The organism is Methylobacterium aquaticum (assembly GCF_001043915.1).
GTDB classification, from domain to species: Bacteria; Pseudomonadota; Alphaproteobacteria; order Rhizobiales; family Beijerinckiaceae; genus Methylobacterium; species Methylobacterium aquaticum.
The window spans coordinates 1-41261 of record NZ_LABX01000031.1 but is presented as its reverse complement, the minus strand read 5'-3'; the positions used below and the strand labels follow the sequence as shown (position 1 = coordinate 41261).

Annotated in this window: 33 protein-coding genes, 4 tRNA genes and 3 pseudogenes; 35 read left to right on the top strand and 5 right to left on the bottom strand. The window is 69.4% G+C overall.

The genetic code is table 11. The features are described 5' to 3' along the window. Positions 1 to 102: 102 nt before the first annotated feature. Positions 103 to 178, bottom strand: a tRNA-Val gene (locus tag VP06_RS04055). A gap of 228 nt (positions 179 to 406) precedes the next feature. Between VP06_RS04055 and VP06_RS04050 the strand changes: the two genes are divergently transcribed. The 35 genes and pseudogenes from VP06_RS04050 (at position 407) to VP06_RS03885 (ending at position 37028) form a co-directional block, all read left to right on the top strand. Then, positions 407 to 483, top strand: a tRNA-Asp gene (locus tag VP06_RS04050). Positions 484 to 528: 45 nt separating this feature from the next. Continuing rightward, positions 529 to 605 (top strand) — tRNA-Asp (locus VP06_RS04045). A 53-nt stretch (positions 606 to 658) separates the two neighbouring features. Beyond that, positions 659 to 735, top strand: a tRNA-Asp gene (locus tag VP06_RS04040). A gap of 144 nt (positions 736 to 879) precedes the next feature. Beyond that, complete coding sequence (locus tag VP06_RS04035; protein WP_245291034.1) at positions 880 to 2541, top strand: methyl-accepting chemotaxis protein; 1662 nt, start codon at positions 880 to 882, stop codon at positions 2539 to 2541. 158 nt (positions 2542 to 2699) lie between these two features. Then, the gene (locus VP06_RS04030; RefSeq protein ID WP_048462564.1) at positions 2700 to 3185 is read left to right on the top strand and encodes a CAP domain-containing protein; all 486 of its coding nucleotides are present in this window, start codon (positions 2700 to 2702) and stop codon (positions 3183 to 3185) included. 313 nt (positions 3186 to 3498) lie between these two features. Continuing rightward, entirely contained in the window at positions 3499 to 3864 is a 366-nt protein-coding gene (locus VP06_RS04025; RefSeq protein ID WP_048462560.1) for an NADH-quinone oxidoreductase subunit A, read from the top strand. A gap of 64 nt (positions 3865 to 3928) precedes the next feature. Beyond that, positions 3929 to 4510 (top strand): NuoB/complex I 20 kDa subunit family protein, encoded by a 582-nt coding sequence (locus VP06_RS04020; RefSeq protein WP_048462559.1) that lies wholly within the window; start codon positions 3929 to 3931, stop codon positions 4508 to 4510. 10 nt (positions 4511 to 4520) lie between these two features. Beyond that, positions 4521 to 5183 carry an NADH-quinone oxidoreductase subunit C gene (locus VP06_RS04015; protein ID WP_048462558.1) on the top strand — a complete coding sequence of 221 codons (663 nt, stop codon included), beginning with the start codon at positions 4521 to 4523 and terminating at the stop codon, positions 5181 to 5183. A gap of 6 nt (positions 5184 to 5189) precedes the next feature. After that, positions 5190 to 6380 carry an NADH-quinone oxidoreductase subunit D gene (locus tag VP06_RS04010; RefSeq protein WP_048462557.1) on the top strand — a complete coding sequence of 397 codons (1191 nt, stop codon included), beginning with the start codon at positions 5190 to 5192 and terminating at the stop codon, positions 6378 to 6380. Between the two features lie 38 nt (positions 6381 to 6418). Then, a pseudogene (gene nuoE / locus VP06_RS04005) lies at positions 6419 to 7208 on the top strand (NADH-quinone oxidoreductase subunit NuoE); the annotation flags it as partial. Positions 7209 to 7336: 128 nt separating this feature from the next. Next, complete coding sequence (gene nuoF, locus VP06_RS04000) at positions 7337 to 8638, top strand: NADH-quinone oxidoreductase subunit NuoF (protein ID WP_048462556.1); 1302 nt, start codon at positions 7337 to 7339, stop codon at positions 8636 to 8638. 7 nt (positions 8639 to 8645) lie between these two features. Then, on the top strand, positions 8646 to 8876 hold the full coding sequence (locus VP06_RS03995) for a hypothetical protein (RefSeq protein WP_048462555.1): 231 nt from the start codon (positions 8646 to 8648) through the stop codon (positions 8874 to 8876). Next, on the top strand, positions 8873 to 9079 hold the full coding sequence (locus VP06_RS03990; RefSeq protein ID WP_048462554.1) for a hypothetical protein: 207 nt from the start codon (positions 8873 to 8875) through the stop codon (positions 9077 to 9079). The genes VP06_RS03995 and VP06_RS03990 overlap by 4 nt, the downstream gene beginning before the upstream one ends. Positions 9080 to 9091: 12 nt before the next feature. After that, a complete protein-coding gene (gene nuoG / locus VP06_RS03985) occupies positions 9092 to 11173 on the top strand; it encodes an NADH-quinone oxidoreductase subunit NuoG (RefSeq protein ID WP_048462553.1) in 2082 nt (693 codons plus the stop codon). Positions 11174 to 11186: 13 nt separating this feature from the next. Continuing rightward, positions 11187 to 12209 carry an NADH-quinone oxidoreductase subunit NuoH gene (nuoH, locus tag VP06_RS03980; RefSeq protein WP_048462552.1) on the top strand — a complete coding sequence of 341 codons (1023 nt, stop codon included), beginning with the start codon at positions 11187 to 11189 and terminating at the stop codon, positions 12207 to 12209. Between the two features lie 24 nt (positions 12210 to 12233). Then, positions 12234 to 12722: an NADH-quinone oxidoreductase subunit NuoI gene (gene nuoI / locus VP06_RS03975; protein WP_048462551.1), complete on the top strand. Its 489-nt coding sequence runs from the start codon at positions 12234 to 12236 to the stop codon at positions 12720 to 12722. 188 nt (positions 12723 to 12910) lie between these two features. Then, the gene (locus tag VP06_RS03970; RefSeq protein ID WP_048462550.1) at positions 12911 to 13531 is read left to right on the top strand and encodes an NADH-quinone oxidoreductase subunit J; all 621 of its coding nucleotides are present in this window, start codon (positions 12911 to 12913) and stop codon (positions 13529 to 13531) included. A 123-nt stretch (positions 13532 to 13654) separates the two neighbouring features. Beyond that, a complete protein-coding gene (nuoK, locus tag VP06_RS03965; RefSeq protein ID WP_048425446.1) occupies positions 13655 to 13960 on the top strand; it encodes an NADH-quinone oxidoreductase subunit NuoK in 306 nt (101 codons plus the stop codon). Between the two features lie 79 nt (positions 13961 to 14039). Then, positions 14040 to 16160 (top strand): NADH-quinone oxidoreductase subunit L, encoded by a 2121-nt coding sequence (gene nuoL, locus VP06_RS03960; protein ID WP_048462549.1) that lies wholly within the window; start codon positions 14040 to 14042, stop codon positions 16158 to 16160. A 22-nt stretch (positions 16161 to 16182) separates the two neighbouring features. Next, entirely contained in the window at positions 16183 to 17703 is a 1521-nt protein-coding gene (locus tag VP06_RS03955; protein WP_048462548.1) for an NADH-quinone oxidoreductase subunit M, read from the top strand. Positions 17704 to 17713: 10 nt separating this feature from the next. Continuing rightward, complete coding sequence (nuoN, locus tag VP06_RS03950; RefSeq protein ID WP_048462547.1) at positions 17714 to 19159, top strand: NADH-quinone oxidoreductase subunit NuoN; 1446 nt, start codon at positions 17714 to 17716, stop codon at positions 19157 to 19159. A gap of 4 nt (positions 19160 to 19163) precedes the next feature. Continuing rightward, complete coding sequence (locus VP06_RS03945) at positions 19164 to 19964, top strand: biotin--[acetyl-CoA-carboxylase] ligase (RefSeq protein WP_048462546.1); 801 nt, start codon at positions 19164 to 19166, stop codon at positions 19962 to 19964. Between the two features lie 202 nt (positions 19965 to 20166). After that, entirely contained in the window at positions 20167 to 21840 is a 1674-nt protein-coding gene (locus VP06_RS03940; RefSeq protein WP_048462545.1) for a ribonuclease J, read from the top strand. Positions 21841 to 22223: 383 nt separating this feature from the next. Beyond that, positions 22224 to 22628, top strand: coding sequence for a methylmalonyl-CoA epimerase (mce, locus tag VP06_RS03935; protein WP_048462544.1), 405 nt, complete (start codon positions 22224 to 22226; stop codon positions 22626 to 22628). Then, a complete protein-coding gene (locus tag VP06_RS03930) occupies positions 22625 to 22963 on the top strand; it encodes a DUF1467 family protein (protein WP_245291033.1) in 339 nt (112 codons plus the stop codon). Before mce ends, VP06_RS03930 begins: the two co-directional genes overlap by 4 nt. A gap of 481 nt (positions 22964 to 23444) precedes the next feature. Beyond that, positions 23445 to 24779 (top strand): proline--tRNA ligase, encoded by a 1335-nt coding sequence (gene proS, locus VP06_RS03925; RefSeq protein WP_048462542.1) that lies wholly within the window; start codon positions 23445 to 23447, stop codon positions 24777 to 24779. Positions 24780 to 24783: 4 nt separating this feature from the next. Next, the gene (locus tag VP06_RS03920; protein WP_048462541.1) at positions 24784 to 26094 is read left to right on the top strand and encodes a lipoprotein-releasing ABC transporter permease subunit; all 1311 of its coding nucleotides are present in this window, start codon (positions 24784 to 24786) and stop codon (positions 26092 to 26094) included. Positions 26095 to 26205: 111 nt separating this feature from the next. After that, on the top strand, positions 26206 to 26907 hold the full coding sequence (locus tag VP06_RS03915) for an ABC transporter ATP-binding protein (RefSeq protein WP_048462540.1): 702 nt from the start codon (positions 26206 to 26208) through the stop codon (positions 26905 to 26907). A 148-nt stretch (positions 26908 to 27055) separates the two neighbouring features. Then, positions 27056 to 29734, top strand: a complete 2679-nt coding sequence (gene ppdK / locus VP06_RS03910) for a pyruvate, phosphate dikinase (RefSeq protein ID WP_048462539.1) — start codon at positions 27056 to 27058, stop codon at positions 29732 to 29734. Between the two features lie 535 nt (positions 29735 to 30269). Further along, complete coding sequence (locus VP06_RS03905) at positions 30270 to 32006, top strand: adenylate/guanylate cyclase domain-containing protein (RefSeq protein ID WP_048462538.1); 1737 nt, start codon at positions 30270 to 30272, stop codon at positions 32004 to 32006. Positions 32007 to 32159: 153 nt separating this feature from the next. Then, complete coding sequence (locus VP06_RS03900) at positions 32160 to 33398, top strand: cell wall hydrolase (protein ID WP_048462537.1); 1239 nt, start codon at positions 32160 to 32162, stop codon at positions 33396 to 33398. 191 nt (positions 33399 to 33589) lie between these two features. Beyond that, positions 33590 to 33805 (top strand): annotated as a pseudogene (locus VP06_RS03895) (IS66 family transposase); the annotation flags it as partial. 172 nt (positions 33806 to 33977) lie between these two features. Next, positions 33978 to 34193 (top strand): annotated as a pseudogene (locus VP06_RS35905) (ISL3 family transposase); the annotation flags it as partial. Between the two features lie 248 nt (positions 34194 to 34441). Continuing rightward, a complete protein-coding gene (locus tag VP06_RS03890) occupies positions 34442 to 35968 on the top strand; it encodes a phytoene desaturase (RefSeq protein ID WP_048462536.1) in 1527 nt (508 codons plus the stop codon). Next, on the top strand, positions 35949 to 37028 hold the full coding sequence (locus tag VP06_RS03885) for a phytoene/squalene synthase family protein (protein ID WP_048462535.1): 1080 nt from the start codon (positions 35949 to 35951) through the stop codon (positions 37026 to 37028). The genes VP06_RS03890 and VP06_RS03885 overlap by 20 nt, the downstream gene beginning before the upstream one ends. 119 nt (positions 37029 to 37147) lie before the next feature. Here the strand turns inward: VP06_RS03885 and VP06_RS03880 are convergent, their stop codons facing one another. From VP06_RS03880 to VP06_RS03865, 4 genes are all read right to left on the bottom strand, one after another. Further along, a complete protein-coding gene (locus VP06_RS03880) occupies positions 37148 to 38191 on the bottom strand; it encodes a DUF3616 domain-containing protein (protein WP_048462534.1) in 1044 nt (347 codons plus the stop codon). Positions 38192 to 38320: 129 nt separating this feature from the next. Then, entirely contained in the window at positions 38321 to 38644 is a 324-nt protein-coding gene (locus VP06_RS03875; protein ID WP_048462533.1) for a hypothetical protein, read from the bottom strand. 74 nt (positions 38645 to 38718) lie between these two features. Next, on the bottom strand, positions 38719 to 40113 hold the full coding sequence (gene lpdA, locus VP06_RS03870; RefSeq protein ID WP_048462532.1) for a dihydrolipoyl dehydrogenase: 1395 nt from the start codon (positions 40111 to 40113) through the stop codon (positions 38719 to 38721). Positions 40114 to 40116: 3 nt separating this feature from the next. Further along, the coding region (locus VP06_RS03865; RefSeq protein ID WP_156295438.1) for a dihydrolipoamide acetyltransferase family protein at positions 40117 to 41261 on the bottom strand (1145 nt) is incomplete at its 5' end.

Genomic DNA, 41261 nt, shown 5'->3' with positions numbered 1-41261 from the left:
GCGAATTTGCCCCGGTTACGGTTCTTCCTGGTTAGGTTCTTGCTTAATCGCAGATTTTTGCCGGTGAACCGGTGACCGCTTCGGCGGAATCTGCTGAGGCCTTGGTGGGCGGTGACGGGCTCGAACCGCCGACCCTCTCGGTGTAAACGAGATGCTCTACCGACTGAGCTAACCGCCCGGGTGCCGGCATCGTTAAGGCGCTCGGGGCGCGAGTGCAAGACACTCCGCGTCAGCAACACTCGCCGCGTCAGACGGCTTCGCATGACCGGTGTCGCCTGTGGCTGCGACGGGTCAAGGCCAGGTCCGCCGGTCCCGGCCGCTCCCTCCCGACATTCTTGAGCCGGCGGCTTGACAGGGTAGGGGCCTCCCCATACACCGCAGCCATCGCAGCACTGCGAGACGCCGGGCGGACGTAGCTCAGTCGGTTAGAGTGCCGGCCTGTCACGCCGGAGGTCGCGGGTTCGAGCCCCGTCGTCCGCGCCACTTCCTTTTTCGGAAAAGGCGTTTCTGTAGTGCATCGCGCCATGTGCGGACGTAGCTCAGTCGGTTAGAGTGCCGGCCTGTCACGCCGGAGGTCGCGGGTTCGAGCCCCGTCGTCCGCGCCATTCTCATGCATGAGGATGGCAGCACATGCTGCATGGTGAAGCGGGCACGCCGCGCGGGCGTAGCTCAGTTGGTTAGAGTGCCGGCCTGTCACGCCGGAGGTCGCGGGTTCGAGCCCCGTCGCCCGCGCCACTCGCCTCCGATCGCTGCAAATGACCGTAAGCCCTGCGAACTCGCGAAGCCAGCGCGCCGCCGCTAAGGCAATGTCAAGCATCTGTGAATTACAAACGCCCCGGACGATGATCGGGGTTTAGGATGCCTTGGTCTAACATAAGCGTGAGCCAGAAGTTCGCCGTCATGATGATGGCGGCGGTGATCGGCTTCGCCGCCGTGGTGCTCTATGCCGTGCGCGCCAACCATGACAGCCTGATCAGCGAGCGGGTGGCGAAGCTGCGCGCCCTGTCCGACGTCGCGGTGGCCGCCGCGGCTGGCCTCGAGGCACAGGTAAAGGCCGGCACGATGACCCGGGAGGCGGCGCTCGCAGCCTACCGGAGCCGTGCCAACGACATGCGCTACGAGGGCGACAACTACATCGCGGTTTACGACTTCGCCGGAACGGCGCTGGTGATCCCGCCTAAACCCGACTGGGTCGGCAAGGACATGAGCGGGCTGAAGGACGCGAACGGCCTGATGCTCGTGAAGGCGATCACCGAGATCGCCCAGTCCGGCCGACCCGGCACCCTGCGCTACGCCTTCCAGCGCCCGGGCGGCACCGCCCATGTGCCGAAGCTCAGCTACATCCAGGGCTTTGCGCCGTGGAAGGTCTCGATCTTCACCGGCGTCTACGTCGACGACGTCGACGAGACCTTCTGGCGCCAGACCATGTGGATGTGCGGCATCGCCGGCACGGCGCTCGCCGGCATCGGCCTGTTCGGCGTCCTCGGCTGGCGCTCGATCGTCGGCGGGCTGGCGGGCCTGACGAGAGCCACTGCCGACCTGGCCCAGGGACGCTACGACGGGGCCGTTCCCGGCACTGCGCGGCGCGACGAGATCGGCCGGATCGCCCGTGCCATCGACGGTTTCCGGGTCGTCCTCATGGAGCGCGAGGCCCTGGCGGCCGAGCGGGATGCAAGCGAGGCGAAGGCCCGTCGCGCCCAGCAGATGCGCCAGGAGGTCGAGACCTTCGAGAGCAAGGTGGCGGGCGTGCTGGCACAGGTCGATGCCGCGGCCCGCGATCTCGACGCGACCGCCCGGGCGATGACCGCCACCGCCGCCGAGGCCGCCGGACGGGCGGGAACCGCCGCCGCCTCGGCGGCTGCGGCCTCCCGCGACGCCGGCGGCCTGGCGGAGGCGGCCGACGGGCTCGGCCGTTCGGTCGCGGCGGTGGGCGCCGACGTGCGCGAGGCAGCCGCGATGGCGCGGGATGCCGTCACCGGGACCGATCGCACCGCCGTGGTGATGCAGAGCCTCAGCGAGGCCGCGGCCCGCATCGGCGACGTGGTCTCGGTGATCGCCGGCGTCGCCTCTCAGACGAACCTGCTGGCGCTCAACGCGACGATCGAGGCGGCCCGGGCCGGGGAGGCGGGGCGCGGCTTTGCCGTCGTCGCCGCCGAGGTCAAGCAGCTCGCCGGCCAGACCGACCGGGCGACCCAGGAGATCTCCGCTCAGGTCGCGGCGATCCAGGACACCACGCGCCAGGCGACCGCCGCGATGGGCGAGGTCGCCGCACAGGCCCGTGCGATCAGCGGCGTCTCGGCCCGGGTCGCCACCGCGGTGGAGGCGCAGGTCGGCGCCACCCAGGCGATCGTCTCGAGCGTCGCCCAGGCCGCCTCCGGCACCACGCTGGTGAGCCGGTCGGTCGAGGGGCTGGCTCTCGACGCCGAGGCCACCGGGGAGGCCGCCCGGCAGGTCCTCGACGCGGCCGACACCGTCGCCCGGCAATCGGCCAGCATCGGCGCCGAGGTGCACCGCTTCCTCGCCACATTGCGGGCGGCGTGAGGCGGGAAGCCGCCCCGAAAATCTCCACAATCGCCCGACAAGCGGCGCCTTCCCGCGAAGGCGCCGCTTCCTCAAGGAGTCGAGAGACGATGTCGCATCCGTTCCGTTCGACCGCTCCCGCCCCCCGCGCGGTGGCGACCCGGTGGCGCGGCGCCGCGATGCCCGTCCTCGCCGCCGCCCTGGTCGCAGGGGCCCTGGCACTCGCCGGGTGCAGCGGGTCGGCGATCCTGCCGGCTCCTGACCTGCCGACCACGCCGGTGATCCTCGACGAGACCGCCGCGGCGGCGGCGATCTCGCGCTACCGGGCGAGCCGCGGCCTTGGGCCGGTGGTGGTCGATTCCTCCCTGATTCGGGCCGCCTCGCTCCAGGCCGAGGCCAATGCCCGGGCGGGCTACCTGTCGCACGAGGTCGGTGGCACCTTCGACGCGCGGATCAAGCGTGCCGGCTTCGGCGGCCGCTACGCCGCCGAGAACCTGAGCGCCGGGTCCGCCACGTTCGACGAGGTGCTGAAGCGCTGGAAGGTGTCACCCGAGCATAACCGCAACATGCTGATGCCCCAGGTCAAGCGCGTCGGCATCGCCCGCGTGGACGCGCCCGGCAGCCGCTACAAGCGATTCTGGGCCCTGATCCTGTCGGACGGCTGACGCACCGCCGCGCTATACGGTCGGGCGCAGTGTCGCCGGGCCGGCCGGGAGCGGGGAGGGGGCTGCGACGATACTCCCCGGCAGGCCCCGGCCCGCCGGCGTTGTGCGCCGCGCGCATGCCCTTATGTAGCGTAGGGCCGTTCGTGGTTTGTGCGGTGCGAACGCCCCTTGTTTCGCAATACCCGCTCGTTTAAGCCTCGCGGCACCTTCCGGGCTTTGGAACCGTTCCGAGAACGGCCCCGGCGGCCCGCGACCCGGGCTCGCGCCACGGCTCGCGCTCATTCGGCCTCGCGCCAACCCTTGAGGATGCTCGATGAACGGCCTCCTGTCGGATTACCTGCCGCTGGTGATCTTCATCGGCGTATCGCTCTTCATCGCCGCCGCGCTCCTCGTCGCCCCCTTCCTGGTGGCGTATAACAGCCCGGACCCGGAAAAGCTCTCCGCCTACGAGTGCGGGTTCAACGCTTTCGACGACGCGCGCATGAAGTTCGACGTGCGCTTCTATCTCGTCGCCATCCTGTTCATCATCTTCGATCTCGAAGTGGCGTTCCTGTTCCCGTGGTCGATCACGTTCGGCGATCTCGGCTGGTTCGGCTTCTGGTCGATGATGATCTTCCTCGGCGTGCTCACCGTCGGCTTCGTCTACGAGTGGCGCAAGGGCGCCCTTGAATGGGACTAGTCCTGGCGGGACCAGAGACCTGACGCGCAGAGCCGCCCCCGAGACGTAGGAACCGGACCCCACCATGGCCCTCACCCCCGTCCGCGCCCCCGAGATCGCGCCGCAGCCCAAGGGTCTCCTCGACCCGTCCACCGGCAAGCCGATCGGCGCCAACGACCCGACCTTCCTGACGATCAGCGACGAGCTTGCCGATCGCGGCTTCCTGCTGACCACCACCGACGATCTCATCACCTGGGCCCGCACCGGCTCGCTGATGTGGATGACCTTCGGCCTCGCCTGCTGCGCCGTCGAGATGATGCAGATGTCGATGCCGCGCTACGATTGCGAGCGCTTCGGCTTTGCGCCCCGCGGCTCGCCGCGCCAATCCGACGTGATGATCGTCGCCGGCACGCTCACGAACAAGATGGCCCCGGCCTTGCGCAAGGTCTATGACCAGATGCCGGAGCCGCGATACGTCATCTCGATGGGCTCCTGCGCCAACGGCGGCGGCTACTACCATTATTCTTACTCGGTGGTGCGCGGCTGCGACCGGGTGGTGCCGGTCGACATCTACGTCCCGGGCTGCCCGCCGACGGCGGAGGCGCTGCTCTACGGCGTGCTGCTGCTCCAGAAGAAGATCCGCCGCACCGGCACGATCGAGCGCTGAGGCGGAAGTCATGAGCAACGGCATCACCATCCGGGCCCACACCCAGACCCAGCAGGGCGACGCCGCCCTCCAGGCGCTGTCGGACCGCCTCGGCGAGACGCTCGGCACCGCGATCACCGACCGCATCCTGGCCTTCGGCGAGCTGACGCTGATCGTCGCGGGATCCGAGATCCTGCGGGTGCTCACCCACCTGCGCGACGATCCGGCCTGCGCCTTCTCGACCTTCATCGACATCTGCGGTGCCGACTACCCGGCTCGATCGAAGCGCTTCGACGTCGTCTACCACCTGCTCTCGATGCGGCATAACCGGCGCATCCGCGTCAAGGTGCAGACCGACGAGCGGACCCCGGTCCCCTCCGCCATCCCGGTCTTCCCGGCCGCGAACTGGTTCGAGCGCGAGACCTACGACCTCTACGGCATCCTGTTCTCGGGCCACCCGGACCTGCGCCGGCTGCTGACCGATTACGGCTTCGAGGGTCACCCCCTCCGCAAGGACTTCCCGCTCACCGGCTTCGTCGAGGTCCGCTACGACCAGGACGAGGCCCGGGTGGTCTACGAGCCCGTGCGACTGACGCAGGAATTCCGCAACTTCGACTTCCTGTCGCCCTGGGAGGGGACCGACTACGTCCTTCCCGGCGACGAGAAGGCCGACAAGGCACCGGCGAAAGGCTGAGCCGACATGGGCGAGCACAGCATCCGCAACTTCTCGATCAATTTCGGCCCGCAGCACCCGGCGGCGCACGGCGTGCTGCGCTTGGTGCTGGAGCTGGACGGCGAGGTGGTCGAGCGGGTCGATCCGCATATCGGCCTGCTCCACCGCGGCACCGAGAAGCTGATCGAGGTCAAGACCTACCTCCAGGCGACGCCCTATTTCGACCGGCTCGACTATGTCGCGCCGATGAACCAGGAGCATGCCTTCTGCCTCGCGGTCGAGCGGATGCTCGGGATCGAGGTGCCGCGCCGGGCCAAGCTGATCCGCACGCTCTACTGCGAGATCGGCCGGCTCCTGTCGCATCTCCTCAACGTCACGACGCAGGCGATGGACGTCGGCGCCCTCACGCCCCCGCTCTGGGGCTTCGAGGAGCGCGAGAAGCTGATGATCTTCTACGAGCGCGCCTCCGGCGCCCGTCTCCACGCCAACTACTTCCGGCCGGGCGGCGTCCACCAGGACCTGCCGCCGAGCCTGATCGACGACATCGAGGCATTCTGCGAGACCTTCCCGCAGGTGGTCGACGACCTCGACAACCTCGTGATGGCCAACCGCATCTTCAAGCAGCGCAACGTCGATATCGGCATCGTGTCGGTCGAGGAGGCGTTGGCCTGGGGCTTCTCCGGCGTGATGGTGCGCGGCTCCGGCATCCCGTGGGACCTGCGCAAGTCGCAGCCCTACGAGGCTTATGCCGAGATGGAGTTCGACATCCCCGTGGGGAAGAACGGCGACACCTACGATCGCCAGGTCATCCGCATGGAGGAGATGCGCCAGTCGGTTCGCATCATGAAGCAGTGCATCGCCAAGCTGCGCGAGCCGGCCGGGCAGGGGCCCGTCGCCACGCAGGACGGCAAGGTCGCGCCGCCGTCGCGGCGCGAGATGAAGCGCTCGATGGAGGCGCTCATCCACCACTTCAAGCTCTACACCGAGGGCTTCCACGTCCCGGCCGGCGAGGTCTACGCCGCCGTCGAGGCACCCAAGGGCGAGTTCGGCGTCTACCTCGTCGCCGACGGCACCAACAAGCCGTATCGCTGCAAGATCCGGGCTCCGGGCTTCGCCCACCTCCAGGCGATGGACTGGATGTGCCGCGGCCACATGCTGGCGGACGTGTCGTGCATCCTCGGCACGCTCGACATCGTGTTCGGTGAGGTGGACCGGTGAGGGCGCTGCGATCCGCGCCCGTCGGAGACGTTTGAGACATGGCCAACCGCAGACTCGCCCCGCCCTCCGAGCAGCCCGAGAGCTTCGCGTTCACGCCTGAGAACGCCGAGTGGGCCACCGGGCAGATCGCCAAGTACCCGGAGGGACGCCAGGCCTCCGCCGTGATCCCGCTGCTGTGGAAGGCGCAGGAGCAGAATGGCGGCTGGCTGCCGCAGAAGGCCATCGAGGCGGTGGCCGACCAGCTCGGCATGCCGCATATCCGGGTGCTGGAGGTCGCGACCTTCTACACCATGTTCGCCCTGGAGCCGGTGGGGCGCTACTGGATCCAGGTCTGCGGGACCTCGCCCTGCGACGTCTGCGGCGCCCGCGAGCTGAAGCAATACCTCCACGACCGGCTCGGTCCGTCCGGCCATGTCAGCCCGGACGGCAATTTCTCCTGGCTCGAGGTCGAGTGCCTGGGCGCATGCTGCAACGCCCCGATGGCGCAGATCAACCACGATTATTTCGAGGACCTGACGCCCGAGTCCCTCGGCAAGCTGATGGACGACCTCGCGGCCGGCCGGCCGGTGAAGGTCGGCTCGCAGACCGGCCGGGTCTCCTCGGAGCCCAAGGATGCGATCACGACCCTCAAGGACGAGACGCTGTTCGACGGCTCGCGCGTCGGCGCCTGGCGCAAGCGCTTCGAGGAGGCGGGCCTGACGGAGGCCGGCGCCGACGCGACCGGCGAGAAGGCCCGCACCGAAGCCTCGGCCGCCGAGAGCCCGAAGGCCGCCCGCCCGGATGCCGGACGCGCGACCGAGAGCAAGGCCGCGGCCGCCCCGGCGCAGAACGTCGCCGATGGCAAGAGCGCCGACGGCAAGAGCGCCGACGGCAAGGGCGCGGCCGCATCCACGGCGAAGTCCTGACACGACCGATGACGTACTTTCCCTTCACAGCAGACCTGTAGGACGATCGCCATGCTCGCCGATCAGGATCGGATCTTCACCAACCTCTATGGTCTCCACTCCCCCGGCCTCGAGGCCGCGAAGAAACGCGGCGCGTGGGACGGCACCCAATTCCTGCTCCAGCAGGGCCGGGACTGGATCATCGAGGAGATGAAGAAATCGGGCCTGCGCGGTCGCGGCGGCGCCGGCTTCCCCACCGGCCTGAAGTGGTCCTTCATGCCGAAGAAGTCGGACGGCCGGCCCCATTACCTGGTGGTCAACGCCGACGAGTCGGAGCCCGGTACCTGCAAGGACCGGGAGATCATGCGGCACGACCCGCATCTCCTGATCGAAGGCTGCATGCTGGCCTGCTTCGCCATGGGCGCGCATGCCTGCTACATCTACATCCGCGGCGAGTACGTCGCCGAGAAGCACGCGCTCCAGCGGGCGGTGGACGAAGCCTACGAGGCGCGCCTCGTCGGCAAGAGCAACGTCCATGACTACCCCTTCGACATCTACGTCCATCACGGCGCCGGCGCCTATATCTGCGGCGAGGAGACGGCGCTGATCGAGAGCCTGGAGGGCAAGAAGGGGATGCCGCGGCTCAAGCCGCCCTTCCCGGCCAATATGGGCCTCTATGGCTGCCCGACGACGGTGAACAACGTCGAGTCGATCGCCGTGGCCGGCACCATCCTGCGCCGCGGCGGCGCCTGGTTCGCGGGGCTCGGCCGGCCGAACAACACCGGCACGAAGCTGTTCTGCATCTCCGGCCACGTCAACCGGCCGTGCAACGTCGAGGAAGAGCTCGGCATCACCTTCCGCGAGCTGATCGACCGGCATTGCGGCGGCATGCGCGGCGGCTGGGACAACCTGCTGTGCTCGATCCCGGGCGGCTCCTCGGTGCCCCTGGTGCCGGCGGCGGAGATCATCGACGCGCCGATGGATTTCGACACGCTGCGCAACCTGAAGTCCGGTCTCGGCACCGCCGCCGTGATGGTCTTCGACAAGTCGACCGACATGGTCGCGGCGATCGCCCGCATCTCGTACTTCTACAAGCACGAATCCTGCGGCCAGTGCACGCCGTGCCGCGAGGGCACCGGCTGGATGTGGCGCGTGATGCAGCGCATGGCCGAGGGCCGGGCGCAGAAGCGCGAGATCGACATGCTGCTCGACGTGACGAAGCAGATCGAAGGCCACACGATCTGCGCGCTCGGCGATGCCGCCGCCTGGCCGATCCAGGGCCTGATCCGTCATTTCCGGCCCGAGATCGAGAAGCGCATCGACCGCTACTCGGCCAACCCGCACCCGACCCCGGTGCCGATGGCGGCGGAGTGAGGCGGCGATGGCGGCGGAGCCCGACAACCTGGTCCTGAGCCTGCTGCGCGACATGCGCGCCGTGCAGCACGAGCAGTCGCGCCGCCTGATCCACATCGAGGGTCGGGTCGACCAAACGCACGAGAGCATGATCACCGGCCTCGGCCTCCCCGCCCACGCCAATATCCGCCACGACATCGTCGAGGAGCGCCTGCGCGACCTCTCCGATCGTGTCGAACGCCTGGAGGGAAAGCCGTGACCGGCGTCGCGACCTCCATCCTTGACCTCGTGATCGGCATCGACCGAAAGATCGATGGCGTCGCGGCGGACATCAGGGAGCTGAACGACCGCATGGCGAGCGTCGGCACGCAACTCGCGACCGCCGACCGTGGCCTCGACCGTCTGGGACAGCGTCTCGAACGGATCGAGCGTCGCCTCGCCCGCATCGAGAATCATGTCTGAGAAGATGACCGCATGACCAAGATCCTCGTCGACGGCATCGAGGTCGATGTCCCGCCGGACTACACCCTCCTGCAAGCGTGTGAGGTCGCGGGCGCCGAGATCCCGCGCTTCTGCTTCCACGAGCGCCTGTCGATCGCCGGCAATTGCCGCATGTGCCTGGTCGAGCTGAAGGGCGCGCCGAAGCCGGTCGCCTCCTGCGCCTGGGCCGTGCGCGATTGCCGGCCGGGACCGAACGGCGAGCCGCCGGCGGTGTCGACCAAGTCGGCCCTGACCAAGAAGGCCCGCGAGGGGGTGATGGAGTTCCTCCTCATCAACCACCCGCTCGATTGCCCGATCTGCGACCAGGGCGGCCATTGCGACCTGCAAGATCAGGCGATGGCCTACGGCGTCGACTCGACCCGCTACGGCGAGAACAAGCGCGCCGTCGAAGAGAAGTATATCGGCCCGCTGGTGCGGACCGCGATGAACCGCTGCATCCACTGCACCCGCTGCGTCCGCTTCCTGGCGGAGGTGGCCGGCGTGCCGGATCTCGGCGCCATCGGCCGCGGCGAGGACATGGAGATCACCTCCTATCTCGAACGCGCCATGGAATCGGAGTTGCAGGGCAACGTCGCCGACCTGTGCCCGGTCGGCGCGCTCGTCCACAAGCCGCAATCCTACAACGTCCGTCCCTGGGAGCTGAACAAGACCGAATCCGTCGACGTGATGGATGCGGTCGGCTCGGCGATCCGCATCGACACCCGCGGCCGCGAGGTGATGCAGATCGAGCCGCGGGTGAACGAGGCGATCAACGAGGAGTGGATCTCCGACAAGACCCGCCACGTCGTCGACGGCCTTCGCCTGCAGCGCCTCGACCGGCCCTATCTGCGCGAGAACGGCCGCCTGCGGCCGGCCTCCTGGGCCGAGGCGTTCGCCGCCATTGCCGGCAAGCTCAAGGGCACCGACCCGAAGCGTGTCGGCGCGATCGTCGGTGACCTTGCGGGGGTCGAGGAGACCTTCGCGCTCAAGAGCCTGATGGCGTCGCTCAAGGTCCAGAACCTCGATTGCCGCCAGGACGGTGCCGCGATCGATCCGGCCTGGGGCCGGGCGGCCTACACCTTCGGTCCCGGCATCGCCGGCATCGAGCAGGCGGACGCAATACTGATCGTCGGCACGAATCCGCGCACCGAGGCGTCGCTGCTCAACGCCCGCATCCGCAAGCGCTGGCGGACGAGCCCGATCCAGATCGGCGTGATCGGCGAGGACGCGGACCTCACCTATCCCCACAGCTATCTGGGCGCCGGTCCCGAGACCCTGGCCGAGGTCGCGGCCGGCAGCCACAGCTTCGCCGAGGCGCTCAAGGCCGCCGAGCGGCCCCTGGTGATCGTCGGCCAGGCGGTGCTGGCGCGGGCCGACGGGGCCGCTCTGCTCGCAGCGATCGCCAAGCTCCTCCAGGGTCTCGGCACCAAGGCCGAGGGCTGGAACGGGCTGGGCGTGCTGCACAATGCCGCCGGCCGCGTCGGCGCGCTCGATCTCGGCTTCGTGCCGGGGGAGGGCGGCCTGACCTTTGCCGAGATGACCAAGGCCGGCGCCCTCGACGTGCTGTTCAATCTCGGCGCCGACGAGGTCGAGATCGGTCCGGGCGCCTTCGTGGTCTACCAGGGCACCCACGGCGACAAGGGTGCCCACCGCGCCGACGTCATCCTGCCGGGCGCGGCCTATACCGAGAAGTCGGCGACCTACGTCAACCTGGAAGGCCGGGTGCAGCTCGCCAACCGGGCCGCCTTCCCGCCGGGCGATGCCCGCGAGGACTGGGCGATCCTGCGCGCGCTCTCGGACGTGCTGGGCCAGCGCCTGCCGTTCGATTCTCTCACCGCCCTCCGCAAGGCGCTCTACACCGCGCATCCGCATTTCGCCGGCATCGATCAGATCGCCCCGGCTGACGGCGCCGCGGCGCTGACGGCGCTGGCCGGTCTCCCGGGCGAGCCCGGCCGCGAGCCGTTCCGCGCCGGCGTGGCGGATTTCTATCTCACCAACCCGATCGCCCGCGCGTCGCGGGTGCTCGCCGAATGCTCGGGTCTCGCCCGCGGGCGTGCCCTCGAAGCGGCCGAATGAGGAGCGCCGACCGATGACCCTCTGGGAGGTGCTGGGCACCGTCCTCCTCGTGGCTCTGAAGAGCGTGGCGTTGCTGGTGGCGCTGCTGGTCTTCATCGCCTACGCGCTGCTCGCCGACCGCAAGATCTGGGCGGCGGTGCAGCTGCGCCGCGGTCCGAACGTGGTCGGGCCCTGGGGCCTGTTCCAATCCTTCGCCGACCTGCTGAAATTCGTCGTGAAGGAGCCGGTGATCCCGGCGGGCGCCAACAAGAGCCTGTTCCTGCTGGCGCCGCTGATCTTCGCCACCCTGGCGCTCGCCGCCTGGGCGGTGATCCCGCTCGCCGATGGCTGGCCGATCGCCGACATCAATGTCGGCATCATCTACATCTTCGCGATCTCGTCGCTCGGCGTCTACGGCGTCATCATGGGCGGCTGGGCCTCGAACTCGAAATACGCCTTCCTGGGCGCGCTCCGTTCGGCGGCCCAGATGGTGTCCTACGAGGTCTCGCTCGGCTTCGTGATCGTCACGGTGCTGATGTGCGCCGGCTCGCTCAACCTGTCGCAGATCGTGCGGGCGCAGGACACCGCGCTCGGCATCCTCGGCTGGTACTGGCTCTGGCTCTTTCCGATGTTCGTGGTGTTCTTCATCTCGGCGCTCGCCGAGACGAACCGCCCGCCCTTCGACCTGCCGGAGGCAGAATCCGAGCTGGTCGCCGGCTACATGGTGGAATACTCCTCCACCCCGTACCTGCTGTTCATGCTCGGCGAATACGTCGCCATCGTCACGATGTGCGCGCTCGGCACCATCCTGTTCCTGGGCGGTTGGCTCTCGCCGATCCCGTTCGCGCCCTTCACCTGGGTGCCGGGCCTGATCTGGTTCGCCCTCAAGGCCAGCTTCCTGTTCTTCATGATCGCCATGGTGAAGGCCATGGTGCCGCGCTACCGCTACGATCAGCTCATGCGGCTGGGCTGGAAGGTCTTCCTTCCGCTCTCGCTGGCCATGGTCTTCGTCGTCGCCTTCGTCCTGAAGCTGACCGGCCTTGCGCCGGTCTCCTGAGACCCAACCGTCGGAGAACGAGCCATGAAGCTCGACCAGGTCGCCCGCGGCCTGCTGTTGAAGGAGTTCGTCACCGGGTTCGCCCTGGCGATGCGCTACTTCTTCAAGCCCAAGGCGACGATCAACTATCCCTTCGAGATGGGCCATCGCGGCCCGCGCTTCCGCGGCGAGCACGCCCTGCGGCGCTACCCCAACGGGGAAGAGCGCTGCATCGCCTGCAAGCTGTGCGAGGCGGTGTGCCCGGCGCAAGCCATCACCATCGAGGCGGGCCCGCGCCGCAACGACGGCACGCGGCGTACCACGCGCTACGACATCGACATGGTGAAGTGCATCTATTGCGGCATGTGCCAGGAAGCCTGCCCGGTGGACGCCATCGTCGAGGGGCCGAACTTCGAGTTCTCGGTGGAGACCCGCGAGGAGCTTCTCTACGACAAGGCCAAGCTGCTGGCGAATGGCGACCGCTGGGAACGCGAGATCGCCCGCAACATCGCAGTGGACGCGCCCTACCGCTGACCGGCCGCGGGGGAGGGCGCGCTCCGCCCTCCTCGAGGGACTCACGGGAGGGCGGTGATCCTCCCACAGAGACGCCACATTCGGCGCTCCCCCGGTTGTGCGCCGCGGGAGCGGGTTCTATAGACGAGCCGCCGGGACGCTCCGGGGGTCGGGCAGGAGGCCGCCGCCAGGCGGCATGAATTCAGCGCATGACCGCAGCCGCCGCCTTCTTCTATCTGTTCGCCGCGATCACCGTCGCCTCCGGCTTCATGGTGATCGCCTCGCGCAACCCCGTCACCTCGGTGCTCTTCCTCATCCTCGCCTTCGTGAACGCCTCCGGGCTGTTCGTGCTGATGGGGGCGGAGTTCCTGGCCATGCTCCTGGTCGTGGTCTATGTCGGCGCCGTCGCGGTGCTGTTCCTGTTCGTGGTGATGATGCTCGACGTCGACTTCGCCGAGCTGCGCCAGGGTTTCCAGGACTATCTGCCGGTCGGCGGCCTGATCGGGGCGGTGTTCCTGATCGAGCTGCTCCTCGTCGTCGGCTCCTGGGCGATCGACCCCGGCCTGGTGCATGGCCCGCTGGCGGTGTCGCCGGGCGGCGAGACCGTGACCAACACGCAGGCCCTCGGCCTGGTTCTCTACACCAACTACTTTTTCTTCTTCCAGGTCGCCGGCCTGATCCTGCTGGTCGCGATGATCGGCGCGATCGTGCTGACCCTGCGTGACCGTCCCGGCGTGAAGCGCCAGGACATCGCGATCCAGAACGCCCGCACCCAGGCCGATGCCGTCGAGGTCCGCCACGTGCCGACCGGACAGGGCGTCGAGGTCTGACGGGCGGCGCGGTCGGACGAGTTTCGTGCGGGACTCCCGGGTCTCGCGGTGCTGATGGCAAGAGCGGCGGGGCGGCTGAGCGCCTCGCGACACGAAGGCGGCCGCCCGCGGCTGAGAGGCACGATGATCGGTTTGAGCCATTACCTGACGGTCGCCGCGATCCTGTTCACCCTCGGGGTGCTCGGCATCTTCATCAACCGCAAGAACATCATCGTCATCCTGATGTCGGTCGAGCTGATCCTGCTCGCGGTGAACATCAACCTGGTGGCGTTCTCGACCCATCTGGGCGACATCGTCGGCCAGGTCTTCGCCCTGTTCGTGCTGACGGTCGCCGCCGCCGAGGCGGCGATCGGCCTCGCTATCCTGGTGGTGTTCTTCCGCAATCGCGGCTCGATCGCCGTCGAGGACGTCAACATGATGAAGGGCTGACCGCCGGGGTCACGCCCGCCCGCCCTTCTCCCCCTGGAACCAGCGCCGCAGCGGCAGTCACGCGAGGCCGGACCTTAGCATGTACCACGCGATCGTCTTCCTGCCCCTGATCGGCGCGCTGACCGCCGGCCTGTTCGGGCGCCGCATCGGCCCGCGGGCCAGCGAGATGGTGACCACCGGCATCCTCATCTTCGTGGCGCTCCTGTCCTGGATCGCCTTCTTCGAGGTGACCGGCGGCCACGGCCACGGCGCCACCAAGATCCATGTCGCGACCTGGTTCACCGCTGGCGGCCTCGTCGTCGACTGGGCCTTCCGGGCCGACACGCTGACCGCCGTGATGCTGGTCGTGGTCAACAGCGTCTCGGCGCTCGTCCACCTCTACTCGATGGGCTACATGCACGAGGATCCGCACCGGCCGCGGTTCTTCGCCTACCTGTCGCTGTTCACCTTCGCCATGCTGATGCTGGTGACGTCGGACAACCTCGTTCAGATGTTCTTCGGCTGGGAGGGCGTCGGCCTCGCCTCCTACCTGCTGATCGGGTTCTGGTACGAGAAGCCCTCGGCCAACGCCGCGGCGATGAAAGCCTTCATCGTCAACCGCGTCGGCGATTTCGGATTCTCGCTCGGCATCTTCCTCTGCTTCGTGCTGTTCGGCGCAGTCGCCTTCGACGGCATCTTCCCGAAGGTGGCGGAGATCAAGGACGCGACGTTCCACTTCCTCGGATACGACTGGAACGCCCTGACCATCTGCTGCCTGCTGCTGTTCATGGGGGCGATGGGCAAGTCGGCGCAGTTCCTGCTGCACACCTGGCTGCCGGACGCGATGGAGGGGCCGACCCCGGTCTCGGCGCTGATCCACGCCGCCACCATGGTGACGGCCGGCGTGTTCATGGTCGCCCGCCTGTCGCCGCTCTTCGACGCGGCGCCGAATGCCCTGATCGTCGTCACGGTCATCGGCGGCATCACGGCGTTCTTCGCGGCAACCGTCGGCCTGGTGCAGAACGACATCAAGCGCGTCATCGCCTACTCGACCTGCTCGCAGCTCGGCTACATGTTCGTGGCGCTCGGCGTCGGCGCCTATGCGGCGGGCGTGTTCCATCTCTTCACCCACGCCTTCTTCAAGGCGCTTCTGTTCCTCGGTGCCGGCTCGGTCATCCACGCGATGCACCACGAGCAGGACATGCGCAACATGGGCGACCTGCGCCGCTACATCCCCTTCACCACCGCCATGATGGCGGTCGGAACGCTCGCGCTGATCGGCTTCCCCTTCACCGCCGGCTTCTACTCGAAGGACGCCATCATCGAGGCGGCGTACATGTCGACCCGGCCGGGCCACGTGCTGGCCTTCCTGGCGACCGTCATCGCGGCCTTCTTCACCTCGTTCTACTCCTGGCGCCTGTTCTTCATGACCTTCGAGGGTCGGGCCCGGTGGCAGAACGCCCACGCGCATGGTCATGACGACCACCACGCCGATGCCCACGCGCATCACGCGGCCGCTCATGCCTCGGCGCAGGCCGATGGCGCCCCCGGTCACCACGAGGGTGTCGCCCACGATTCCAAGGGCCACGACGTCGAGCCGGCCTCGCATTCGGCGATCGAGCACCACGACCATCATGCCCATACCCCGCACGAGAGCCCGCTGGTGATGACGATCCCGCTGGCGGTCCTGGCACTCGGGGCGATCTTCGCCGGCATGGTGTTCAAGAACCGCTTCATCGGCGAGGGCATGGACGAGTTCTGGAAGGGCGCGCTCGCGCACGGCCCCGACAACCACATCATGCACGACATCCACAACGCGCCGGCCTGGGTGCAGCACTCGCCATTCGTGATGCTGGTGCTCGGCTTCCTGCTCGCCTACGGGATGTACATTCGCCGGCCGGAACTGCCGCACCAGCTCGCCGAGAGCCAGCCGCTGCTGTACCGCTTCCTGCTCAACAAGTGGTACTTCGACGAGATCTACGACCGGATCTTCGTCCGCCCGGCCAAGGGCTTCGGCGAGTTCCTGTGGAAGGTCGGCGACGGCCGCATCATCGACGGGATGGGCCCGAACGGGATCGCCGCCCGCGTCGTCGACATCACCCGCGGCGTGGTCCGTCTCCAGACCGGCTACGTCTACCATTACGCCTTCGTGATGCTGGTCGGCGTCGCGGCCCTGGTGAGCTGGTACCTGATCACCGGCGTCTCCGCGGCAACCCACTGACCTGACCGGAGAACAGACAATCATGCTCGGCCTCGGGATCCTCTCCGGCCTCCTCATTCTGCCGCTTGTCGGCGCTGCCTTCATCCTGACGTTGAGCGGCGACGAGCAGGCCGTGCGGCGCAACGCCCGCTGGGCGGCGCTGATCACCACCCTCGCCACCTTCCTGCTGTCCCTGGTCGCCTGGGGCCGCTACGACGCCTCCACGGCGCAGTTCCAGCTGGTCGAGACCCATGCCTGGCTGACGGAGACGATCCGGTTCAAGCTCGGCGTCGACGGCTTCTCGATGCCGCTGGTGCTGCTCACCACCTTCCTGATGCCGTTCTGCATCGGCGCCTCCTGGCTCTCGATCGAGCATCGGGTGAAGGAGTACTTCGTCGCCTTCCTGGTCCTCGAAGCGACGATGATCGGCGTGTTCTGCGCCCTCGACCTGGTGCTGTTCTACCTGTTCTTCGAAGCCGGCCTGATCCCGATGTTCCTCATCATCGGCATCTGGGGCGGCAAGCGCCGGATCTATGCGTCGTTCAAGTTCTTCCTCTACACCCTGCTCGGCTCGGTGCTGATGCTGCTCGCCATCATGGCGATGTACTGGCAGGCCGGGACGACCGACATCCCGACCCTGCTGCAAACCCGCTTCCCGGCGAACATGCAGATCTGGCTCTGGCTCGCCTTCTTCGCCTCCTTCGCGGTGAAGATGCCGATGTGGCCGGTCCATACCTGGCTGCCCGATGCCCACGTGGAGGCGCCGACCGCCGGCTCGGTCATCCTGGCGGGCATCCTGCTGAAGATGGGCGGCTACGGCTTCATCCGGGTCTCGCTGCCGATGTTCCCGGACGCCTCGCACTCCTTCGCCCCGATGGTCTACACGCTGTCGGTGGTGGCGATCATCTACACCTCGCTGGTCGCGCTGGTGCAGACCGACATCAAGAAGCTGATCGCCTACTCCTCCGTGGCGCATATGGGCTTCGTGACCCTCGGCCTGTTCACGATGAACGAGCAGGGCATCCAGGGCGCCCTGTTCCTGATGATCTCCCACGGCATCGTGTCGGGCGCGCTCTTCCTCTGCGTCGGCGTCATCTACGATCGGATGCACACCCGCGAGATCTCCGCCTATGGCGGCCTCGTGAAGCGCATGCCGCTCTATGCGGTCGCCATGATGGTGTTCACCATGGCCAATGTCGGCCTGCCGGGCACCTCGGGCTTCGTCGGCGAGTTCCTGGCGATGCTGGGCGCCTTCCGGGCCAACCCGATGGTGTCGTTCTTCTCGGTCTTCGGCATCATCCTGTCGGCGGCCTACGCGCTCTGGCTCTTCGCGCGGGTGGTCTATGGCAAGCTCGAGAAGCCGAGCCTGCAAGGAATCACCGACCTTGATCGCCGCGAGATGCTGATCCTCGCCCCGCTGGTGGCGCTGACGATCTATTACGGCGTCCATCCCGGCCCGATCCTCGACGTCTTCGCGCCCTCGACGGACGCGCTGATGCAGGGGATGCGCGCCGCCCTGTCCACGACCCAGACCGCTGCCGCGGCTCTGCCGGTCCCGCACTGAGTTTTTCGCGATGAACGCCGCTCAGATCGTCATGCCCGCCCTCGGGCCCGCCCTGCCGGAGCTGATCCTGTCGGTCGGCGTCCTGGTGCTGATCCTCTACGGGGCCTTCAAGGGCGAGCGCTCGACCGAGGCCGTCAGCGTCGGGGCCCTGATCCTGCTGATCCTCGCGCTGTTCGCGGTGGTCAGCCAGCCCTTCGGCAGCAAGGTCACCACCTTCAACGGCTCCTTCATCGTCGACGGGTTCGCCCGCATCATGAAGGCGCTGACCCTGATCGGGTCGGCCGCCGCCATCCTGCTCGCCAAGGAGCATTTCGAGCGCGAGCGCATCGCTCGGTTCGAGTACCCGATCCTGATCGTCCTCTCGACGATCGGCATGATGATCATGGCCTCCGCCAACGATCTCATCGCGCTCTACATGGGCCTGGAGCTTCAGAGCTTGGCGGCCTACGTCATCGCGTCGTTCCACCGCGACGACGTGCGCTCGACCGAGGCCGGCCTGAAGTACTTCGTCCTCGGTGCGCTGTCCTCCGGCATGCTGCTCTACGGTGCCTCGCTGGTCTACGGCTTCACCGGCACCGTCTCGTTCCCGCACATCGTCACCGCGCTCCGCGAAGGCTCGGGGATCGGCGTCGTGCTGGGCGTGGTGTTCGTCGCCGCCGGCGTGTCGTTCAAGCTCGCCGCCGTGCCGTTCCACATGTGGACCCCGGACGTCTACGAGGGCGCCCCCACCCCGGTCACCGCCTTCTTCGCCTCGGCTCCCAAGATGGCCGCGATGGCGATGGCGGTGCGCGTCTTCGTCGGCGCCTTCCCGGTGATCACGCCGGAATGGCAGCAGATCATCGTGTTCGTCTCGATCGCCTCGATGGCGCTCGGCTCCTTCGCGGCGATCGGCCAGCGCAGCCTCAAGCGCCTGATGGCCTATTCCTCCATCGCCAATGTCGGCTACGCGCTCATCGGGCTCGCGGCCGGCACGCAGGAGGGGGTGCGCGGCGTGGTGATCTACATGGCGATCTACCTCGCCATGACCCTCGGCGCCTTCGCGGTGATCCTGTCGCTGCGCCGTGGTCGCCAGATGTACGAGACCATCGACGACCTGTCGGGCCTGTCGCGCACCCACCCCTGGGTCGCCTTCCTGCTCGCCATGATGATGTTCTCGCTCGCCGGCATTCCGCCGCTCGCCGGGTTCTTCGCCAAGTTCTACGTCTTCGCGGCGGCCATCAAGGCGAACCTCGTCACCCTGGCGGTGATCGGCGTGGTGACCAGCGTGGTCGGTGCCTATTACTACCTGCGCCTCGTCAAGGTGATGTATTTCGACGAGCCGGCGGAGGCTTACGAGCCGATGGGCCCGGGCCTGCGGATCGTGCTCGGCCTGTCGAGCGTGGTGGTCCTGCTGTTCTGGCTGGCACCGGCCCCGCTCGTCGGTCTCGCCGGGACCGCCGCGAAGTCACTGTTCTAGACGGATGACGTTTGGGCTCGACCCCGCGGCCATGGCCGCGGGATATCGCCTCGAGGTCCATGACAGCCTCGGCTCGACGAGCACGCAGGCGCTGGAGCGTGCCCGGGACGGCGAGACCGGGCCGCTCTGGGTCGTCGCCCGCGAGCAGACTGGCGGCCGTGGCCGGCGCGGCAAGGGGTGGAGCTGGGTCGCGGGCAACCACGCGGCGAGCCTGCTCTGGCCCGTTCCTTTCGGCCTCGCCCCCGACCGGGTCGCGACCCTGGGCTTCGTTGCCGGAATCGCCGTGGAGCGTGCCCTTCGCCGAGCCTGCGGTCCCGTGACCGGGAGAGGCTGCCCCGATTTCCGGCTCAAATGGCCGAACGACGTGCTCCTCGGCGGCGCCAAGCTCGTCGGCATCCTCCTCGAGAGGGAGACCCTGCCGGGGAGCGGCGCGGTCGTCACCATCGGGATCGGCATCAACGTGACCGGAGCGCCCGAGGGGTTGCCCTATGCGGCGACGTCGCTCGCGCAGGCCGGGTGCATCGTCGACGCGCCGGGCCTCTTTCGCCTGCTCACCGGGACCTGGGTCGAGGTCGAGCGGCTGTGGGACGAGGGCAGGGGCTTTTCGCACATCCGCGACGCCTGGCTCGCATCGGCCGCGGGCCTCGGCGGCCCGGTAAGCGTCCAGGCCGGCGGCCGCAGCGTCACCGGAACGTTCGAGACGATCGACGAGGGCGGCCGATTGGTCGTCCGGCTGCCGGAGGGGGATCGCCTGGCGGTCTCGGCCGGCGAGGTGCATTTCGGATCGGCCGCGACCGCGGCCTGACGGGGAGGCGGTCCGGCGCCCGTGCGGCGACGACGCACTCCCCCGACCCGTTCGATGTCTTCCGGCGGGGCGCCCCATGGCGCCGCCGCCGCGCGGTCGTTTCTGGCCGCATCCGCAACATGACGGCGCCGTGATCGTGACGGCAGACGAGGCCGTTCCTCGAGGGGACCGTGACGGCGGTCCAGACAATGATGGTATGGGAATGTCGAACAAGGGAGATGAGCTGATCTTCGTGCCCCTGGGCGGGGTGGGCGAGATCGGCATGAACGCCGCGCTCTACGGCTTCGGGCCGCCTAAAGCTCGCAAGTGGATCATGGTCGATCTCGGCATGGGCTTCGCCAGCGAGGAGCACTTGCCGGGCGTCGACCTGATGTACCCGGATCTCAGCTTTGCCGAGGAGCAGCGCGACAATCTGCTCGGCATCCTGATCACTCACGGCCATGAGGACCATATCGGCGCCATCGGCGAGATGTGGCCGAAGCTCAAGGTGCCGGTCTACGCCACCCGCTTCACCAAGAACCTGATCGAGGCCCGACGCCTCGGTGAGCCCGGCGCCCCGAAGGTCGATCTGCGCGAGGTCCCGGCCGACGGGCGCCTCGATCTCGGGCCGTTCTCGATCGAGTACGTCCCGGTGGCGCACTCGATCCCCGAAGCGAATGCGCTGGCCATCCGCACCGCCCTCGGCCTGGTGTTGCATACCGGCGACTGGAAGCTCGACGACACGCCGGTCGCCGGCAACTCGACCTCCGAGGAGACCTTCACGCGGCTGGGCGAGGAGGGCGTGCTGGCGATCATCTGCGATTCGACCAACGTCACCCGCGATGGCCGCTCGCCGAGCGAGTCGGAGGTCGCCGACCACCTCGCCGAGCTGATCCGCAACTCGCCGCACCGAGTCGCGGTAACGACCTTCGCGTCGAACGTCGCGCGCATGCGCGCCGTCTGTCTCGCCGCCCAAGCCTGCGGCCGCGATGTCGTCGCGGTCGGTCGGGCCATGGACCGGGTGATTGACGTCGCCCGCGAATGCGGTTACCTCGACGGCCTGCCGGAGATCCGCGGCGCCGAAGCCTATGGCTACCTCCCGCGGGAGAAGGTGGTGGCGCTCCTCACCGGCTCGCAGGGCGAGGCACGCGCGGCCCTCGCCCGCGTCTCCCGGGACGAGCATCCGGAGATCGCGCTGTCGCCGGGCGATAGGGTCATCTTCTCGTCGCGGGCGATCCCCGGCAACGAGCGGGCGGTCGGCGCGATCATCAACGACCTGATCGAGGCCGGCATCCAGGTCATCACCGACCGCACCGAACTGGTCCACGTCTCGGGCCATCCGCGGCGGGACGAGATGGCGGCGATGTATCGTTGGACCAAGCCCAAGATCGCGGTGCCGGTCCACGGCGAGGCGTTGCATCTGGCCGAGCACGCCACCTTCGCCCGCAAGCAGGGCGTCGAGCAGGTGGTCAAGGCCCGCAACGGCACCCTGATCCGCCTAGCGCCCGGCGAGCCGGAGATCGTCACCCACGTCAAGAACGGCCGGATCTTCAAGGACGGCCACGTCCTGGTCGATTCGAACGACCGCGCCATCCCGGAGCGACGCAAGCTCGCCTTCACGGGCATCGTCTCGGTGGCGATCGCGCTCGACCGCAACGGCGAGGTCAAGGGCGAGCCCTCGATCGACCTGATGGGCCTGCCGAGCTACGGCCGCAAGGGCGAGGTCATCATCGACATCATCGGCGACGCGGTTGAGCGGACGGTCAGCGGGCTGTCCCGGGTCAAGCGGCGGGATTCCGAAGCGGTCGAGAACGCCGTCGATCGGGCGATCCGCTCCGCCGTCAACGAGGTGTGGGGCAAGAAGCCGGCCTGCCACGTAATGGTGGTGGAGGTGTAAAGGCAGGGGGCGTCGCCGAGATGCGACGCCCAAACCCTCTCTCTCTCTCTACGGGGGGAGGGGGTTCCCCGCGCTCCAGACGGCAGGGGTCTAAGCAGACTTGCGTTGGCAGGCCAACGCTTCGCCCGCTTCAGTTTCTGCTTTATCTCAGATTTCGCCGAACCGGTGACCGCTTCGGCGAAATCTGCTTAGAGCATTTTCCGACGAAGTGGATACCGGTTCGTCGCAGAAAATGCGGCAAAATCATAGAGCTAGAGAAGCTTCGCGATTGCAATGCGATCGTGAAGCGCTCTAGGCGCAAAGACGGGTTGATGCCGTGGCGCCATCGGCGCCACATCTCGAGAACAGACCATCTCCACGGACCACGCACGGAGGAACATCCCATGATCGGCAGGCTCAACCACGTCGCCATCGCGGTGAAGGATCTCGAAGCCTCGGCGAAGGTATATCGCGACACCCTCGGGGCGACCCTGTCGGCGCCGCTGCCGCAACCGGAGCACGGCGTGACGGTGATCTTCGTCGAGCTTCCCAACAGCAAGATCGAGCTGCTCGAGCCGCTCGGCGCCGACTCGCCGATCAACGCCTTCCTGGAGCGCAACCCGGGCGGCGGCATCCATCACGTCTGCTACGAGGTCGACGACATCCTGGCGGCCCGCGACAAGCTGAAGGCGCAAGGTGCACGCATCCTCGGCACGGGCGAGCCGCGCATCGGCGCCCACGGCAAGCCGGTTTTGTTCCTTCACCCGAAGGACTTCCTCGGCACCCTGGTCGAACTGGAGCAGGCGTGAGCGTGGACGCCCTCCTCGACCGCGCCACCGCCTCGATCCCCCGCACCCTCGTGGTCTGCATCCTGCTGGTGCTGCCGGTGCTGGCGCTGGCGGTCTGGGGCTTCCGCCTCAGCGGCTTCGGGGCGGGCGCCCTGTATTTCGTGGTGTGGTGGACCGTGCTCTTCGCGGTGCTGCCGTTCCGGGCCGCACCCGACGGCACGGAAGTCATCGTACCGGGTCAGGATCTCGGCGCGCCGCACAAGCCGCAGATGCGCCGCAAGGCGGTGTGGACGACGCTCGTGTCGGACGTAATGTTCATCCTGGCCGTTGCGGCGTTTCCGCTCGCTGGACTTTAACACCTCGCGACCCGGTCGGGCCGCGAGATGCCCTGGCAAGAGATAAGATCTGAACGCAGGCGCCGAAAATAAAAAAGCAAGGCTCGGAAGCCTTGCTTTATAGCTTTCTAGATGCTTTCGCCAGCTCATAGTATGTTATTCACCCGTTTGGGTGTTGAGGCTGGCTATTCCTCCCGAGACTCGGACCTTGCGCGGCGCCGTCCGGCCTGCCTGCGCATCATCGCGAGGCCGCTTATAGGAATAAGAATTCGCATTGTCACCTGGCTTTGCGCAGTGCGATGCGTTTTTTTGCATGGCCGGCGCATTTTTTTCCCCCGCCCCGCGCCCGGGGAGTGAAGCGACGACCCATCGGCGCGCGCGTCCGCGTTTCATGTTTTGCGAACGGCGCCGGAAGCGTGCAAAAGAGCGTGCCCCGGGGACAGTCCCGGCGACGGGGCTTCGCCCCGCGCTACGCAACCTGCCTGCCACGCCAAGGTCCGACATGCGTCTCAGCCGCTACTTCCTGCCCATCCTGCGCGAGACGCCGAAGGAAGCCGAGATCGTCTCGCACCGCCTGATGCTGCGCGCCGGCATGATCCGCCAGGAGGCGGCCGGCATCTATGCCTGGCTGCCGCTGGGCCTGCGGGTGCTCAACCGGGTCGCCGACATCATCCGGGCCGAGCAGGACCGCTCGGGCGCGATCGAACTCTTGATGCCGACGATCCAGTCGGCCGATCTCTGGCGCGAATCCGGCCGCTACGATGCGTATGGCAAGGAGATGCTGCGCATCAAGGACCGGCACGAGCGCGACATGCTGTTCGGGCCGACCAACGAGGAGATGATCACGGCGATCTTCCGCTCGGCGGTGCGCTCCTACAAGGATCTGCCGAAGAATCTCTACCACATCCAGTGGAAGTTCCGCGACGAGGTGCGGCCGCGCTTCGGCACGATGCGCTCGCGCGAGTTCCTGATGAAGGACGCCTACTCGTTCGACCTCGACCAGGCGAGCGCGCGGCATTCCTACAACAAGATGTTCGTCGCTTACCTGCGCACCTTCGCGCGGCTCGGCCTCAAGGCGATCCCGATGCGGGCCGAGACCGGGCCGATCGGCGGCGACCTGTCCCACGAATTCATCATCCTGGCCCAGACCGGCGAGAGCGAGGTCTTCTGCGACCGGGCCTATCTCGACTTCGCGACCCCCGACGCGACGACGGACTTCGACGACGTCGCCGGGCTCCAGGCCACCGTCGACCACTGGACCTCGCGCTACGCCGCGACCTCCGAGATGCACGACGCCGCCGCCTTCGCCGAGGTGCCGGCGCCGGAGCAGATGGCCGCCCGCGGCATCGAGGTCGGCCACATCTTCTATTTCGGCACCAAGTATTCGGAGCCGATGGGCGCGCGTGTCACCGGCCCGGACGGGCAGGAACGCCCGGTCCATATGGGCTCCTACGGCATCGGCCCGAGCCGGCTGGTGGCGGCGATCATCGAGGCCGGCCACGACGAATCCGGCATCGTGTGGCCGGACGCGGTGGCGCCGTTCGATGTCGCGCTCCTCAACCTCAAGGTCGGCGACGCCGCGACCGACGCGGCCTGCGCCTCGCTCCAGGGCGAGCTGGAAGCCGCCGGCCTCACCGTGCTCTACGACGACCGCGACGAGCGCCCGGGGGCTAAGTTCGCCACCGCTGACCTGATCGGCCTGCCCTGGCAGGTCGTCGTCGGGCCGAAGGGGTTGGCCGAGGGCAAGGTCGAGGTAAAGCGCCGCGCCACCGGTGCCCGCGAGACCGTGGCCCCCGAGGCCGTGCCGGCCTATCTCCGCCAGAACCGGACTCCCTGAGCCGATGGTCCTCGCCGCGATCCGCGCCCGCATCCCCAAGGTCGGCGCCCTGTTGGCGCGGCGCGGCGGGGGCGCCACCCTTCCGTTCGCGCCGTTCGAGTGGACGATCGCCGGGCGCTATCTGCGCACCCGGCGGAAGGAAGGCTTCGTCTCGGTCATCGCCCTGTTCTCGTTCCTCGGCATCATGCTGGGCGTCGCCACCCTCATCATCGTGCTCTCGGTGATGAACGGCTTCCGCAAGGAGCTGCTCAGCAAGATCGTCGGCATCAACGGCCACATCTTCGTCGCGCCGATCGACCGGCCGCTGACCGACTTCGCCGACCTGTCCGACCGGCTCGGCAAGGTGGCGGGCGTCCATCTCGCCCTGCCGATGGTCGAGGGACAGGCGTTCGCCTCGTCGCAATTCGGCGGCTCGGGCGTCCTGGTGCGGGGCGTGCGGGCCGAGGACCTGAAGAAGATTCCCTCCGTCGCCAAGACCATCCGGGGCGGCACGCTGGAGAATTTCGATACCGGTGGCGGCGTCGCCATCGGCAAGCGGCTCGCCGAATCCCTCGGGCTCCAGGCCGGCGACACGATCACGCTCGCCACCCCGAAGGGCGCGACGACGCCGTTCGGCACCGCGCCGCGGATCAAGAGCTACAACGTGGCGGCGGTGTTCGAGGTCGGCATGTCCGAGTTCGACGGCACCTTCGTGTACATGCCGCTCTCCGAGGCTCAAGCCTTCTTCAACCGCGACGGCGACGTCTCGGTGATCGAGATCTTCCTCGACAACGCCGATTCCGTCGGCGAGGCGCGCAGCGAACTCGAACTCGCCGCCGAGCGCCCGGTGCTCATCACCGACTGGCGCCAGCGCAACCGCACCTTCTTCTCCGCCCTGGAGGTGGAGCGCAACGTGATGTTCATCATCCTCACGCTGATCGTGCTGGTGGCGGCGCTCAACATCGTCTCCGGCCTCATCATGCTGGTGAAGGACAAGTCGAGCGACATCGCGATCCTGCGCACCATGGGGGCGACGCGGGGCGCGATCATGCGGGTCTTCCTCATCACCGGCGCCTCGATCGGCATCCTCGGCACGCTCGCCGGCTTCGTACTCGGGCTGGTCTTCTCGGCCAACCTCACGGTGATCCAGCGCACGCTGTTCCCCGGCGCCTGGGACCCGACGGTGCGGTTCCTGTCCGAGATCCCGTCCGAGACCAATGCCAGCGAGGTCGTGGCGGTGGTGGCGATGTCGATGGTGCTCTCCTTGCTGGCCACCCTGTACCCGTCCTGGCGCGCCGCCCGGCTCGACCCGGTGCAGGCCCTGCGCTACGGCTGAGCCTTCGGGCCCTCGCCTCCCGATCCTGTTCCCGAGTACGCACCGGATGCCGCGACCCGTCTATCCCTTGCCCCCTGCCCCACGCCGCCTCGCGAGGGGCGCCTGACGCCGATGGACGGCACCCCGCATCAGCCGGTCCCGGCTCTGTTCCTCGCCCGGGTCGAGCGGCGCTATGCCCAAGGCAACGGCCATCTCGAGATCCTGCGCGGGGCGGACCTCGCGATCTGGCCCGGCGAGATCGTCGCCCTCGTGGCGCCGTCCGGTACCGGCAAGTCGACCCTGCTCCACGTTGCCGGCCTGCTGGAACGGCCGGATGGCGGCGAGGTCTATATCGGTGGCCAGCCGAGCGCCCGGATGGACGATGCCGCCCGCACCCGGATGCGCCGCGAGGAGATGGGCTTCGTCTACCAGTCGCACCACCTGCTGCCGGAATTCTCGGCGCTGGAGAACGTGGTGCTGCCGCAGCTGATCCGCGGCCTGTCGGCCCGGGAAGCGCGCTCGCGGGCCGGCGAGCTTCTGGCGTTCCTCGGCCTCAAGGAGCGGCTGAGCCACCGCCCGGCGGAATTGTCGGGCGGCGAGCAGCAGCGGGTCGCCATCGCCCGCGCGCTCGCCAACGGGCCGCGGCTGCTCCTCGCCGACGAGCCGACCGGCAACCTCGACCCTCAGACCGCGGGTCACGTCTTCGCGATCCTGGTCTCCCTGGTGCGGGCCTCGGGTGTCGCGGCACTCATCGCCACCCACAACCTGGAATTGGCCGCCCGGATGGACCGGCGGGTGACGATCCAGAACGGGCTCATCGTGCAGCTTGCCTGAGCCGGACGAATCCACACGGTTCCCAGCGCGAACGGGCCGGAACAGGACAACCGTTCAGCTTGCGTTGGGGTTGCGAATGGTCCAACCCGGCGGCGGAACGTCAGGCGGCAGCCGCTCAGAACGGACGAGAGACATGGCCGGAAGTCACATGGCGAAGTGGGTCTACACCTTCGGCGACGGCAAGGCCGAAGGCAAGTCGGCGATGCGCGACCTGCTCGGGGGCAAGGGCGCGAACCTCGCCGAGATGTCGAATCTCGGGCTGCCGGTGCCGCCTGGCTTCACCATCACGACCGAGGTCTGCACCTATTATTACGACCACGGCCGGCAATACCCCCCGGAGCTGGAGGGCCAGGTCGCGGCTGCGCTCGAGGCGGTCGGGTCCTTGACCGGGCGCCGCTTCGGCGATGCGGAGTCGCCGCTGCTCGTTTCCGTGCGCTCGGGCGCCCGGGCGTCGATGCCCGGCATGATGGACACGGTGCTCAATCTCGGCCTCAACGACACCACCGTCGCGGCCCTGGCCCGTGGCGCCGGCGACGAGCGCTTCGCCTATGACAGCTACCGCCGCTTCATCACCATGTACTCGAACGTGGTGCTGGGCGTGGAGCACCATTCCTTCGAGGAGGTGCTGGAGCGCTACAAGGACGACAAGGGCCTCACCCTCGACACCGACCTCGGCGCCGCCGACTGGAAGCATCTGATCGGCGAGTACAAGGCGCTGGTGAAGCGCGAACTCGGCGAGGACTTCCCGCAGGACCCGCAGGCCCAGCTCTGGGGCGCGATCGGCGCGGTGTTCGGCTCGTGGATGAACCCGCGCGCCAACAAGTACCGCGAGTTGCACAACATCCCGGCGAGCTGGGGCACCGCGGTCAACGTCCAGGCCATGGTGTTCGGCAATATGGGCGAGACTTCGGCCACCGGCGTTGCCTTCACCCGCAACCCCTCCACCGGCGAGAAGGCGCTCTACGGCGAGTTCCTGATCAACGCGCAGGGCGAGGACGTGGTGGCGGGCATCCGCACCCCGCAGGACATCACCGAGGCCGCCCGCCTCGAATCCGGCTCCGACAAGCCGTCGATGGAGCGGGCGATGCCGGAGGTTTACGCGGAACTCGTGCGGATCTACGGCCTGCTCGAGCACCATTACCGCGACATGCAGGACATGGAGTTCACGGTCGAGACCGGGAAGCTCTGGATGCTGCAAACCCGCAACGGCAAGCGCACGGCGAAGGCCGCGTTGCGCATCGCCGTGGAACTCGCGGCGGAGGGCCTCATCACCCATGAGGAGGCGGTCGGCCGCGTCGAGCCGGCCTCCCTCGACCAGTTGCTCCACCCGACCATCGACCCGAAGGCGGAGCGCCGGGTCATCGCCACCGGCCTGCCGGCCTCGCCGGGCGCGGCGTCCGGCGAGATCGTCTTCAACTCCGAGGAGGCCGAGGCCGCCAAGAAGGCCGAGCGCAAGGTCATCCTGGTCCGCGTCGAGACCTCGCCGGAGGACATCCACGGCATGCACGCCGCGGAGGGCATCCTGACCACCCGCGGCGGCATGACCTCGCACGCGGCGGTGGTCGCCCGCGGCATGGGCAAGCCCTGCGTCTCCGGCGCCGGCTCGATCCGGGTCGACTACGCCGCCCGCACCCTGTCGGTCGGCGGCGTGACGCTGAAGGCCGGCGACCGCATCACCATCGACGGCTCGAACGGCCAGGTGATGCAAGGCGCGGTCGAGATGATCGAGCCCGAGATGTCCGGCGACTTCGCGGCGCTGATGGAATGGGCCGACGCCGTGCGGACCATGAAGGTCCGCACCAACGCCGAGACCCCGCTCGACGCCCGCACCGCCCGCAAGTACGGCGCCGAGGGCATCGGCCTGTGCCGCACCGAGCACATGTTCTTCCAGGAGGAGCGCATCGTGGCGATGCGCGAGATGATCCTGGCGGACGACGCGGAAGGCCGCCGCGCCGCACTCGCCAAGCTCCTGCCGTACCAGCGCCAGGACTTCGTCGAGCTGTTCACCATCATGTCGGGCCTGCCGGTGACGATCCGCCTGCTCGACCCGCCGCTGCACGAGTTCCTGCCGCATTCCGACAAGGAGATCGGCGAGGTCGCCGCCGCCACCGGCGTCCAGGAGGACAAGGTGCGGCGCCGGATGAACGAGCTGCACGAGTTCAACCCGATGCTCGGCTTCCGCGGCTGCCGGCTGGCGATCCTCTACCCGGAGATCGCCGAGATGCAGGCGCGGGCGATCTTCGAGGCCGCCGTCGAGGCCGCCCAACAGACCGGCACGCCGATCATCGCCGAGGTGATGGTGCCGCTGGTCTTCACCCGCACCGAGTTCGACCTGGTGAAGGCCCGCATCGACGCCATGGCGCAGGCGGTGGCGTCCGAGACCGGCAGCAAGGTCGAGTATCAGGTCGGCACGATGATCGAGCTGCCGCGCGCCGCACTGCGGGCCGGGGACATCGCCCAGACGGCGGAGTTCTTCTCCTTCGGCACCAACGACCTGACCCAGACCACGCTGGGCATCAGCCGCGACGACGCGGGGCGGTTCCTCGGACCCTACACCCAGCGCGGCATCCTGGCCGCCGATCCGTTCGTGTCGATCGACCAGGAGGGCGTGGGTGAACTGGTGCGGCTCGCCGCGGAGCGCGGCCGGGCGGTGCGCGACACGCTGAAGCTCGGCATCTGCGGCGAGCATGGCGGCGACCCGGCCTCGATCGCCTTCTGCCAGGAGACCGGCCTCGACTATGTCTCGTGCTCGCCCTTCCGCGTGCCGATCGCGCGGCTGGCGGCGGCGCAGGCCGCCCTCAAGGTGAAGGGCCGCGGCGAGGCGTAATACCAGCGGCCGACGATGCTGACGCATCGATTCGATCTCGGGCAGGCCCGAGATCGACGCGGCCGTTGCCCCCCTCTTGAGGTGTCGATGCCAAGCCCCGATGTCCGGAACCTTGGACTTGGCGAAAATTTGAGAACGGTCCCGAAGGGCGTTCTCTTTCGACCGTTGGTATAACGGACCTGCGCGGACTGCCCTTCGGGCCGTTCGCACTCCCCTCTCCCCGCGCGCGGGGAGAGGGCTTTGGTGACCTTGTCGTCACCAAAGCGAGGCGCTAGGAGCACTGCCCGATCACGTTGCAATCGGGCAGTACTCTAGGCATTTGATTTTGCCGCATTTTCTGCGACCAGCCGGTATCCACTTGGTCGGAAAATGCTCTCGCCGAGGGTGCGGGGGCGGTGCCGAACGAGGCTCCTGCGGACATGTCCCCTCACCCTCGCCTTCGGGCTCACGTCATCGACGACAAGGTCGATGAAGCCTTCTCCCCACCCGCGGGGAGAGGGGAAACCCGAGCCAAGAGAGGACCCCAGAGGATCCCATGCGCGAGCCGCCTCCCGCCGGCCGTCCCGATCCGGAGGCCGGCGCCCGCCTGTGGCGCGGCTCGCTCGCGCAGCGCCTGCGGCTGGTCTCCGGGCTGATCCTGTTCGCCTTCGCGGCCACCCATTTCGCCAACCACGCGCTCGGCCTGGTCGGCCTCGAGACAATGATGGACGCCGCCCGCTGGCGGCTCGCGGTGACGCGCTCGCTTCCCGGCAGCCTGATCCTCGGCCTCGCGCTCCTGGCCCATGTCGCCTTCGTCCTCGTCCGGCTCGCCGAGCGCCGGACGCTCCGGATGCCGCCCTGGGAGGCGGCACAGACGCTGCTCGGCGTCGCGATCCCGTTCCTGCTGGTGCCGCACGTCATGGGGACGCGGATCGCCAACCTCGTGGACGGGACGTCGACTACCTATCCTTACGTGATCGTCCGCATCTGGCCCGACGGCATGGGGTACCAGACCGCGCTGCTGCTGGTGGTCTGGCTGCATGGCTGCCTCGGCCTGCATGCCTGGCTGCGCCTGTCGCCGCTCTACCGGCGGGTGGCGCCGCTGCTGGCCGTGCCGGCCGTCGGCCTGCCGGCCGCGGCGCTGGCCGGCATCGTCACGCAGGGCCGTCTCATGGATCGGGACATGGTGCTGGCGCGCCGCTTCGACGCGCCGGATCTCGCTGCCCGCTGGCAGGTGCCGTCCGTGGAGTCGACGGTCGCGGCCTGGGGCGGCAGCGTCACCGGCGCGATCTATGTCGCGGTCGCCCTCGCGTTCGGAATCGTTCTGGTGCGGGCGGCCGCGACCCTGCGGGCCCGGCGCTTCAGCATCGCCTATGTCGGTGGTCCCACGGTGAAGAGCCTGGAAGGGCCGACGCTCCTCGAAATCAGCCGGGCGAACCGGGTGCCCCATGTCTCGGTCTGCGGCGGGCGCGGACGCTGCTCGACCTGCCGGGTGCTGGTGGTCGCCGGCGAGGCGCACCTGTCGGCACCCGGCGCGCAGGAGGTCGCGGCCCTGCGGGCGATCGGCGCGCCGGCCAATGTCCGCCTCGCCTGCCAGGCGCGGCCCGGCGGCGACGTGGCGGTGATCCGCATCCTCGACCCGCGCCGCGACTCCGCGGACCAGCATTTGACCAATACGGACGTCGCCGGGATCGAGCGCGAGGTCGCGATCCTGTTCATCGACATCCGCGGCTTCACGCCGCTCTCCGAGCGCAAGCTGCCCTTCGACGTGGTGTTCATCCTCAACCACTTCTTCGAGGCGGCCGGCCGCGAGATCGAGGCGGCGGGGGGCTGGATCGGCGGCTATGCGGGCGACGGGCTGCTCGCCCTGTTCACCCATCCGGACGGGATCGGCCCGGCCTGCCGGGCCGCCTTCACCGCCGCCGGCGCCGTCGACCGGGCGGTGACGACCCTCAACCGCCGCCTCGCCGCCGAGCTGCCGGCCGCGTTGCGGATGGCGATGGGCCTGCATGCCGGCCCGCTGGTCCTCGGCCGCCTCGGCTACGGCGCGAGCCGGGGGATGTCGGTGATCGGCCCGGCGGTGAATCTGGCGAGCCGGCTCGAATCCCTCGCCAAGGCGGCCGACGTGCAGCTCGTCGCCTCCGCCGAGGCGGCGCACCGGGCGGGCATGCCCCTCGACGGCCTGCGGGTCGAGACCGTGGCGGTGCGGGGCGTGCAGGCAGCCTTGCCGGTGGTCTATGCCGCGCGGGCCGCCGACCTCGCCGAACGGTTGCAAGGGCCTGCCGTGGCTTAACCGACGCTCAACCATACCCCGCGACACTCGCCGCCACGGGTGTCGGTCCTGCACGGGCCGGCAATGGGCGCGTGGCGTGGGGTCGGGACCTTGGGCAGGCGGTACGTGCGCAAGCGGGACTTGCGCAGGCGGCAGGTGCGGCGGACGAAGGGGATGCGCTGGTTCGCCGCCGCCGTCGCGCCCTGGGCCGTCGGTCTCGGGGTGCTGGTCTCGTTCACGGCATCGGCCGGCTACGAATCCTCGCTCGGCTCCAGCGCCGTCGCCCGTCTGGTGCCGCGGGGGGTGCCGCCGCTGCCGGAGCGCGGCCTGATCGCGCCGGTGAGCCTGACCGGCCCGAGCCTCACCGCCGCCGGTCTCGGCAGCCCCGGTCTCGGGGGCTCCTCGCGCCTCGTCCTCGACGCCGCGCCCCTGCGGCCGGACATGAAGGCGGATGCCCGCACCCGCCCGCTGGCCCAGCGCGCACAGAAGGGCGACGCCCTGGTGCCGTCCCGTGTCGGCGGCGGCGCTCGTCCGGCCGCCCTGACTGCCGGCTGGCTCGGCAGCGACCGGCCGAGCGTCGCCTCGACCTTCACGCCCGGCGCCTCGACCTGGAATCCGGACCTCGAACCCCAGGGCATCTTCGTGCCGCTGCCGGATGCCGATCTGGGCGAGGCGGGCGCCAGCTCGCCGGCGGCCGGCGCCTCGGCGCCGACCCGCGGCGCGGCGGCGGGCGGCGAGACCGCCGGACGGCCGCGCGATCCCGACGCCCGCGAGGCGGGCCAGGGCGGCAGCACCCCGGCGGTGCCCCGCGCCGTTGCCCTGTCCTCGACCACGCCAGCCCCGGCGGATGCGACGCCGATCGAGATCGCCGCCGGCGGCCAGATGTCGCCCCGCCTCGATCGCGACGCCAAGGCCGCGGTGACGACGGCAACCCGCAACGCCCCGGAGGCTCCGCCGAGCGACGACGACCGGCGCCGCTACGCTGACCTGATCACGCCGGACAATGCCGAGAAGGAGCAGCGCTGCCTCGCGGAAGCCGTGTATTTCGAGGCCCGCGGCGAGCCCGAGCAGGGCCAGGCCGCCGTGGCCCAGGTGGTGCTCAACCGCGCCAAGAGCGGCCTGTATCCGGCCAATATCTGCGGCGTCGTCTACCAGAACCGCCACCGCTATATGGGCTGCCAGTTCTCCTTCGCCTGCGAGGGCAAGTCCCTGCGCATCACCGACGACGCCTCCTGGCAGACCGCGACCCGCATCGCCCAGGCGGTGGTCGAGGGCCGCACCTACCTCGCCGATGTCGGCGGGGCGACGCATTACCATGCGGATTACGTGAAACCGCGCTGGTCCCGCCGCTTGCGCAAGATGGACGTGATCGGCCGCCACATCTTCTACCAATTGCGGCCGGGGCAGACCTGACCTGGTGTGACGTGCAGGTTCTGATGGCACAGGCGGGATCGCCCGGAATTTCGTGGGATCTCGCGAGTGCGCCTTTTTAACAATAGGAAAACACCCGGCTTGTAATGACCCAGGGGGGTTCGGGCTATCAGGACGGCGCTCGGCCGAGGTGATGCCCCTTGCACGAGCGGTTTGGCTGATTCCCTGTCGTCATGCGCCGCAGCGACCTGGAGCGCCTGAGCAAAGAGGAACTGATCGAGCTGGTGCTGCGCCTGCACCGGCCGGAGAAGACCTCGCGCACCTCATCCAAGCCGCCATCGAGCGACCGCAAGGAGCGGCGCGAGAAGTCCAGGCCTGGTGGGGCCAAGCCCGGGCACGAGGGTCACAAGCAGGGGCCGACGCCTGATCCGGATCAGGTCGTGGTGCATCCTCGGCGCTGGATGCGAGCGACGCAGCTGTGGTGAGATGCGTCGAGCAGGATGACACCGCACGGACGGTCACGGGTCTGGCCCGCCGCTTCACAGCCCTGGTGCGCGCCGCAGGGAAGGGCAAGACCGTCACCGATGATCAGGATGCGGACGCCGCAGCGGACATCGCGCCTGGATCACGCAAGCACGGAGCTGCGACGCTCCTGCCATCGCGACGTTCGCCTCGGGATTGGAGGCGGACATCGCTGCCGTCCGGGGTGCTCTCACGGAGCCATGGAGTAGCAGCCAGGCGGAAGGCCAGATCAACCGGCTCAAGCTCACCAAGCGCCAGTGGTACGGACGGGCACGCCTCGATCTCCTGAAGCGCCGCATGGTTCTGGCCGCATAATCCACGAAAACCAGCAAGAACCACAGAAAACGGGGCAATCCCAGTTCTCGTCTCGGGCATTGCCCGGGACAGCCATGCCACCCGGGAGAGGGGAGGCGTGCCCGTCATCGTGGCCGAACCGATCGAGCGGCGCCGTCAGCGCAGGTTGACGCTCTCGCACTGCCATGTCGGCGGCTCGCGGAGGCCTGAGTCGCGCGAGCCCCGTTTCCGCTTGCCTCCCGCCACGACCACGACGATAGTGTCAACTTATGTTGACACTCGACAATGCGCCGCCGCGGGTCACCGCCGCCCGGCGCCGTCCCCGTGCGGTGGTCATCGGCAGCGGCTTCGGCGGGCTCGCGGCGGCCGTACGGCTCGGCGCGCGGGGCTACCGGGTGAGCGTGCTCGAACGGCTCGACCAGCCGGGAGGGCGGGCGCGGGTCCATCGGCAGGACGGCTTCGCCTTCGATGCCGGACCGACCATCGTCACGGCCCCGTTCCTGTTCGAGGAACTCTGGGCGCTCTGCGGGCGCCGTCTTTCCGACGACGTGACCCTGGTGCCGATGCGGCCGTTCTACCGCATCCGCTTCGACGACGGCGCCACCTTCGCCATGTGCGGCGAGGCCGAGGCGATGCGGGCCGAGGTCGAGCGCCTGTCCCCCGGCGAGGGCGGCGGCTATGACCGGTTCATGGCGCTCTCCGACGAGCTGTGCCGGGTCGGGTTCGAGCAGCTCGGCGCGGTGCCGTTCGGGCGCCTCACCGACATGCTGCGCATCGCCCCCGACCTCCTGCGGATCGGCGGCCATCGCAGCGTCTACAGCCTGGTCTCGTCGGTGTTTCGCGACGAGCGCCTGCGCACGGCGTTCAGCTTCCACCCGCTCCTCATCGGCGGCTCGCCGTTCCGGGCGAGCGCGCTCTACTGCCTGATCGCGTCGCTCGAGCGGCGCTGGGGCGTGCATTCGGCGTTGGGCGGCACCGGGGCGCTGGTGCGCGGCATGGTCGCGCTGATCGAGGGCCAGGGCGGCGAGGTCCGCTGCGGTGCCGAGGTCGAGCGAATCCTGGTGAAGGATGGGACCGCCCGGGGCGTGGCGCTCACCGACGGCACCGAGATGTCTGCCGACGTGGTGGTGTCGAACGCCGATTCCGCCGTCACGGCGCTCGACTTGCTGCCGAAGGAGGCGCAGGGCTGGCGCGAGCGGCGCCTCTCCCGCGCCCAGTCCTCGATGGGATTGTTCGTCTGGTATTTCGGCACGCGCCGGACCTATCCGGATCTCGCCCACCACACCATCCTGCTGGGTCCCCGTTATCGCGGGCTTCTCGACGACATCTTCTCCCGAAAAGTGCTGGCCGAGGACATGAGCCTCTACCTGCACCGCCCGACCGCGACCGATCCGAGCGTCGCCCCGCCGGGCCATGACGCCTTCTACGCGCTGGCTCCCGTGCCGAACCTCGCCGGCGGCCAGGACTGGGCCGCGCTCGCCGAACCTTTTCGGCAGCGCATCGCCGCGCGCCTCGACGCGACGGTGCTGCCGGGCCTGTCGGACTCCCTCGTCACCTCCCGGGTGACGACGCCGCAGGACTTTTCCGACGACTTCCTGTCCTGGCGCGGCTCGGGCTTCGGCCTGGAGCCGATCCTGACCCAGAGCGCGTATTTCCGCCCGCACAACCGAAGCGGCGCGGTGCGCCATCTCTACCTCGTCGGCGCCGGCACCCATCCGGGGGCCGGGCTGCCGGGGGTGCTCTCGTCCTCCAAAATCCTCGATCGCGTGGTGCCGGATGCTGCCGTCTTCGCCTGATGCGCGTCGTCAAACGCCGTTCGCGGCGTCCCTGGCCCGCTCCGCCGATCACAAAGCCTGCCGGGCGGCGATCCGGGCCGGCTCGCGCAGCTTCTACGCCGCCTCGTGGCTGCTGCCCGAGGCGGTGCGCCGCGACGCCTACGGGCTCTATGCCTTCTGCCGCCTCTCCGACGATGCGGTGGACGGGGCAGGGGCCCGGGCCGACGCGGTGCCGTCCTTGCGCGCGCGCCTCGCCGCCGCCTATGCCGGCCGGCCCGCCGACGCCCCGGCCGACCGCGCGCTCGCCGAGATCGTGAGCCGCCACGCCATCCCGGAGGCTTTGCCCGCCGCGCTCCTCGAAGGGCTCGCCTGGGACGCCGCCGGGCGGCGCCACCCGGACCTCTCCTCCCTCGTCGCCTACGCGGCCCGGGTCGCCGGCTCGGTCGGCGCGATGATGACCCTGGTGATGGGCGAGCGCTCGCCCGAGGCTTTGGCCCGGGCCTGCGACCTCGGCATCGCCATGCAGCTCACCAACGTCACCCGCGACGTCGGCGAGGATGCCCGGGCCGGCCGCCTCTACCTGCCGGAAACCTGGCTGCGCGAGGCCGGGATCGACCCCGATGCCTTCCTGGCCCGGCCGGAGCCGGGCCCCGCGCTTGCCGCCGTGGTGGCCCGCCTGCTCGCCGCGGCCGATCTGCTCTACGCCCGGGCCGAATCCGGCATCGCCATGCTGCCGCCCGCCTGCCGCCCGGCGGTGCGCGCCGCCGGGCTGATCTATGCCGAGATCGGCCGCGACCTCACCCGCGCCGGCCTCGACCCGGTCACCCGCCGCGCCCGGGTGCCGGGTGCCCGCAAGGTGCAGTTGCTCGCCCGCGCGGTGGTCACGCCGTCGCTCCGCCGCGCCGACCGGCCGGCCTTGCCGGAGGCGGCCTTCCTGGTCGAGGCGGTGGCGGCGATGCCGGTGGCCCCGGCTGCGCCGCGGCCGGCCTGGTGGAATGTCGGCGCGCAGGTCGTGCGCGTGCTCGATCTCATCGAGACGTTGCGGGAGCGGGAGCGAGTGGGTGGGGCGGCGCCGTCGTAAGGGCGCGCTCGACAGAAAAGGGAGATCAATGTGAGATCCTCCCAGGGCCCGCCTCGCGGCGGGGCCTGGGATGATGTGCGGGTCACGATCACCGAAGCGCCAGAGACCCGCCCGGCCCCTCACTCCAGCTCCAGCACCACACTCCGAAAACTCTGCGGCTTGCGCGCCGGGCAGATGTCGCCGTCGTCGCTGATGACCTGCACCTTCTTGCCATCCGCCGCGACGATCAGGCCCTCCGGCTGGAAATCGGGGATCGCCGCCAGCGCCTCGGCCACCCCCGCAACGCGGGTCGGAGCCTCGCCGGCCTTGCCGGACCAGCGGTAAAGGTCGGCCGCCTCGCCGCCGCTGCCGGAGCCGCCGGCGACGACGAAATACGCCTTGATCCCGGGCGCATAGGCGATGTCGCGGATGCCCCGGCCCTTGAGATCGAGGGCGATCGGCTTCGCCAGCTTCGGGGCCGCGCCGCTCGCCAGCGCCTCCGCGGCGTTCTCGAACGGCACCACCAGGGCGTCGTTGTCGGCATTGAGCGGATTGCGCAAGCCCACGAGCAGGCCGCGCCCGTCAGGCGTTGGGCTCAGGCCCTCGAGGGCGAGGCCGCGCCGCCGGGGGCTGAGATTCGCCTTCGTGGCGAGATCGACGGCGACGCGCTCGGACAGGCGGGGGTCGAGATCGGCGATCGCCTTGGCGAGGCCCGTGACCGCCTTGCCCTTCGGCGTCACCGCCGGGGCCTTGGTGTCGCCGCCCACCGACAGGGCGAGCATCTGGCGCGACGCCTCGCGGGTGCGGCCCTCCGCGTCGCGGGCATGCGAGCCCATCAGCACGAGGTCGTTGCCGAGCCAGGCGAGGGATTCGAGATCGGCCTTGGCGGGCTCCTCCCGGCCGCTGGTCGCGAGCGCGGCGTCGAGGTCGCCGCCCTTCAGGGCGAGCGGTGGGCCGGATTCGTCGGCCTTGTAGAGGCGCAAGGTGTTGTCCTGGTCGTCGACCACCAGGAAGCGGTCGCCGAAGCTGCCGGCCGGATAGGGGACGGCGCCGGAGGCTTCGCACAGGCCCCAATGCGTCAGCACCGGCCCGGTCTTCACCTCGGCGCGTGCGCCCTGCGCCGCGAGGCAGAGGGCGAGCACGGAAACGACTCTCTCCAGGCGCAAGCGGCACCGGCCCGTCATGGCGATTCTCCCCGGATCCCGGCCCGTCTGATGCGAACCGACTGCGCAGTATTTCACGCCGGCTCGGATCTGTTCAATGCGAGACACGAAAATTCTTCGTGCGGCGGATGGCGCTGCGGCCGCCTCGCCTCAGCCCTCGTCGGGCGCGGCCGTGTCGCCGGCCCGCTCCCGCTGCGCGGCGACGAAGCGGCGGCGGGCCTCGGCGGCCTCGCGGAATTCCTTCGAACGCGGCGCCGCCTGTGCGAGCTTGCCGATCTCGCGCAGGATCAGCTCGGCCTCGAATGCCGCGGCCCGCTCCAGGGCGACGGCCCGGCTGTCGGCGCCGTGGGCGGCGGTGTGGCGCTCCAGCCCGTCGCGGTACACGGCGACCCGGTATTCCAGCCAGTCGATCACGTCGCCGAAGGCCCGGCCGCGGATCTCCGCGACCGAGGCCCGGCGCTTCCTCTCACTCACGCATCGTTCCTCCACGGCTTGGACGAACGATCCTCTCGCATATCGGGCGCCGATTCGCCCGACGGTGCCCGGTTTCAGATGTGCAGAGCCTCGCCGAGCGCCCGCAGGTTCGCTTCGTGAAAGGCTTCCCCGAGGGTCGGGTGGGCGTGGATCGTGCCGGCGATGTCCTCCAGCCGGGCGCCCATCTCGAGCGCGAGGCCGAACCCCGCCGCCAGCTCCGAGACCCCGGCCCCCACGGCCTGGATGCCGAGCAGCAGGTGGGTGTCGGCCCGGGCCGTTACCCGCACGAAGCCGTCCTCGGCCCCGAGCGTCATGGCGCGGCCATTGGCGGCGAAGGGGAACAGCCCGGTGCGGATCTCGTGGCCGGCCGTGCGGGCCTCGTCCGGCGAGAGGCCAGCCGAGACCACCTCGGGGTCGGTGAAGCAGACTGCCGGAATCGCCACCTTGTGGAAGGCGCGGCGGCGCCCGGCCACGAGATCGGCCACCATTTCGCCCTGTGCCATGGCGCGGTGGGCCAGCATCGGCTCGCCGGTGACGTCGCCGACCGCCCAGACGTTGCGCATCGAGGTGGCGCAGCGCTCGTCGATGCGGAGGAACGGCCCGCTCATGTCGAGGTCGAGCCGGTCGAGGCCGAAATCGTGGGTGCGCGCCTTGCGGCCGACCGCGACCAGGATCACCTCGGCGGGAATGTTTCGGGATTCGCCACCGACCTCGACGGCGAGCGCGTCGCCGGACGCCGACAGCCCGGTGGCTCTGGCGCCGAGCAGCACCTCGATCCCGAGAGCCCCGAGGCGCCGCGCCACCGGCCGGGTCAGCTCGGCATCGTAGGCCGGCAGGATCCGCTCGGCCATCTCCACCACCGTGACCGTGGCGCCGAGCTTGGCGAAGGCGGTGCCGAGCTCGAGGCCGATATAGCCCGCGCCCACCACCGCCATGGTGGCCGGGACCTTCGGCAGGGATAGCGCCTCGGTCGAGGAGATCACCCGCCCGCCGAAGGGCAGATGGGGGAGCGCCGCCGGGACCGAGCCGGTGGCGAGAATCACATGCTCGGCCCGCACCCGCTCAGGCCCGGTATCGGTCTCGACGAGGCAGGTCTTGCCGTCGACCATCTGCCCGCGCCCGCGCAGGATCTTGACCCCGCCGCGCTTCAGGAGCGACGCCACGCCGGTATTGAGCCGCCCGACGATGCCGTCCTTCCAGGCCACCGTGCGGGGGAAGTCGAGGCGCGGCGGTCCGGCCGAGAGGCCGAAGGGCGAGGCGTCGCCGGCCTGGAGCATGGCGGCGTGATAGGCGTCCGCCGCGTGGATCATCGCCTTCGAGGGGATGCAGCCGACATTGAGGCAGGTCCCGCCTAAGCGGTTCTCCTCGACCAGGACGGTGTCGATGCCGTGCTGGCCGGCGCGGATCGCCGCGACGTAGCCGCCCGGGCCGCCGCCGAGCACCAGGAGCTTGGTGGTGATCTCGCCCACGGGTCAGACCTCCATGAACAATGTCGCGGGCGTCTCGAGCAGGCTTTTCAGTGCCTGCACGAACAGGGCGGCGTCGTAACCGTCGACCACCCGGTGGTCGAAGGATGCCGAAAGGTTCATCGTCAGGCGCGGCACGAAGGCGTTATCGCGCCAGACCGGCCGCATCACCTGCTTGTTGACGCCGATGATCGCGACTTCCGGCCGGTTGATCACCGGCGTCGTCACGATGCCGCCAAGGGCGCCAAGCGACGTGAGGGTGATGGTCGAGCCCGACAGCTCGTCGCGGGCGGCCAGCCCGTTGCGGGCGGCCTCCGCCAGGCGCCGCACCTCGGCCGCCGCATTCCACACGTCGCGGGTCTCGGCGTGCCGGAGCACCGGCACCATCAGGCCCGACGGGGTCTGGGTGGCGATGCCGACATGGATGCCGGCATGGCGGCGGATCACCTCCGCCTCGTCGTCGTAATGCGCGTTCATCTGCGGGAAGTCCGGCAGGGCGCGCACCAGGGCCTGGACCAGGAACGGAATCAGGGTGAGCTTCGGCCGGCTCGCGCCGTGGCGCTGGTTGAGGGTGGCGCGCAGCTCCTCCACCGCCGTCACGTCCACTTCCTCGACGTAGGAGAAATGGGCGACGCGGCGCTTGGCATCGGCCATGCGCTGGGCGATGCGCCGGCGTAGCCCGATGACCTTGATCTCCTCCACGCCCGTGCGGGCGATGCGGCCGGCGGGCGCGGGGGCCGCCTCCTCGGGCGGCGCGTTCACGTAAGCGTCGAGGTCGTCATGGCCGATTCGGCCGGCCGGTCCGGTGCCGCGGACCTGGCGCAGGTCGATGCCGGCCTCCAGCGCGCGGCGGCGCACCGCCGGCGAGGCGACCGGCTTCTCGCCGGGAGGGCGCGGCGGGCCGGAGGAGGGCGCCACCGTGGGGCGCGGGGCAGGGGCCACGGGCTTCGCCGGTGCGGGCTGTGCCGGCTCGGCCGGCTTCGGTGCGGCGGCGGAGGGAGGGGCGGACGCGGGTTGCGCCGGCCCCAGGCCGTCCGCGGCCGGGACCAGGGCGGCGGGGGGGCCGGGCGCGGCGTCCCCGGCCCGCCCGACCTCGGGGGTTCCCGCCGCCCCGGCCTCCCGCGCCCGAGCGGGGGGCGGCGCCCCCCCCC

Coding starts and splice junctions, on each gene's coding strand:
- VP06_RS04030 (WP_048462564.1), top strand. CDS start 2,700: ATGCCCGTCCTCGCCGCCGCCCTGGTCGCAGGGGCCCTGGCACTCGCC.
- VP06_RS04025 (WP_048462560.1), top strand. CDS start 3,499: ATGAACGGCCTCCTGTCGGATTACCTGCCGCTGGTGATCTTCATCGGC.
- VP06_RS04020 (WP_048462559.1), top strand. CDS start 3,929: ATGGCCCTCACCCCCGTCCGCGCCCCCGAGATCGCGCCGCAGCCCAAG.
- VP06_RS04015 (WP_048462558.1), top strand. CDS start 4,521: ATGAGCAACGGCATCACCATCCGGGCCCACACCCAGACCCAGCAGGGC.
- VP06_RS04010 (WP_048462557.1), top strand. CDS start 5,190: ATGGGCGAGCACAGCATCCGCAACTTCTCGATCAATTTCGGCCCGCAG.
- nuoF (WP_048462556.1), top strand. CDS start 7,337: ATGCTCGCCGATCAGGATCGGATCTTCACCAACCTCTATGGTCTCCAC.
- VP06_RS03995 (WP_048462555.1), top strand. CDS start 8,646: ATGGCGGCGGAGCCCGACAACCTGGTCCTGAGCCTGCTGCGCGACATG.
- nuoG (WP_048462553.1), top strand. CDS start 9,092: ATGACCAAGATCCTCGTCGACGGCATCGAGGTCGATGTCCCGCCGGAC.
- nuoH (WP_048462552.1), top strand. CDS start 11,187: ATGACCCTCTGGGAGGTGCTGGGCACCGTCCTCCTCGTGGCTCTGAAG.
- nuoI (WP_048462551.1), top strand. CDS start 12,234: ATGAAGCTCGACCAGGTCGCCCGCGGCCTGCTGTTGAAGGAGTTCGTC.
- VP06_RS03970 (WP_048462550.1), top strand. CDS start 12,911: ATGACCGCAGCCGCCGCCTTCTTCTATCTGTTCGCCGCGATCACCGTC.
- nuoK (WP_048425446.1), top strand. CDS start 13,655: ATGATCGGTTTGAGCCATTACCTGACGGTCGCCGCGATCCTGTTCACC.
- nuoL (WP_048462549.1), top strand. CDS start 14,040: ATGTACCACGCGATCGTCTTCCTGCCCCTGATCGGCGCGCTGACCGCC.
- VP06_RS03955 (WP_048462548.1), top strand. CDS start 16,183: ATGCTCGGCCTCGGGATCCTCTCCGGCCTCCTCATTCTGCCGCTTGTC.
- nuoN (WP_048462547.1), top strand. CDS start 17,714: ATGAACGCCGCTCAGATCGTCATGCCCGCCCTCGGGCCCGCCCTGCCG.
- VP06_RS03945 (WP_048462546.1), top strand. CDS start 19,164: ATGACGTTTGGGCTCGACCCCGCGGCCATGGCCGCGGGATATCGCCTC.
- VP06_RS03940 (WP_048462545.1), top strand. CDS start 20,167: ATGTCGAACAAGGGAGATGAGCTGATCTTCGTGCCCCTGGGCGGGGTG.
- mce (WP_048462544.1), top strand. CDS start 22,224: ATGATCGGCAGGCTCAACCACGTCGCCATCGCGGTGAAGGATCTCGAA.
- proS (WP_048462542.1), top strand. CDS start 23,445: ATGCGTCTCAGCCGCTACTTCCTGCCCATCCTGCGCGAGACGCCGAAG.
- VP06_RS03920 (WP_048462541.1), top strand. CDS start 24,784: ATGGTCCTCGCCGCGATCCGCGCCCGCATCCCCAAGGTCGGCGCCCTG.
- VP06_RS03915 (WP_048462540.1), top strand. CDS start 26,206: ATGGACGGCACCCCGCATCAGCCGGTCCCGGCTCTGTTCCTCGCCCGG.
- ppdK (WP_048462539.1), top strand. CDS start 27,056: ATGGCGAAGTGGGTCTACACCTTCGGCGACGGCAAGGCCGAAGGCAAG.
- VP06_RS03905 (WP_048462538.1), top strand. CDS start 30,270: ATGCGCGAGCCGCCTCCCGCCGGCCGTCCCGATCCGGAGGCCGGCGCC.
- VP06_RS03900 (WP_048462537.1), top strand. CDS start 32,160: ATGCGCTGGTTCGCCGCCGCCGTCGCGCCCTGGGCCGTCGGTCTCGGG.
- VP06_RS03890 (WP_048462536.1), top strand. CDS start 34,442: ATGTTGACACTCGACAATGCGCCGCCGCGGGTCACCGCCGCCCGGCGC.
- VP06_RS03885 (WP_048462535.1), top strand. CDS start 35,949: ATGCTGCCGTCTTCGCCTGATGCGCGTCGTCAAACGCCGTTCGCGGCG.
- VP06_RS03880 (WP_048462534.1), bottom strand. CDS start 38,191: ATGACGGGCCGGTGCCGCTTGCGCCTGGAGAGAGTCGTTTCCGTGCTC.